The following is a 53,097-nucleotide window of genomic DNA, read 5'->3' on the forward strand; positions in this document are numbered from 1 at the left end:
CGATCTCGACGATCTCGCCAACAGGCTTCTGAGACAGCTGACCGGCGGGGAGATCGACCGCGACGGCGAGAATTTTCCCGATGACGCGGTCGTCGTGGCGCGGGTCATGGGCGCTGCCGAGCTTCTGGACTATCCGCGCGAAAAGCTGCGCGGCCTGGTGCTGGAGGACGGGGCCGCCACCAGCCATGTGATCATCGTCGCGCGCGCCATGGGCATTCCGGTGATCGGCCAGGCGACCGGCGTTGCCGCCCAGGTTGAAAACGGCGATGCCATCATCGTCGATGGCGACGACGGCGAGGTGCATGTGCGCCCGCTCGATGCGCTTGTGGTCGCCTATGAGGAAAAGGTCCGCCTGCGCGCCCGCCGGCAGGAACAGTTCCGCGCGCTGCGCGCCGTCGAGCCGGTTTCCGCAGATGGCGTGCGTTTCAAGCTGATGATGAATGCCGGCCTGCTGGTCGACCTGCCGCAGCTTGATGATTCGGGCGCGGAAGGCATCGGCCTGTTCCGCACCGAGTTGCAGTTCATGATCGCCTCGCGCATGCCGAAGGCCGCCGAGCAGGAGAGTTTCTACCGACAGGTGCTCGACCATGCCGGCGACCGCCCGGTGACCTTCCGCACGCTCGATATCGGTTCCGACAAGATGGTCTCCTTCTTCCGCGCTCAGGAAGAGGAAAACCCGGCGATGGGCTGGCGCGCCATCCGGCTTGCGCTCGACCGGCCCTATCTCCTGCGCATGCAGATGCGCGCGCTGATGAAGGCGACGGCGGGGGAGACCCTGCGCGTCATGGTGCCGATGGTTTCCGAAGTGGGCGAGCTGCGCGAGACGCGGGCGCTGATGGCCAAGGAAATCCAGCATCTCGCCAAGTTCGGTCACCAGGTGCCGAAGAAGATTGAGCTCGGCGCCATGCTGGAAGTGCCGGCGCTGCTTTATGAGATCGATGAGCTGATGGCCGAGGTCGATTTCGTCTCGGTCGGGTCCAACGACCTCTACCAGTTCTTCATGGCGATCGATCGCGGCAATGCCCGCGTTTCCGACCGCTACGACACGATCAGCAAGCCGTTCCTCCGGATGCTGCGCGATATCGTGCGCGCGGGCGAGCGCAACAATGTGCCGGTGACGCTGTGCGGCGAATATGCCAGCAAGCCGATTTCGGCGCTGGCGCTGTTTGCGATCGGCTACCGCGCCGTGTCGATGTCGCCGACCGCGATCGGACCGGTGAAGGCAATGCTGCTCGGGCTCGATATCGACGCGGTCAGCGCCGAGATCAATGCCGCGCTCGACGATCCCGGCAACGGCACCCCGGTGCGCGCATTGCTTGAACGCTTTGCGAACGACCACAATATTCCGCTATAGACGGCGTTCCGTCATAAGCGATCGGCGCGCGAGCGCTCCATAACAAACCTCCATAACCAGCGGAGTGATCCCGGCGTGGCAAGGCTACCCAAAGACAAGATGCGCGAACTTGAACGACGGTTCTCCGAGGTCGAGGCCCGGATGTCGTCCGGCCCCGACGCGGAAACCTATGTGAAGCTCGCCTCCGAATATGCCGAGCTGGAACCGGTGGTGAAGAAGATCCGCGACTATCAGGCCGCCGAAAGGGAGCTTGCCGATCTGGAAACCCTGCTTGCCGACAAGGCGACCGACCGCGAAATGCGCGAACTCGCCGAAATGGAAATGCCCGATCTCGAGGAGAAGATCGAGGCGCTGTCGGGCGAAATCCAGATCCTGCTGCTGCCGCGCGACGCCGCCGACGAAAAGAGCGCCGTGCTCGAAATCCGCGCGGGCACCGGCGGTTCCGAGGCGGCGCTGTTTGCCGGCGACCTGTTCCGCATGTATGAGCGTTACGCCTCTTCCAAGGGCTGGAAGGTGGAGGTGCTTTCGGCGAGCGAGGGCGATGCTGGCGGCTACAAGGAAATCATCGCCTCGGTCAGCGGCAAGGGCGTGTTCTCCCGGCTAAAATTCGAATCCGGCGTGCATCGGGTGCAACGCGTGCCCGAGACGGAGGCCGGCGGGCGCATTCATACATCGGCGGCGACCGTTGCCGTGCTGCCGGAAGCCGAGGATATCGATGTCGAGGTGCGTCAGGAAGATATCCGCATCGACACGATGCGCTCCTCCGGTGCTGGCGGCCAGCACGTCAACACCACCGATTCGGCCGTACGCATCACGCACCTGCCGACCGGCATTGTCGTCACCTCATCGGAAAAATCCCAGCACCAGAACAGGGCGAAGGCGATGCAGGTGCTCAGGGCAAAGCTCTACGACATGGAACGCCAGCGCGCCGATGATGCCCGTTCCGCCGACCGCAAGAGCCAGGTCGGCTCCGGCGACCGCTCGGAGCGCATCCGCACCTATAATTTTCCGCAGGGCCGGGTCACCGATCACCGCATCAACCTCACGCTCTACAAGCTCGATGCCGTGATTGCCGGCGATCTCGACGAGGTCGTGGATGCGCTGGTGGCCGATTATCAGGCCGGCCAGCTTGCCATGCTCGGCGTCGAGGCGCATTGAGGTGACGCTTTCGGAACTCTACCGCCAGACCGTCGACGCCTTCGCGGCGGCAGGTCTCGATGCGCCGCAGGAAGACGCCCGTCATCTCGTCAGCGGTGTGCTCGGCCTGACGCTGACCGAGATGGTGACCGAGGGTGCGCGCGTGATCGATGCCATCGAGATGCAGGCGGTCGCCGAAGCGGTCGAACGCCGCAAGAACCGCGAGCCGGTCTATCGTATTCTTGGCGCGCGCGAGTTCTACGGGCTCGATTTCCTGCTGTCGCCGGACACGCTGGAGCCGCGGCCCGATACCGAAATCCTGGTCGAACACTGCCTGCCCTTCCTGAAACGCCGCATCGCCGAGACCGGGCGGGCGCGTTTCGTCGATCTCGGCACCGGAACCGGGGCGATCGCGATCACGCTGCTCAGCCAGTGTCCAGAAGCGGTGGGCGTTGCAACGGATATTTCCGAGGGCGCCCTTGAAACGGCGCGCGGCAATGCCTTGATAAATGGCGTAGGCGACCGGCTCGGCCTTAGACAGGGTTCGTGGTTCGAGGCAATCGACGGGCGTTTTGACATGATCGTGTCAAATCCGCCTTATATCGTCTCGGACGAGATTGCGGCGCTTCAGCCCGAAGTTCGCGATTTTGATCCGTTGGCGGCCCTTGATGGCGGCGAAAGCGGCCTGGATGCCTATCGGGCGATCGCCGCCGGCGCAGGCGACCATCTCGCCGAAGGCGGGATCGTGGCGCTCGAAATCGGAGCCGAACAGAAGACGGCGGTGACCAGGGTGTTTACCGAAGCCGGTTTCAAACTCTCGGTTGCAGCGAAGGACCTCGGCGGAAACGACCGTGCATTGATCTTCATCAGGGCCGAATGAGGACGGAGACGGAGGCGGCGGCTTTTTGACCGCCGGCAATGGGCCTGTCTAAATATTTGAAACTGCGCGGCGTTCCTGTCGCGAAAGATTGCGATTTTCCGGCCCAGGCGCCCGGATTTTTTTGAAATCAGCTAAAGAAAGGGCTTGGAATTTCTCCACAGGCGGGCTAGGTTGCAGCCACGCAAAACGGCGACTGAAAGAAACAGCGATTCGTCGCTTGGCCTCAGTCTACAGGTTTTCCGTCCAATGTTGGTTCATTGCGACTTACCGTCTTTTGCGTGATTCAGGTCCTTAAATTCCACGAATGGCAGCGCTGAGATGCCCTGCCGGATGGACTATGCCGCCGTGTGTTCATGACACCGCCCGGCAAAGGGCGTAGCTCGACCATAAACAGAAATTCAGGTGAAGTTTTCATGAGGTCAGGACAGCAGAATAAACGCGGACGCGGGCGCGGCGGCAATAATAACAATTTCAACCGCAAGGGCGCCAATCCGCTGACCCGGACCTATGACAGCGCCGGTCCCGATGTGAAGGTCCGCGGCACCGCCCAGCATGTGGCGGAGAAATACATGACGCTGGCGCGCGACGCCCAGAGCGCCGGCGACCGCGTCATGGCTGAAAACTATCTTCAGCATGCCGAGCACTACAACCGGATCATCGCCGCCGCCCAGGCGCAGATGCAGGATCGCCACCAGCGCGACGACCGCTCCGACAATGATGATAATGACGACAATGCCGCCCAGGCCAACGGCAACCGCGCCGATGATCGCAATGACGGCAATGATCGTAACGACCGCGGCGAGCGCAATGACCGCAACGAGCGCAATGACCGTCGCAACAATCGCCGCCCCGAGCAGGCCGTCGATGCCGATGGGCCGCAGCCGGTGATCGAGGGCACGCCCGCCGAAGTGATGGCAGAGGACGCCAACGGCCAGCCGGTCGACAAGCCGCGCCGTCGCGCCTCGACCGCCGCCCGCCCGCGCCGCACCAAGCGCGCCGCCGCCGAAACGGCGGCCGAGGGCGAAGCACCGGCAACCGAGGACAAGGCGCCCGCCGCCGAAGCCGCCCCGGAAGGCGAAGCCCCCAAGAAGCCCGCCCGCCGCCGACGCACGCCGAAGGCCGAAGCCGGCGACAATGACGGCAACCGCGACGCCAAGGCGCTGGCTGACGCTGCTTCGGAGTAAGCAGCGGTCGTCGGGCTGAGGCGCAGGCGTTGGTTTCCGGCTTTCGATATCGGAAACCTCTCCGTTCCTGATCTCTCCCCTTGAGGGAGAGATGCCCCCGACAGGGGCAGAGAGGGGTGAACCCTCTCCGAGAGTTCGGTGTTGGCGGCTTTTAGAGCTTGCGCCCTTTACCCCTCTCTGTCGCTTTCGCGACATCTGCCCCTCAAGGGGGGAGATTATTGGCTGTGAGGTTTCTGGTTAAGACGGACCGGAGCAGTCGCGGCAGACAAGCATATCGATTAAAGCCGGCCCCGGCCGGTGGCGGGGACGAATGGCACTGGTGATTGCAATCGACGGGCCGGCGGCGGCCGGCAAGGGGACGCTGGCGCGCAGGCTCGCCGCGCATTACGGCCTGCCGCATCTCGATACCGGCCTCACCTATCGCGCCACCGCCAAGGCGCTCATCGATGCCGGCAAGCCGCTCGATGACGAGGCGATCGCCGCCGAAATGGCCGGCGCGATCGATCTTTCCGGATTGGACCGCGCCGTGCTTTCCGCCCACGAAATCGGCGAAGCGGCCTCGAAGGTCGCGGCCATGCCCAAGGTGCGCGTTGCGCTCGTCGCCGCACAGCGCCGCTTTGCCGAAACCGGCAGGGGCGCGGTGCTCGACGGGCGCGACATCGGCACGGTGGTCTGCCCCGATGCGACGGTGAAGCTCTACGTCACCGCCGATGCCGAACTGCGCGCCCAACGCCGTTATGACGAGATCGTCGCCGGCGGCGGCGTTGCCGATTTCGCCGAAATTTTCGAAGACGTGAAGCGCCGCGACGCGCGCGACATGAGTCGCGAGGACAGTCCGCTCAGGCCGGCGGACGATGCGCACTTGCTTGATACGTCCAAAATGGGTATAGAGGCCGCGTTTCAGGCCGCGCGCGCGATTATCGACGGGCAGCTTGACCGGAATAACTGAAATTGGCGGGGTTTCCCGCATATAGAGGTTTTCACAGCATCCACGCGCCGGAATGCTCTTTACCATAAGGGAAAGAGGGGTGCTCTGACTACCTGATATCAACACCAGCCACCGGCGCATCCGTGTCAGGCTTTTTGAGCCGGCACGATCCAGGAGTTTTCATGACTGCACAAACCCCCACGCGCGACGATTTCGCCGCAATGCTGGAAGAATCCTTCGGCGCCAACAATGATCTGGCCGAAGGCTATGTCGCCAAGGGCCTCGTTACGGGCATCGAAAAGGATGTCGCCATCATCGATGTCGGCCTCAAGGTCGAAGGCCGCGTGCCGCTGAAGGAATTCGGCGCCAAGGGCAAGGACGGCGAACTGAACGTCGGCGACGAGGTCGAAGTCTATGTCGAGCGCATCGAGAACGCGCTGGGCGAGGCTGTCCTGTCGCGCGAAAAGGCGCGCCGCGAGGAATCGTGGATCAAGCTCGAAGCCAAGTTCGAGGCTGGTGAGCGCGTTGAAGGTCTGATCTTCAACCAGGTCAAGGGCGGCTTCACCGTCGATCTCGACGGCGCGATCGCCTTCCTGCCGCGTTCGCAGGTGGATATCCGTCCGATCCGCGACGTTTCCCCGCTGATGCACACGCCGCAGCCGTTCGAAATCCTGAAGATGGACAAGCGCCGCGGCAACATCGTCGTTTCGCGCCGGACCGTTCTTGAGGAAAGCCGCGCGGAACAGCGTTCGGAAATCGTCCAGAACCTCGAAGAAGGTCAGGTCGTTGAAGGTGTTGTCAAGAACATCACCGATTACGGCGCCTTCGTCGATCTCGGCGGTATCGACGGTCTGCTGCACGTCACCGACATGGCATGGCGCCGCGTCAACCACCCGACCGAGCTTCTGTCCATCGGCCAGAACGTCAAGGTTCAGATCATCCGCATCAACCAGGAAACGCACCGCATTTCGCTGGGCATGAAGCAGCTTGAAGCTGACCCGTGGGATGGCATTTCGGCCAAGTATCCGGAAGGCAAGAAGATTTCCGGTACGGTTACGAACATCACCGATTACGGTGCGTTCGTCGAGCTGGAGCCGGGCATTGAAGGCCTGATCCACATCTCGGAAATGTCCTGGACCAAGAAGAACGTCCACCCCGGCAAGATCCTGTCGACCACGCAGGACGTCGATGTCGTCGTTCTCGAAGTCGACCCGGCCAAGCGCCGCATCTCGCTCGGTCTCAAGCAGACGCTCGAGAATCCGTGGGAAGCTTTCTCCTTCTCCAACCCGCCCGGTACCGAAGTCGAAGGCGAGATCAAGAACAAGACCGAATTCGGCCTGTTCATCGGTCTCGAAGGCGATGTCGACGGCATGGTGCACCTTTCCGATCTCGACTGGAACCGTCCGGGCGAGCAGGTCATCGAGGAATACAACAAGGGCGATATCGTCAAGGCTGTCGTTCTCGATGTGGACATCGAAAAGGAACGCATCTCGCTCGGCATCAAGCAGCTCGGCAAGGATGCGCTGACGGAAGCGGCCGCTTCCGGCGATCTGCGCAAGGGCGCTGTCGTTTCCTGCGAAGTCATCGGCACCAATGACGGCGGCGTTGAAGTGAAGCTCGTCAACCACGACGACATCACCGCCTTCATCCGCCGTTCGGATCTTGCCCGCGACCGCGACGACCAGCGCCCCGAGCGTTTCTCGGTCGGCCAGGTCTTCGATGCCCGCGTCACCAACTTCTCCAAGCGCGACCGCAAGGTCATGCTGTCGATCAAGGCGCTGGAAATCGCCGAGGAGAAGGAAGCCGTGGCACAGTTCGGTTCGTCCGACAGTGGCGCTTCGCTCGGCGACATCCTGGGCGCGGCTCTCAAGAACCGCGACGACCAGTAAGCTTCGCTTGCTTCACGAATAGAAAGACCGCCGGGTGGCAACGCCCGGCGGTTTTGTGTTGTGTACCGCTTTCTCGTTTTATGCCGTCAAACTCTTGACCTCACGCGCTCACCTTCCAATCTTCGGAACACGACGCAAGGAAAAGATCATGGCCTACAAAAAGCCGATATTGCCCGGCACCAGCAGCAGGCCGCTGGATCCGGATCTGGACGCTCTGCAATACGAAATCATGCAGGAGACGGCGCAGGCGCTGGGGCGGATCGGCGGACGGCTGGAAGAGGCGTTGGCGGCGCTCAGACGCCACGACGAGACGCCGGGCTCCAATCAGGACCGCGACGAACTGGTTCAGGCAGCGGCCGACCGCGCTTTCGCGCTGTTCATCCAGCGCGATTATCTGGGGCTGCGTACCGACCACCATCTGAAGTCGACCTATGACATACCGCGCGAGGTGATGCTCAGGATCGGGGTGATGAAGAAGCGGGAGAAGGACGACGGGGTTTGAGCATTGCGCAGGCTTCGAGCCGCTGATCAGGCACGCGCTGATCCATACAAAAACGCCCCGGTTTTGGGCCGGGGCGTTGAGGACAGGGGGGTGTCTTAAGTAGCTGAGTGATGGAGGCGTTCAATCTCGTCTTTCAGGTGAAGTTTCCTGCGTTTGATCGATGCGATTTCCTGGTCGTGGCTGGACGGCGAAGCCATTACGTCGTGAAGCTTCCTCTCAAGTTCGGAATGCTTTTCCTCAAGAGCGGCAAGATGCGTCTGAACTGTCATTGCACACGTCCTTCCTTTGGTTTCGCGCCGCCGGATGCGGCGCCTCGTCATCAAAGTGCAATATCAGCATGCCATGATCGAAGACGTTTGTCGAAGGCGGAAATGTGATTTTGTGAGGGCATTTTGCCCCAGGCAGGACTGAACTCTCCGGCGCCTTGCTTTTCACCGAAAACGATTGATGCTAGAGCGTGTTTCGCCCGAAACGACGCAGCGTTGGCGCGTGCCACATTCGTCGAATTTGTTGAAACAATGGAATGCCGATGAGCCCGATCAAGAATCCGCCTGTCGCCATCGTCATGGGGTCCCAGTCCGACTGGGAAACGATGAAGAACGCCGCCGACATTCTCGATATTCTCGACATCGATTACGATGCGCGGATCGTCTCGGCGCACCGCACGCCGGACCGTATGTATGAGTTCGCCCGCAGCGCCCGCGCCGAAGGCTTTCAGATCATCATCGCCGGTGCCGGCGGGGCGGCCCATCTGCCGGGCATGATGGCGGCGCTGACGCCGCTGCCGGTTTTCGGCGTGCCGGTGCAGTCGCGCGCGCTCTCCGGCCAGGACAGCCTGTTGTCGATCGTGCAGATGCCGGCGGGCATACCGGTCGGAACGCTCGCTATCGGCAGGGCCGGCGCGGTCAATGCGGCGCTTCTGGCGGCCGCCGTCCTGGCGCTCGCCGATCCCGAGCTTGCGGGCAGGCTGGATGAATACCGCGTGCGCCAGGCGGCAAGCGTTGCCGAATACCCCATCGACAAGGACGAATGAGTTTCATGAAAACCATCGGTATCATCGGCGGCGGCCAGCTTGGCCGCATGCTGGCCATGGCGGCCGCCCGGCTGTCGATCCGCACCGTTATTCTGGAACCGCAGGAAGATTGTCCGGCCGCGCAGGTCGCAAACCGCCATATCGTGGCGGCCTATGATGACGAGGCGGCGCTTTTTGAGATTGCCGGCGGCTGTGAAGTGATCACCTATGAATTCGAAAACGTGCCGGAGAAAAGCGCGGCGCTTCTGTCGGCCGAACGGCCGGTCTATCCGCCGGCGCGCGCGCTTTCCGTTTCGCAGGATCGGCTCACCGAGAAGACGTTCCTCAATGACAGCGGCATCGCCACCGCCGGATTCCGGGCGGTCGATACGGCCGAGGATCTTGCCGCGGCGCTCGAGACATTTGGCGGACGCGGCGTGTTGAAGACCCGCCGCTTCGGTTATGACGGCAAGGGCCAATGGGTGTTTGACGGCAGCGACAATGACCCGGAGGCCGCTTTTGCAGCGCTTGATGGCGCGCCTGCGATCTTCGAGGAGTGGATCGATTTCGATCGTGAAATCTCGGTGATCGCCGCGCGCGGCATGGACGGCACGATCGTTTGTTTCGACCCGGCCGAAAATGTGCACCGCGAGGGCATTCTGCGGACATCCACCGTCCCGGCCAATGTGTCTTCGCAGACCGGCGCGGCTGTCCGCGCGGCGGCGGAGCGGCTTCTGATCGGGCTCGATTATGTCGGCGTGCTGGGGCTGGAACTGTTTGTCGCCCGCGACGGCAGGCTGATCGCCAACGAGTTCGCGCCGCGCGTCCACAATTCCGGCCACTGGACCGAGGCGGCCTGCGTTCTCTCCCAGTTCGAGCAGCATATCCGGGCCGTTTGCGGCCTGCCGCTGATCGACCCCGTCCGCCACAGCGATTGCGTGATGCACAACATCGTCGGCGACGATATGGAGTGGATTCCGCAGTGGATGACGACCTCCGGCGCGCTCGTGCATCTCTACGGCAAGGCCGAAACGAGGGCAGGGCGGAAAATGGGCCATGTTACCGTTCTGGAAAAACGTCGCGACGGTTGACTTGGCGGCGATCATTCGCTAGGTAGCGGCCACTGTCGGGCGCGCTTTTTCAAGGCGCGCCTTTGAATATCAATACTGACCGCCTTTACTGATCAGTCGAGAGCGGCACAAACAGCGGATCGAAAACATGAAGATCAAGAATTCGCTCAAGGCGCTCAAGTCCCGTCACCGGGAAAACCGTCTGGTGCGCCGCAAGGGCCGGGTATACATCATCAACAAGCAGAATCCGCGCTTCAAGGCCCGTCAGGGCTGAGAAAATCAGCGCATTATCTGTTTGAATTTTTGCCATGACGGGATACCATTCCCGTCATGCGCTTTTCTATGTCTGCCATTCTGATACTCGCCGCTCTGGCCGCCGGCCCGCTGCCGGCGCTTGCCCAAGGCAACGCCGCGGACGAACAGGTTTCCGCGATGCCGGATGCGGTTGTCGAGTCCGATCCGCTGGACAGGCTTTACGACCGGCTGAAACGCACAAGCGATGCCGGACGGGCGGCCGACCTTGCTCGCCAGATCGACGAATATCTCGATCGCTCGCCAAGCCCCACGGTTTCTCTGCTGATCGAATGGTCGGATGATTCGGAAAACAATGGCCGCAGCGCAGCGGCGCTCGATTTCCTGTCGGAGGCGATTGCGCTGAGGCCGGACGAGGCAGCCCCCTACCGCAAGCGCGCGGTGCTCCATTACACCCATGGCGATCTCGAACGCGCCATGGACGATATCCGCACATCGCTGTCGCTGGAGCCGCGCGATTTCGGCGCGCTCGGCCTGATGGCGACGATCCTCGACAGGACCGGGCGGCAGGAAGCGGCGGTCGAGGTGTGGCGGCGGTATCTCGAACTCTATCCCGCCGACCGCGATGTCGCGGCCTTTGTGGAAAGCACGCTGAACGAGCGTGCGGGCAAGCGGATTTAACGGACTTCAGAAATGCATGACGTGGCGCAGCACCCGGTAGATGAGGTGGAGCGCCAGCAGCGCCGCGCCGACGGCGATCGTCAGGTGCGAAAGCGGGCTCAAAAGGCTGCCCTCGATCGTGCCCGCGACGTCGGGATATTGATAGAGCAAGATGCGGATGGTGAGGCCCGCAAGCCCGACCACCACCAGCACGAGGCCGGCAAGTTTCATGATCCGATCTCCTGTCGTGAAGGAATAGAGATCGGTCTTTGCATGGCGGTATCGCCGCAATTGTCGTCACAAAAGACCGAAACAGCGAGGCGGCCCGCGAGCCGCCTCTTTCACTTTTTTATAATGTGCTTTTGTGGCGATTTGAGGCCGATCTACTTTTCCTGCGATAGCGACACTGAAATCGCATCGACCGGCGGCGCTTCGGAGATCAGCCCGTTTTGCGCCATGAACGCGCCGAAACGTTCATACCGCTCGGCATCGGAGGCGGCGGGACGCTTGGCGAAGCGGACGATCGATTCGGCGAAGGCCTGGCGGTTCAACTCGTCGTCGAGATCGGGATAGGCCTTGGCAAAGCTCTCCCATGCCGCCTCCGGATGGTTGACGATGAAGACCGTCGCCTTTTCCACAGCATCGAGGAAGCGCGGCAGCCGGTCGTCGTCAAGCATGTCGCTGCGGGTCACGTATATAAGCTCGTCATAGACCGGCACGCCATGCTCTTCCGGAAAGAAGGCCTTACCCTCGTGGCCGGCGATCCGCATCTGCGGCAGTTCGATATTGCGGAACGAGCCGATGGTGGCATCGACCTGTCCAGACAGCAGCGACTGGGTCAGCGCGAAATTGACATTGATCAGGGTGATGTCGTCCTTGGTAAGGCCCGCGTTTTCCAGCATCGTGGCCACCACCGCATCCTCGATGCCCGCCACCGAAAAGCCGATCTTCTTGCCCTTCAGATCGGCGACGGATTTGATCGGCCCGTCTTTCAGCACCGTCAGCGTGTTGAGCGGGGTCGAGACCAGCGTGCCGAAGCGGACGATATCGATGCCGGCCTCGTGGTCGAGATAGAGATTGGGCTGGTAGTGAATGCCGATATCGACCTTGCCGGTCGCCACCATGCGCGGCACCATGGACGGGTCGGACGGCGGCACCAGTTCCACATCGAGCCCCTCATCAGCGAAGTAGCCGTTTTCGGCGGCGATCACCAGCGGTGCGTGGTCGGGGTTTACATACCATTCGAGGATCACGTCGAGCTTGTCGGCGGCGCTCGCCAGCCCGGGAGCCAGGGCAAGAGCGGCGGCGAATGCGAGTTTCTTCAGCATGTCATTCTCCTGTTCGGTTGAGCCGGCCGCTCAATCCTCATGCGACCAGCGGGTGAAGAAGGGGGCGGCGAGATCCACCGCTTTTCGAAACAGCACGGCCTCGAGCGCCAGGATCAGCATAGCGGCGAACACGGTCTCGCTCTGCATGCGGGCATTGGCCTGGACCATGAGGAAGCCGAGGCCGCCGGCTGACCCCACCCATTCGCCCACCACCGCGCCAAGCGGCGCGAGCGGGGCCGCGATCCTGAGGCCGGAAAACAGATGCGGCATTGCCAGGGGCAGGCGGATGTGGCGCAACATTTCGAAATGGTCCGCGCCATCGAGAAGCCCCGCGGCCACGATCTCCGGATCGGTGCGCCTCAGCCCGTCGGCAAAACTGGAGGCGACGGGGAAGAACACGATGATCGTCGTCATCACCACTTTGGAGGCGATGCCGAAGCCGAACCAGAGCACCAGCATCGGCGCGATCACGAAGACGGGAAAGGATTGCAGCACCACCAGAACGGGCCAGATGAAACGGCCGATGCGGGGAAAGGCGGCAATGAAAATCGCCGCCGCCGCGCCGAAGACCGCGCCCATGGCAAAGCCCGCCAGGATTTCCCTTAGCGTCACCAGCGCTTCTTCAAGCAGCATCGCGTGGGCGGTCTGGAACTTCGCCAGCACGGCAAGCGGCGGCGGCAGGATATAGCGCGGCAACTCGCCGAAAACGATGATCGCCTGCCAGAGCACAAGAAGCCCGGACATGATCGCGAAAAAGGTGAGTGCCGCCGAAAGGGTACGCTTCAATCCCGCTCTCCCCGGCTAAACCGGGCAGCGAAGGCGTCAATAGAGGCTGATTTTCTGGGCGTGTCGCTCAAGACCAAACTCCGTTCCTACGCCGGCATAACCCGGATCAGGTTCAAGGGTTCGGCCATCGGCCATCTCAGTGTCACGGACACACCCCTCGGATGCGTCCTCTATGCCGCGCGATCGTGCGTCGGTCAAGGGGCTCGGCGGCGAAGTCGGGAACGCCGCTAATATAAACGCTAAGGTCCAAAAGGATTTGACAACGGGTGCCGTTTCGACTTTCAACTTTTGGTATAAGGCCGTTTGCGGTTTTCAGCGGCGGTTCATAAACGGGGTCATAAGAGGGGAAGGCGGCAGCCGCCGCCCAAGCGGAGGAAAACCCATGCTCATAGCCATCGTCATTGTGGCAGCGCTGTTCGGCATGCTCTTCGGTTTCGACCAGGGCGTGATTTCCGGGGCCTTGCCGTTCATCAAGCAGGATTTCACGGTTTCGGCCTTCATGGAGGGTGTGATTACCTCGGCCGTGCCGCTCGGCGCGGTGGCGGGCACCGTGCTTGCCATGGTGACCACCGATCGCTACGGCCGCAAGCCGATGCTGATATTGGGCGCGCTGATCTTTCTGGTCGGCTCGCTGATCTCCGCGCTCGCCTTCAACCAGTATGTGCTGACCCTTGCCCGCCTCCTGATCGGCGTCGGTATCGGCGCCTCGGCCATGACCGCGCCGATGTTTCTGGCGGAAGTCGCGCCGGCGCGCATTCGCGGCACCATCGTCTCGGCCTTCCAGTTGATGATCACCATCGGCATCATGGTATCCTACATGTCGGATGCGGCCTTTGGCGGATCGGGCGACTGGCGCTGGATGATCGGCGTCGGCGTGTTCCCGTCGATCGTGGCGCTGATCGGCATCCTGCTGTCTCCGGAAACGCCGCGCTGGTTGACGCTCAATTCCAATGCCGACAAGGCGCGCGATATCATCGCGAAGCTGCAGCCGGAATCTTCGCCCGCCGAGGTTGACGAGATCATCGCCGAGATCCAGGAAAGCGCCAAGGACGAGGAGGCCGCCCCCGCCTGGAGCGCCTTCCTGAAGCGCGGCATCCTGCCGGTGACGAGCTTCGCCATGATCGTGTTCGTGCTGCAGCAGCTTTCCGGCATCAACGCGATCATCTACTACGCTCCGGAAATCTTCAAGAATGCCGGATTTTCCGGCACCACGACCGATCTGCTGGCCACCGTCGGCATCGGCGTCGTCAATGTCGCGCTGACCGTGGTCGCGATGTATCTGGTGGAAAGCATGGGCCGGCGCAAGCTGCTGATCCTCGGCTTCATCGGAACCGCGCTGTCGATGGCGCTGGTGACCGTGGCGACGATGATGGATGTCGCGGCAACCCCCTATCTCGCCATGATCGGCATCTTCGCTTTCATCGCCTTCTTCGCCGTCAGTCTTGGCCCGTTGCCCTGGCTTTACATGTCGGAACTGTTTCCGTTGAGACTGCGTCCGCGCGGCATGGCGCTCGCCTCGGTCGCCAACTGGTCCTTCAATTTCCTGGTGGCGCTGGTGTTTCCGGATTTGCTGGCGAGTATAGGCATTGTCGGAACCTTCGCGATCTTCACCTTCTTCTGCGTTGTCGGCATTGTCTACGCGATCGCCGCCGCACCCGAGACGAAGGGCATTACGCTGGAGGAAATCGAGGCGCGCACCATCGCCGCGTGAGGGCGGCAGCGGCGTCCCTCCAAAGGAAGCGAACCTCGCCCTGGCCTTCGCTCAGGGCGAGGCACAACGGAGATGACGCACCCGGCGCGGCCAGGCTGGCGCTCACCGCCAGTCGGAATAGGAATGTTTTCCGCCCCGGTAATCCGTGGCCTCGTATTCGCCCGCGCCGGTTTGCTCCAGATAGGAAGGGCCGATCGGCGCCTTGCCCTGGCCGCCCGGAATATCAAGTACATAGGTCGGCAGGCAGAGCCCCGAGATCGTGCCCTGCAGCGCTCGCATCAGCGCCTGGCCGCGCGCGATCGGCACGGCGAAATGGGCAACGCCCTTGGCCTTGTCGAGATGGTGCAGGTAATACGGCTTGACCCGGTTGGCGAGGAGCGCCTTGAACAGGCTCGCCAGCATTTCGGCGTCGTCGTTGATGCCCTTCAGCAGCACGGTCTGCGCGAACAGCGGAACGCCGCCATCGGCAAGGCGGGCGAGCCCGCCGCGCACCGCCGCCGTCAGCTCGCGCGGATGATTGACGTGGATGACGATATTGACCGTCTTGCCGGCCTGCTTCAGCGTATCGACCAGACCGTCGGTGATGCGCTCCGGCGTGACCAGCGGGGCGCGGGTGTGGATGCGGATTACGGCGACATGCTCGACTTCGCCAAGCGCCTTCATCAGCGCGGAAAGCCGGCGGTCGGACAGCACCAGCGGATCGCCGCCCGACAGGATCACCTCCCAGATTTCGCTATGGGCGCGGATATAGTCGAGCGCCGCCGCAAGCTCCTCGCGGTCAAGCGCCGCCTCCGGCTCGCCCACGGTTTCGCGGCGGAAGCAGAAACGGCAATAGACCTGGCAGGCATGGGTCGGCTTCAAGAGCACCCGGTCGGGATAGCGGTGGGTGACGCCCTTTGCCCGCTCGAACGCCCCGTCGCCGATCGGGTCGTCCATCTCGCCGTCATAGGCTTGAAGCTCGCGCGCATCCGGCACGAACTGGCGCGCCAGCGGATCATCGGCGGCCACCGTGTCGATCGCCGACAGGATATGGGCCGGAATGCGGATGCGGAAATCCTCGGCAACCCGCGCGATATCGCCCGCCGTCTCCGCCGGCACGAGCCCGCGCGCCACCAGCGCATCGGTGTCGGTTATCGCGGTTTTCGCTTTGCTCTCGGACATGGCCGCCCCGTCGCCGGTTTCGTTTGGGGCGTTCTAAACGGTTTGCTGCGCCAAGCAAAGCCGGTCCGGTCCGGCGCGCACCTTTTCAAAACCTGCCAGGCGTTTCGAAAGCGTTAGGCATTTCACGGCTTTGGCATTGCCTTTCCGCAATCCGCTTTCGGCCGCGCGCTTGTCATTCTCCCGGATTTGCCCCACCATCCGGAGATGACAAAATGGCGCCCGAATCCCCGGCTGATCAAGCGGCCGGCTTATCTCTCCATTGCCGAACAGATCGCGGCCGCCGTGCGCAGCGGCCTGCTGATCGACGGCATGCGCCTGCCGCCGCAGCGCGAGATGGCGGCCGATCTCAAGGTGTCGGTGCAGACCGTCAGTCGCGCCTATGAGGAACTGACGCGCCGTGGCATGGTGGTCGGCGAGGTCGGGCGCGGGTCCTACATCAAGGCCGAGCCGGTGGCGCCGGAGCGGCCCTACCTGACGGAGGGCGGCAGCGGCGTCATCGATCTTTCGATCCTGAAGCCGGTCTGCGAGAGCCGCAGCCTTGCCAAGTTCCGCGCGGCCTTCGCCGATCTCGGCGCCACCATGCCGCCGGAACTGGCGTTTTCGATGATGCCCAACGCGCTGTTCCAGCGCTACCGCATGGCCGGCGTCAACTGGCTGGCGGCCTGCGGGCTGAAGGCGGCCGCCCACGGCATCACGGTCACCAACGGCTCCAGCGATGCGATGACGGCTGCATTCATGAGCGTGGTGCCGGCCGGCGGCGCGCTGGCGGTGGAGGCGCTGACCCACCCGATGGTGCGCCCGCTCGCTGGCTATCTCGGCATCGATCTCGAAGGCGTGGAGGTCGATAGCGAGGGCATTGTGCCGGCTGCGCTCGAAGCCGTTGCCGGCCGCAAGCGTCTGCGGGCGATATTCCTCCAGCCGTCCGCCGCCGGTCCGCAGGCGCTGGTGATGAGCGCGCCGCGCCGCCGCGCGATTGCGGCGATTGCCCGCAGGCTCGACCTTGCCATCATCGAAAACGATGTGCTGGGACCGCTCGTCGAAAACCGCCCGCCGCCGGTCGCTGCCTTCGCGCCGGAGCGCACGGTCTACATGACCGACCTGTCCAAGAACACGATCCCCGGTTTGCGCTGTGGTTTCGTGGCCGCGCCGGATCGCTTTGCCGCCGCCGTTTCCAACCGTTATCTCGCGGCGAACTGGGTAGCGACGCCGGTGATGGCGGAGATCGCCAGCCGCTGGATCCTTGATGGGACCGCGATCGAACTCGTCAACTGGCAGCGCCAGGCGCTGATGCGCCGCCGCGCGATTGCCGAGAAAGCGCTTACCGGCATCGCCTGCCGGATGACGCCCGGCGCGCTGCATGTCTGGATACCGCTGCCGGAGGGCCTCACCGAGACGGCGATGGTCGAGCGGGCGAAAAGCCGGGGCGTTGCTGTCGCGGCCGGGTCGAGCTTCCATGTCGGCCGCGCCGCCGCGCCGCCGGCAATCCGGGTGGCACTCGCCGCTTCAAGCGAGCTCGAACTCGCTTCGTCGCTGGCACTGGTCGCGGCGATCCTGAAGGGCGAGCGGCAGCTTCCCAAACCGGTGATGGTGTAAGGCGATGGCCGGAGCCCCCTTGAAGCCCCTGTTTACCCATGGAAGCCGCGAAGAGGCGGTCGACCGGCCCCTTGCCGCCGAGATGGCGGTGGCGATGAGCTATGGCGGCTCCACCCATGCGGTGATGATGGCGACGCCCGAAGACCTCGTCGATTTCGCCTATGGCTTCAGCCTGACGGAAGGCATCATCAGGGATGCTCGGGAGATCGAGGCGGTCGATATCGTTGCCTTCGACAAGGGCATCGATGTGCAGATCACGCTGCGGGCGGATCGCTCCGAGGCGCTCGCCGCCCGTCGCCGCTCCATGGCCGGGCCCGTCGGCTGCGGGCTCTGCGGGCTCGAAAGCATCGATGCGGCCGTGCGGGACGTGCCGAAAATCGCCGCTCCGGAGTTTCGCCTGTTGGTTGACGAGGTGAACGCCGCTGTGGAGGCGCTGTCGCGCGCGCAGCCGCTGTTTGCCGCAACCCGCGCGGTGCATGGCGCGGGCTTCTATAGTCCAGGCGAGGGCATGCTGACGGTGCGGGAAGATGTCGGCCGCCATAACGCGCTCGACAAGCTGATCGGCTCCCTGGCGCGGGAGGGCATTGATGCAAGTGCGGGTGCGATTGTCGTCAGCAGCCGGCTCTCGGTGGAAATGGTGCAGAAGGCGGCGATTGCCGGCAGTCCGGTGCTGATCGCGATTTCCGCCCCGACGGCGCTTGCCGTCGAGACGGCCGAGGCCGCCGGCCTGACGCTGATCGCCACGGCGCGCGGCGACGGCTTCAGCGTCTACACCCGCGCCGAGCGGATTATCGCAGCGGGGCCCGATGCAGGCTGAATTATCAGAGGTCATGGAGGCGGTTTCGGACAGTCCGCTTGTCAGGCCACTTCTGGAAAACTGGCGCCTGATTGATCTTCCGGATTGCTGGCTGGTGGCCGGCGCGCTGGCGCAGACGGTCTGGAACCGCCGGTTCGGGATGGACCCGGCGCACGGCATCGCGGATATCGATATCGTCTATTTCGATGCCACCGACCTGTCGGAACGGGCGGAAGCCCGCCATGCCGCCCGTATCCGCGCGGCTTTTTCCGCTCTGCCGGCCTGGATCGACGTCAAGAACCAGGCCCGGGTGCATCTCTGGTACGGCGACCGTTTCGGCTTCGACATCGAAGCATATGACAGCGTCTCGGAGGCGATCACGACCTTTCCGACCACGGCCACCGCCTTCGGCATCAGACCGACGGGCGACGGCTTCGAATGCGATGCGCCCTTCGGTCTCGCCGATCTCCTCAACGCTGTCGTGCGCCCGAACAAGACGCAGGTGTTTCGCGAGGCGTATGAGAACAAGGTCGAGCGCTGGAAGACGCTATGGCCGGACTTGACGGTGATCGGCTGGGATGGGTGAGGGCGTAACAAAAAAGCGCCCGAAGGCGCTTTTTACGGATGAGGCCTGCCGTGGTTTCACCCAGCCCGGCGGCGGTCGCTGACAGGTTGGTAGGCGAGCTTGGCGTGGTAGCTGCAATAGGGGGAATTCTCCTTCGCATCGCAGCCGCAGAAATAGAAATCGTCCTGGGTCGGGTCGCCGACCGGCCATTTGCAGGTCATTTCGGTGAGCTCGGTGAGCGCCACCTTCTTCATGATCGGCACGACATTGTCGGGGTTCGAGCGGGGGCGCGCGGCCGGAACGGCTTCGACCTCCTGCTTGAGCGCGGTGGCGCCGGCGGTGCGCGGCGCGGATGGCGTGCTCTGCGGCGGAGCGGCCGGGCGGCGGCCGGCGACGCGCGAGGCGAAGTTCGGCGCGCGTGGCGGGGCGGTGTTGCGCGCGGTCGCCCGGGGCGCGGCCTGCGGCGGCGCGCCGCCGCTCTTGGCGCGGCCGGGCAGCGAAAGGCGATGCACCTTGCCGATCACGGCATTGCGGCTGACGCCGCCGAGTTGGGTCGCGATCTGGCTGGCGCTCAGCCCTTCCGACCAGAGTTGTTTGAGTTTTTCGACGCGTTCGTCTGTCCAGCTCATATGTCGTCTCCGGCTATTGCGGGCGGAATCCGGCGTCGTGCTCCGAAACATGTCCGAAACAGGAAAAACTCGCCAATCCGGGTAATCAGATCCGCCGCTTGCAGTACTCTGTTGGCTCGTAAAGTAGGCCTATGGTCGGGGCGTGGCAAGGTTACGGGGAATCGCGCGAATCGTTTTTCGCGGTTTTCCCCAACTTGGTGATTTTTGTATTGGCGGGGGCGAAAACGGCGGCGGATTCGCCCAAACGCCTTGCTGCCACCGCGTTTGTTGACATTGGAGGCGGACATGACAATATAAGGCCTGCCGCCGCCTCAAGGCGGCATTTTTAATTTCTGCGGGCGTTGAAAATCGCCCTTGTCATCTTGTCGGAGTTTTACCGCCATGTCCGGTGCATCGCCTCTTTATAATACGTTCGCCAGAATACCGCTCACTTTCGAGCGCGGCGAAGGCGTTTGGCTGATCACGGACAAGGGCGAGCGATATCTCGACTTTGCCGCCGGCGTCGCCGTCAATTCGCTTGGCCATGCCCACCCGCATCTGGTCGCGGCGCTGAAGGATCAGGCCGACAAGCTGTGGCATGTCTCGAACCTCTATCAGGTTGCCGGTCAGGAAAAGCTGGCCGAGCGCCTGACGGCGGCGACCTTTGCCGACAAGGTGTTCTTCTCCAATTCCGGGGCCGAGGCGCTGGAGACGGCGATCAAGACCGCGCGGCGCTATCATTATGCCAAGGGCCATCCGGAGAAGATCGACATCATCACCTTCGAGGGTGCCTTTCACGGTCGTACGCTCGCAACGATCGCGGCCGGCGGCCAGGCGAAATACATGGAAGGCTTCGGGCCGAAGGCGCCGGGCTTCATCCAGATTGCGGCCGGCGATCTCGATCTTCTGAAGGAAACGATTTCCGATACGACCGCCGCCTTGATGATCGAGCCGATCCAGGGCGAGGGCGGCGTGCGCACCGTCGACAAGGCCTTTCTTCATGCCATGCGCGCGCTGTGCGAGGAACACGGCCTGTTGCTGATCTTTGACGAGGTCCAGACCGGCGTCGGGCGCACCGGCACGCTGTTTGCCTACGAACAGACCGGCGTCGCGCCCGATATCATGGCGATCGCCAAGGGTATCGGCGGCGGGTTTCCCGTCGCTGCCTGCCTTGCGACCGAGGAGGCCGCATCCGGCATGGTGCCGGGCGTGCACGGCACCACGTTCGGCGGCAATCCGCTGGCCATGGCCGTCGGCAATGCGGTGCTCGACGTGGTGCTGGAAGACGGCTTCCTGGAGCATGTCAAGGAGGTGGGCCTGGTGTTCAAGCAGGGGCTTGCCGAGTTGAAGGACCGCTATCCGGGCGTGATCGGCGAAATCCGCGGCGAAGGCCTGATGCTGGGCATCAAGGCCAATGTGCCGGCCGGCGAACTGGCGGCGGCCATGCGCGAGGAAAAGCTGCTGTCCGTGCCTGCCGGCGACAATGTGATCCGTCTTCTGCCGCCCTTGACCGTCACGGTCGAGGAAGCGCGTGAAGGTCTTGCCCGGTTGGGCCGTGCCGCTGAAAAGCTTTCGGCAGCCTAGGCCGCGGCCACACGAAGCGGTTTGCTGGCCGGTCGCGCAAAACGAAGTTCTATCTGTGAAAGAGTAGTTCCATGTCCAATCCGAGGCATTTTCTCGATCTCTCCGCCGTTTCGAAATCCGCGCTGCGCGGCATTCTCGATGACGCGGCGAGCCGAAAGACCGCCCAGAAGGCAGGCACCGCGGACAAGCCTCTGGCCGGCAAGGTGCTGGCGATGATCTTCGAGAAGCCGTCGACCCGCACCCGCGTTTCCTTCGATGTCGGCATGCGTCAACTTGGCGGCGACACGCTGGTGCTGTCCGGCAAGGACATGCAGCTCGGCCGCGCCGAGACGATCGGCGATACCGCCAAGGTGCTGTCGCGCTATGTCGATGCGATCATGATCCGCACCACCGATCACGACCGGCTGCTGGAGCTTGCCGAAACCGCCACCGTGCCGGTGATCAACGGGCTGACGGATGCGACCCATCCCTGCCAGATCATGGCCGATCTGCAGACCTTCGAGGAGCATAACGGCCCGGTGGCCGGCAAGACCATTGCCTGGACCGGCGACGGCAACAATGTGCTGCACTCGTTCCTCGAAGGGGCCGGGCGGTTTTCCTACCGCATGAACATCGCCGTGCCGAAAGGCTCGGAACCGGAAATGCGGTTCGTGGACTGGGCGCGCGCGGAAGGCGCGGAAGTCAACTTCTTCGAGACGGCGGCCGAAGCCGTCGCGGGCGCCGATTGCGTGGTCACCGATACCTGGGTTTCGATGAACCAGGAGCACAAGGCGCGCGGCCACAATGTGTTCCAGCCCTATCAGGTCAACGCGGACCTGATGAAAAAGGCGAATGGCAACGCCATATTCATGCACTGCCTGCCCGCCCATCGCGGCGAGGAGGTGACTGACGAGGTGATGGACGGCCCGCAATCGGTTGTCTTTGACGAGGCCGAAAACCGGCTTCATGCCCAGAAATCCGTTCTGGCCTGGTGCCTCGGCGTCTTCGACTGAAGCGCCGCCTTGCCGGGCAAGGAGATGAACAATGCAAAATCTTGAAACGCAACTCGGCGAACTCGGTTTCGCCGGTGATGACATGGTTGTGCCCTTCCAGGTGGATGCGCTCGATGTGCGCGGCCGCACGGTCCAGCTCGGCCCGCTGCTGGACACCATGCTGGCGCGCCACGCCTACCCCGAGCCCGTCGCGCGGCTGCTGGCCGAAGCAGTGGTACTGACGGCGCTGATCGGCACATCGCTGAAATTCGAAGGCAAATTCACCGTCCAGACCAAGGGTGACGGCCCGGTCGACCTCTTAGTCGCCGATTTCTCGACGCCGGATGCGCTGCGCGGCTATGCCCGCTTCGATCAGGATGCACTCGATGCCGCGATCGAGGCGGGCAAGAGCGAGCCGGAAGCGCTGCTTGGCCGCGGCGTGCTCGCCTTCACCATCGACCAGGGTGGCTTCATGCAGCCCTATCAGGGGATCGTGGAGCTTGACGGGCGTTCGCTCGAGGAAATCGCCATGGCCTATTTCCGCCAGTCGGAGCAGATCCCGACGGCGGTGCGTCTCGGCGTCGCGAAGCTGTTTTCGCGCGACGAGGACGGTCAGCCGCGCGAAAGCTGGCGGGCCGGCGGGCTGGTGGCCCAGTTCCTGCCGCCGGAACCGGAGCGCATGCGCCAGCCGGACCTTCACGGCGGCGACGGCGATGACGGCGTGCTGTCGCACGATCCGGATGATGCCTGGTCGGAAGCCCGCGCCATGGTGGAAACCATCGATCTCGACGAGATGACCGACCCGGAAGTCGGCGCGGAACGGCTGCTCTACCGGCTGTTTCATGAACGCGGCGTCACGGTCTATCCCGCCCACGGGGTCTATGACCGCTGTTCGTGCTCGCGCGAGAAAATCCGCGACGTGCTCGGCGCCTTCACGGCCGAGGAACTCGCGGAAAGCACCGAAGATGGCAAGATCACGGTGACCTGCGAATTCTGCTCGACGGCGTATGAATATGCGCCGGAGGAGTTCGGCCAGGATTGATGTCCATCGAACCGCTCAGTTCAATTAACCATTGAATTGAGCGGCCCCGCATCGTATGCGTAGATGTGTTCCGCATAAGTCAATATAAAAACCCGGCGTGTCGCCGGACTGCAGGAGCATTCAGGGCTGACGGCGCGGTTGCGACCGCACCGGCGAGTGAGGCGAAGTTGGGATTTGGAAAAGCCAGGGGCGGCTTCTGTCGCCCGAAGGATGAGACGGATCGCTGCGTATTCCGCGGCCTCGGCCGGCATGCCGCCGGCGAGGATCCGGCCAAGCGTGCGCAGATACTGGAAGGCGCGCGCCAGGTGTTCATGAATGTCGGCTTCGATGCCGCCAGCATGAACGACATCACCCGCGCCGCCGGCGTCTCCAAGGGCACGATCTACGTCTATTTCGAAAACAAGGGCGAGCTGTTCCAGACCATCATCCTGGAGGCCAAGCAACGCATCTTCGAAGACCTGCGCCAGACTCTCGCCGAGGATGATGCGGTTGAAAACGTGCTGACGCGGTTTGGCGCGCAGCTTGCCACCGGCCTGACCTGCGAGGAAACCATCAGGGCGATGCGGATCGCCATTGGCGTTGCCGAGCGTTTTCCCGAACTGGTGCGCACCTTCTTCGGCGATCACCCCGACAACCTGATCGAAACCCTGACCGCCTTTGTCGCAGCGCGCTGCGAGACGGGCGAACTGGTCGCCGACGAGCCGCGCGTCGCCGCCCAGCAGCTGCTGGATCTGTGTACCGGCCATATGTGGAAAATGCGGCTGTTCGGGCTGATGGACGGGCCGCCGTCGCCGGCCGATATCCAGCTTGTGGCCGAACGCGGCGTCAGCACCTTCATGAACAGCTATGGCGCTGAGGCGGCACGGCGGTCGTAATTCTGTCGGTTCGCCTCGGAGGTCGATGCCGCCTGAAGGCCGTTAATGCCCGCCGCCGCCGGCTCCGGCCTGGGGCTTGCGCACGACAATGATGCAGAAGCTCAGGCAGACGAACAGCACCGTCAGGATCGTGAAGATGTCGATGAACGCCATCAGCCATGCCTGCTGATTGACGATCTGGTCGAGCTGCAGCACGGCGGCCTTTTCACCGTCGATGCCGTGGCTGTTGTAGACCCCGGCAAGCCCGTTCACCCATTCCTGCGTCGTGGCGCTGGCCGCGTTCACCGTTTCCGCCAGCCGGTCGAAATGAAAATCGGTGCGGCGGCTAAGCAGCGTGTTGATCACGGCGAGCCCGACCGCGCCGCCGAGATTGCGGGTCAGGTTGAAGAGGCCGGAGGCGTTCTTGATATCCTGCGGCGGTAGCGTACCGAGCGCGATGTTGGAGACTGGGATCATCGAGATCATCAGCGCCACGCCGCGGCCGGCCTGCGGCCAGAACAGGTTCCAGTAGTCCCATTCGGCGGTAATGTGGGTCATCTGCCAGGTGCAGAGCGCGAAAAGCGCCAGGCCGGCGCCCATCATCACGCGCGGGTCGAGCTTGTTCTGCAGGAAGCCTGCCACCGGGGCGGTCGCCATCATGAACGCGCCGGTGACGAACATCGTCTCGCCGATCATCAGCGCGTCATAGCCACGGATGCGGGCCATGTAGAGCGGGAACAGGTATACGAGGCCGTAAAGCCCGATGCCGAGCGAGAACGAGAAGATCGAGCCGACCGCGAAGTTGAAATTGCCGAAGGCGCGCAGATCGACGACCGGATAGCGGCTGGTGAAGGAGCGGTAGAAGAACGCGATGCCGCCGACAATCATCACCACGAACACGACCCGGATGACCTCATCGGAGAACCAGCCCTTGATATTGCCCTCTTCCAGAAAGTATTCGAGCGTTCCGAGGAAGGTCGCCATGGCGGCAAGACCGATCCAGTCGAAATGGCGCATGATCGAAAGGTCGGGCTTGTCGAAATCGATCAGCAGCCAGGCGCTGATGGCGACCAGAATGCCGGGAATGACATTGATCAGAAACAGCCAGTGCCATGAGAGCGCATCGACGAGATAGCCGCCGACCGTCGGGCCGATCGTCGGCGCGAGCGTCGCCACGAGGCCGACCACGGGGATGACGGTCGAGCGCTTTGACGGCGGAAAGGCGGTGAACGACACCGCGAACACCGCCGGCACCATGCCGCCCGACATGAAGCCCTGCAGCGCGCGGTAGACGATCATCTGGTCGATGCTGGTTGCCGTGGCGCAAAGCGCGCTGCAGGCGGTAAACGCCGCGGCGGAAACGCTGAACACGACCCGGGTCGAGAAGATCCGCGCCAGAATGCCGGAAAGCGGGATCATGATCACTTCGGCGATCAGGTAGGAGGTCTGCACCCAGGCGATTTCATCCGCGCTTGCCGAGATGCCGGCCTGGATATCGGTGAGCGCTGATGCGACGATCTGGATATCGAGGATCGCCATGAACATGCCGAACGCCATGACAATGAAGGCGATCCATGTGCGTGCTGGAACATGGTCGGAGGACGGCGCGCCCGCCTGCGCCGCGGCCGGCGCGTTTTCGGCTGTGTCTGTCATCGAAGCATCCGTGGGATGCGGGCGTCAGCCGCCCGCTCATAGCAATTCCAGGAAGTGGACACCGGTTCACCGTCCGGAATTGCGTAAAAACAAAGAGATAGGTGTCAGCGGTTGGCGGCGAGCGTCTCGCCGATCGTGCCATCGGGAGCGGTGCGGCTGTCGACTTCGGCGGTGACGGAAAGCCCGGCTTTGAGGTACTGCCCGTCAAGCACGTCCTTGGGGATCGAAATCCTGACCGGCAGGCGCTGGACGATCTTGGTGAAATTGCCCGTCGCGTTTTGCGGCGGTAGCAGCGCGAACACCGCGCCGGAGGCCGGCGAGAAGGATTCCACGGTGCCGGTGAAATCATCCTTTTCGAAGGCGTCGATCGAGACGTGAACCTTCGCGCCTATTCCGAGGCGATCGAGATCGGTCTCCTTGAAATTGGCGACGATGTAGAGATCGTCCGTCGGCACCAGCGCGCCGAGACGGGTGCCGGAGGAAACCAGATCGCCGACCTGAACATTCCTGTTGCCGAAGACGCCATCGAAGGGCGCGCGGATTTCGGTAAAGCCGAGATTGCGCTTGGCCATGTCGATCGCGAGCTTGCGTTCCTGAAGCGCCGCCTGCTGCTGGGCAAGCTGGGCCTCTGCGGTGGTGATGTTGGATTTCGCCACTTCGACTGCCGCATCGGCGGCCTGCACCTTGGCCTTCAACTGGTCCAGCGCTGCCCGCGCATCATCGAAGGCGGCGACGGTGGCGGCCCCTTTCTCGCGCAGCGTATCGGCGCGCTGCAGCACGGTCTTGGCGTTGTCGATCTGTGGATCGAGCGCCTCGCGATTGGCCTTGGCCTGGGCGAGCGAAGCCTTGGCGCCGGCGATCTGCGCCTTGGTCGCCTCCAGCGCAACGTTCTGGGCGTGGAGCTGCGCTTCGGCCTGGGCAACCGCGTTCTGGTAGTCGCCATCATCGATCTTGACGAGAAGGTCGCCCTTTTTGACCTGCTGGTTGTTTGAAACCGCGACGCTTTCGACGTAGCCGGACACCTTCGGCGCGATCATGGCGATATCGCCTTCGATATAGGCATCGTCCGTGGATACGATGAAGCGGCCTTCGGTCCACCAGTGATAGCCGAACCATCCGCCGCCGGCGATCAGGGCGATGCCGATAAGCGAGAAAATAATTTTCCGCATCCCGCCGCCGCGTTTCTTCTCGGCCGGGCGCGGTTCAGGGTGCACGTCTGTCTCGTTCGTCATGTTGAAAAATGCCTTTCTGGCGCTGAAGGGAGGAGGATTCAGCACGGAGAGAGCGATTTCGAACTCGCGGGTTCGATTTGTTGACGTGGTAATGCGCCTCGCGACGATGACTGTCAAGCGCCGACCCGCGGGAACTGCTGAATGTCAATTACGTTGATAGAGAAGCGATCGCGTTATAAAACGCTGACGCTTCCCTCCCGGTTACGGGAGGCCGATCGCAACAACCGCATACCGGGTTTTGAAGGAGACTGACTTGAACGACATTCTTCTGTTGGCCGCCCAGCCCGAGGCGTGGGCCGCGCTGGTGACCCTGATCGTGATGGAGGTGGTGCTCGGGATCGACAATCTCGTGTTCATCTCGATCCTGACCAACAAATTGCCGGCGGAAAGGCGACAATTCGCAAGGCGTATCGGTCTCGGGCTGGCGCTTGTGCTTCGGCTCGTCCTGCTCGGCGCGGTTGCCTGGATCGTGCAGTTGACCACGCCGGTGTTCACCGCATTCGGGCACGGGTTTTCGTGGAAGGATATCATCCTGATTGCCGGCGGTCTGTTCCTGGTCTGGAAGGCAACCAAGGAAATTCATCACAATGTCGATCCGGAGGAGCATGCCGGCGCGATCGTCGGCGGCGCGGTGAAGACCGGCTTTGTCGCCGCGATTTTCCAGATCCTGCTGCTCGATCTGGTGTTTTCCGTCGACAGCATCATCACCGCCGTCGGCATGACCGACCATCTGCCGATCATGATCATCGCCGTCGTCGTCGCCGTTACGCTGATGCTGATCGCAGCCGGCCCGCTCGCCCGCTTCATCGAGGCCAATCCGACCATCGTGATGCTGGCGCTCGCCTTCCTCCTGATGATCGGCATGACGCTGATAGCCGATGGCGCCGGTTTCCATGTGCCCAAGGGCTATATCTACGCAGCCATGGCGTTTTCGGGCCTTGTCGAGGTGCTCAACATGCTGGCGCGGCGCAAGCGGATAAGGGACAGAACCGCTCGCGATGATGCCGCGCCCGGCGCGCCGACGATGCACTGAACCTGCGCTTCAGGGCCGGTGGCTTGACGGAAAGGGTTGAATATGGCCTAAGGCTGGCCTGAACGGGCCGCCGTCCCCAGGGACCTGCCGTGGCCCAGCCTATTCAGCATTTTCTCAGGAAGCCGCCGGCCAGGCCGGCGCTACGGACAAAAACAATGAGCACAACCGGCCCGCGTCTGCGCATCGCACCTTCTCCGACCGGCGAGCCGCATGTCGGCACCGCCTATACAGCGCTGTTCAATTATCTCTATGCCAAGAAGATGGGCGGCACCTTCATTCTGCGCATCGAGGATACCGACGCCACGCGCTCGACGCCCGAATTCGAGAAGAACGTGCTCGACGCGCTGAAATGGTGCGGGCTGGAATGGGACGAGGGCCCGGATGTCGGCGGCCCTTACGGCCCCTATCGCCAGTCCGACCGCAAGGATCTCTACAAGCCTTACGTCGACCGTCTGGTCGCTGATGGCCATGCCTTCCACTGCTTCTGCACGCCCGAGCGGCTGGAGCGCATGCGCGCCGGCCAGCGCGCCGAGGGCAAGGCGCCGAAATATGACGGGCTCTGCATGCATCTGAAGGCCGAAGAGGTGAAAGCCCGCATCGAGGCCGGCGAGCCCAATGTCGTGCGCATGAAGATCCCGACGGAAGGCGCGTGCAAGTTTACTGACGGCGTCTATGGCGATGTCGAAATCCCGTGGGACGCGGTCGACATGCAGGTGTTGCTGAAGGCCGACGGCATGCCGACCTATCATATGGCCAACGTCGTCGACGACCACATGATGAAGATCACCCATGTGGCGCGCGGCGAGGAGTGGCTCGCCTCGGTGCCGAAGCACATCCTGCTCTACACCTATCTGGGTCTGGAGCCGCCGCAGTTCTTCCACCTGCCGCTGATGCGCAATCCCGACAAGTCGAAACTGTCGAAGCGCAAGAACCCGACCTCGATCTCCTACTACTCCGCGCTCGGCTATCTGCCGGAAGCGCTGATGAACTTCCTCGGCCTGTTCTTCATCCAGATCGCCGAGGGCGAAGAACTGATGGACATGTCGACGCTGATCGAAAAGTTCGATGCCGACAATCTCAACAAGTCGGGCGCGGTGTTCGACACCCAGAAGCTCGAATGGCTGAATGGCCGGTTCCTGCGCGAGACGCTGTCGGAAGAGGATTTCATCCTCCGCGTCGCCGCCTGGGCGTCCGAGAACGCGCGGCTCAAGGAAGGGTTGAAGCTCTCCCAGAGCCGGATCACCAAGCTCGGCGAATTGCCGGCGCTGATGGGCTTCCTGCTGCAGTCGGACATGGTGCCGCAGGCCGAAGCCTTCGCGAAAATCAAGAAGACCAATCCGGAAGAGATCCTGGAAATCCTCAAGGCCGTCCAGCCGGTGCTGGAAAAGCTGGTCGAGTGGAACGCCACGACGGTTGAAGACGCGCTGCGCCAGCTTGCCGAGGACATGGACAAAAAGCTGCGCACGGTCGTCGCGCCGCTGTTCGTCGCCATGTCCGGCTCGTCGCGCTCGCTGCCGCTGTTCGACAGTATGGCCATTCTCGGCCGCGCGGTCGTGCGCCAGCGGCTGAAGACGGCCGAGGGCGTCGTCGCCGGCATGGTCGTAGAAGAGGCAAAGAAGTAAGATGAACAAGAAGACCGAAGAACTCTCCTCCGACGCAACGGAAGTCCGCGCCCAGAAGCTTGAAATCCTGCGCGAAAAGGTCGGCGACGTCTATCCGGCGCATTTCCACCGCACGATGACCAATGCGGAACTGGCCGAAAAATATGCCGACCTGCCCGATGACGTCACCACCGAGGATGTCGTCACCGTCGCCGGCCGCGTCTATTCGATGCGCAATTCCGGCATGTTCGTCGATCTGCGCGATGCCTCCGGCAAGATCCAGATATTCTCGCACAAGGACACGACGCCGGAAGACGTGCGCGAACTGTGGTCGCTGGTCGATCTCGCCGATATCGTCGGCGTTACCGGCGTCGTGCGCCGCACCAAGCGCGGCGAGCTGACGATCAACGCCCAGGAACTCACCATCCTCACCAAGGCGCTGAAGCCGATGCCCGAAAAGTATCACGGGCTCGCCGATATCGAGACGCGCTATCGCCAGCGCTATCTCGACATCATGAGCAACGAGGATTCCAAGCTCCGCTTCATCCAGCGCTCCAAGGTGCTCTCCGGCGTCCGCCGCTTCCTCGAGGATGAGGGCTTCATGGAAGTCGAGACCCCGATGCTGCAGTCGATCTATGGCGGCGCGACGGCCGATCCGTTCAAGACGCATCACAATGCGCTCGACATGGACATGTATCTCCGGATCGCGCCGGAGCTTTACCTGAAGCGCATTCTGGTCTCGGGGCTGACCGACAAGGTGTTCGAGGTCAACCGCAACTTCCGCAACGAAGGCGTCTCCACCCGGCACAATCCCGAATTCACGATGATGGAGTGCTACTGGGCCTATGCCGACTACGAGGACATGATGGGCCTCGTGGAACGCATGTTCGAGACGCTGGCGCTCAAGCTGCACGGCCAGACCAAGCTGCCCTTCGGCGACATCGAACTCGACTTCAAGGGGCCGTTCAAGCGCGTGCCGATGCCCGATGCGGTCAAGGAGGCCACCGGCATCGATTTCCGCGCGATCGCGACCGACGAAGAGGCGCGCGCCGCCGCCAAGGCCGCCGGCTTCGAGATTGAGGACGACTGGACCTGGGGCGAATGCCTCGCCTTCATCTTCGAGGAAAAGGTCGAGGACACGCTGATCCAACCCGCCCATGTGACCCATTTCCCGAAGGACATCTCCCCCTTCGCCAAGGAAGTGCCCGGCGAGCCGCGCCTCGTCGAGCGTTTCGAGACCTATGTCAACGGCTGGGAACTCGGCAATGCGTTTTCCGAGCTCAACGACCCGGTCGAGCAGCGCCGCCGCATGGTGGAGCAGCTTGAGCAGTCTCACGCCCGCGGCGAGACTGAGAAGCGTCTGGACGAGGATTTCCTCAACGCCATGGACCACGGCATGCCGCCCGCCGGTGGGCTGGGCATCGGCATCGACCGCCTGATCATGCTCCTGACCAACGGCCCCTCGATCCGCGATGTCATCCTGTTCCCGGCCCGGCGTCACAAGGATTGAAACGCCTGACGCCGCCGGCTACGGTCGGCAGCTTTGATGGTTGAGAGTCCTTGCCACACCCACGAGTGTCATCCTCGGGCTTGACCCGAGGATCCAGGCGGGCCCACTCGGCGACAAAAAAACGTCAGAATTCGCTTGCCTGCTCAGTATGGATGCTCGGGTCAAGCCCGAGGATGACCCCTGTGGGAGAGGTTTACGGGAATTACAGGCTCTGAAGTCGCGGCTTCAGCCCGCCCGCGCGAAAAGCCTGCGGCTGAACATCAGCGGCACCAGCACGAGCCCCACGGCCGGAAACACCAGCCAGTTCATCATGCTCCAGCCATTGTCGATATGCACCAGCGCGCCGGCGAGGAAGGAGGCGGTGGCGGTGGAGCCGAAGACGAGGAAATCGTTGAGGCCCTGCACCTTGCCGCGCTCTTCCGGCGTGTGGCAATCGGTGATCATCGCGGTCGCGCCGATAAAGCCGAAATTCCAGCCGACGCCGAGCAGGATCAGCGCCAGCCAGAAATGCGTGAGCCCGAGCCCGGAAAGCGCGATCACCGAGCAGCCGGCAATCAGCGCCAGCCCCGTGGCGGCGATCGTTTCCTTGCCGAAGCGGGCAATCAGCCGGCCGGTGACGAAGCTCGGCCCGAACATCGCCAGCACATGCCACTGAATGCCGAGCGTCGCCTGGCCGACGGAATGGCCGCATGCGACCATGGCGAGCGGCGTCGCCGTCATGATGAAGGCCATGAGTGCGTATGAAACGACGCCGGTGGCGGCCGCCATGATGAAACGGGGCGAGCGGGCGATCTCGGACAGCGGCCGTCCGCCGGAAATGGTGACTGCCACGGGGCGCGGTATCTTCAGCCGCGAAACCAGCAGCAGGGTGATGAGCGCCAGCACGGACAGCCCGATGAAGCTTGCGACATAGGGGTGGCCGGGCACGGCATCGACCGTCCAGATCGCCACCTGCGGGCCGATGATGGCGGCGGCCAGCCCGCCGATCATGACCCGCGAGATCGCCTTGGCCTTCATGTCGCCCTCGGCGGTGTCGGCGGCGGCGAAACGGAAGCTCTGGATATAGGAGCCGTAAAGCCCGACGGTCATGATCGCCAGGCAGAACAGCACAAACAGGCCGGCGGTGATGGCGGTTGCGGCAAGAAGCCCGCCGCAGATGCCGATCATGGCGCCGAAGATATAGCCCTCGCGCCGGCCGAAACGGCGCATGATCCATGCCGCCGGCAGCGTGCCGATGGCCACGCCCACATTGTAGAGGCTGACCGGAAAGGTCGCCAGCGAAGGATCAGGCGCCAGCACCGTGCCGATAATGCCGCCGAGCGAGATCACGATCGGCGGCGCTGCGCCACCGACGGCCTGGGCCATGGTCAGGATATTGATGTTGCGGAAAGCGGTGCTGTCGGTCATGGGCATCTCCGGCCTCGTTATGCGCCGCTCTGGACAAGCGGAATGGCCGGTTCGTGCCTAGCGCATAAGCGCGAAAATCGGAACTGGTTTTCGCGTTTTAGATAGGAGCGTGGCCATCAGTGAATGAAATTGGCGATGGCATAGCCCTGTTTTTCAAGGCCCGCCCGCACGGAAGCCGCGATCGGAACCGCGTCGGCGGTATCGCCATGCACGCAGATGGAATCGATCGCGGTGGGAATGCGTTTGCCGGAAAGAGTAATGATCGCGCCTTCGCGCACCATCTCGCCGACGCGGCGCGCGGCTTCTGCCGGGTCGTGGATCACCGCGCCCTGAAGGCTGCGCGGCACCAGCAGGCCGTCATCGCCATAAGCGCGGTCGGCGAAAATTTCAGATACCACCGTCAGCCCCATTTCCGTGGCGATCTGGTGTTGTTCGCCATGGGCGATCGCCAGACAGATCAGCGCGGGATCGACGGCCTTGATGGCGTTGCAGACGGCGCGGGCGACCTCGCCGTCCTCTTGCGCGAGATTGCCGAGCGCGCCATGGGCCTTCACATGGGTGATCGGATGGCCGACATATTGCGCCATCGCCTGCGCCGCGCCAATCTGATAGGCGACCAGCCGCTCGATCTCGGTCGCGGAATAGGGGATGCGCCTGCGTCCGAAGCCCATGAGATCGGCAAAGCCCGGATGGGCGCCGACGGCGACGTTGCGGTCGCGCGCCAGCACGAAGGTTTTTGCCATCGTATCGGGATCGCCGGCATGGAAGCCGCAGGCGACATTGGCCGAGGAAACGATCTTCAGCATCTCGGCATCGTCACCCTTGTCCCATGCGCCAAAGCTCTCGCCCATGTCGCAGTTGATGTCGATGCGTGGTGCTGTCATGTGGTTATCTCCCGGCCGGTTGATGTGAACTATTTAGGCCGCTCATCGCGGTGAGACAACGGCCTACCGTCAAACCGCCCGAATTTCGCGGCAAGGGCTGGTGGCCGGCCGAGGCTTCCAATTTTTGCGCGGAGGCATTATGCCCTCAACGAGAGCGCCCTGGAGATATGCGATGAACAGCCTGACGATCCGCCGCCCCGATGACTGGCACCTGCATTTGCGCGACGGCGCGATGATGGAGGGCGTGATCGGCGATACCGCGCGCCATTTCGCCCGCGCGATCATCATGCCCAACCTTGTGCCACCTGTCGTGACGGCCCTTGACGCAGAAGCCTATCGAAACCGCATCCGCGAAGCCGTTCCGGCCGGCATGTCCTTCACCCCGCTGATGACGCTGTACCTGACCGAGACCACCGAGCCCGCCGATGTCGCAGCGGCCTTCAGCGAGGGCCTGATCAAGGCGGTCAAGCTTTATCCGGCGGGCGCCACCACCAATTCCGCCAGCGGCGTGCGCAATATCGACAACGCCATGCCGGTGCTGGAAAAGATGGCCGAGATCGGTCTCAATCTCTGTGTCCATGGCGAGGTCACCGACAAGGATGTCGACATTTTCGATCGCGAGGCCGTGTTCATCGAAACCGTGCTGGACAAGATCAGGTGGCGGTTGCCTGAGCTGAAGATCACCATGGAGCACGTCACGACCAGGGACGGGGTCGATTACATCAAGGACGCGCGCAAGAACCTCGCCGGCTCGCTGACCACCCATCATCTGATCATCAACCGCAATGATATTCTGGTCGGCGGCATCCACCCGCATTACTACTGCCTCCCTGTCGCCAAGCGCGAGGAGCACAGGAAGGCGCTGGTGGCGGCCGCGACCTCGGGCGACAAACGCTTCTTCCTCGGCACGGATTCCGCCCCCCATGTCGATCCGGCCAAGGAATGTGGCTGCGGCTGCGCCGGCATCTACACCGCGCTCAACACGATGAGCTGCCTCGCTCATGTGTTCGAAAACGAGGACGCGCTCGACAAGCTCGAAGCCTTCGCCTCGCTCAACGGTCCGGCCTGGTATAGGCTGAAGCCAAACGAGGAGACGATCACGTTGATGAAGCGCGACGAGCCCGTGAAATACCCGGAAAAGCGGGAGACCGGGGCTGGCCCGGTCACCGTCTTCGATCCGAAATTCCCGCTCTACTGGGATGTGGAGACCGCCTGACGCGCGCGGCGTCCGGCCACCAGCATGGTCCGCAGAAAACTCACGATGAAGGCGAGCGTCATCACCAGCACGATGGTGGGGGCAGGGGCGCTGTCGATGTAGAAGCTGGCATAGATGCCGACAAGCGTCGAGCCCGTCGCCACGGCAAGCGCCACCAGCAGCATTGTCGAAAATTGCCGCGTCCACAGGAACGCGATCGCCCCCGGCGCGACCAGCAGCGCGACCGACAGGATGATGCCGACCGCCTTCAGCGCTGCAACCACCGTCAGCGACAACACGATCAGCAGGCCGTAATGCAGCATCTTCGTGGGTAGGCCGATGGCGCGGGCATGCTGCTCGTCGAAGGCATGGACCAGCAGATCCTTGCGCTTCAGCACCAGAAACGCGGTTGCCGCAAGCGCGATCAGCCCGGCCTCGATCAGGTCGCGTCCGTTGATCCCCAGCATGTCGCCGAACAGGATGTGGTCGAGATGGACGGCGGAATGGACCTTCACGTAAAGCACGAGGCCGAGCCCGAACATGCCGGAGAACACGATGCCGAGCACCGTATCCTCCTTCACCCGGCTGTTTTCCGCAAGGAAACCGGTGGAAAGCGCGCACACCATGCCGGCGACGAAGGCGCCGAGGCCGAGCGGCAGGCCGATCATATAGGCCAGCACCACGCCTGGCAGCACCGCATGGGAAACCGCATCGCCCATCAGCGACCAGCCCTTCAGCACCAGAAGGCAGGAGAGCAGCGCCATCGGCACGGAAACCATGAGCGTGATCGCGAACGCCTTCAGCATGAAATCGAGCTGGAAGGGAAATGTGGCCATCATCCAGAAATCGCTCATGGCCTGGACTCCTGAAGCGCGAGGCGTGCCCGGCGTTTGGCCGCAAGCAGCCCGTGTTTGGGCGCAAACGCGAAGGCGATCAGGAACAGCGCCGTCTGCATGACGATGATCACGCCGCCGGTGGCGCCGTCTAGGAAATAGGAGATATAGGCGCCGAGCGCCGAGGTGACCGCGCCGATCAGGGCGGCAAGCGCGATCAGGCGCGGGAAGCGGTCGGTCAGAAGATAGGCGGTCGCGCCCGGTGTGACCACCAGCGCGATCACCAGAAACGCGCCGACCGTCTGCAGCGCAGCCACGGTGGAGGCTGCGAGCAGCGTGAAGAACAGCACCTTCATCGCATTCGGGTTGATGCCGATCGAATGAGCATGGTTCTCATCGAAGAACACCACCATCAGGTCCTTCCATTTGATTGCCAGCACGACCAGCGTCACGCCGCCAATTATGGCGAGCTGGATGGTGTCGGAACGCGTGATCGCCAGCACATTGCCCATGATGATGGTCTGGATGTCGATCGGAACCGGCGAGATCGAGACCATGAACAGGCCGAGACCGAAAAAGCCGGTGAAGATCAGGCCGATGATCGCGTCTTCCTTCAGCCTGGTCTTGTTGTTGAAGAACAGCATCGCGCCCGCGGCAAGGCCGCCGGCGGCAAAGGCGCCGAGCGAGAACGGCAGGCCAAGCATATATGCGCCGGCGACGCCCGGCACGATCGAATGGGAGAGCGCGTCGCCGATCAGCGACCAGCCCTTCAGCATCAGATAGGCGGAGAGAAAGCCGCAGACGCAGCCCACCAGCGCGCTGACCCAGATCGCGTTCACCATGTAGCCATAGGCAAGCGGTTCGATCAGCCGGTCAAGCATCGCCGCCTCTTCCCCGGCTTGCCGTCGGCGTGGTATCCGTGCCGCGTTCGCCGTAGATCACGAATGGCCGCTCGTCATCGGTGATTACCTTCAGCCGCCGGGTGTCCTCGTCGTCGTGCAGGGCAGGGCCTTCAAGCACGAAATGGCGCAGCACGCCGCCGAAGGCCTTTTCCAGATTGGCCTGGGTGAAGGTGGTTTCCGTCGGGCCATAGGCCAGCACCGTGCCCTTGACGAACACCGCCCGGTCGCAGAATTCGGGCACCGAGCCGAGATTGTGGGTCGAGACCAGCATGATCCGGCCCTCGTCGCGCAGTTCGCCGAGAAGGGCGATGATCTGCTCCTCGGTCTTCACGTCGACGCCGGTGAAGGGTTCGTCGAGCAGGATGACCTGCCCTTCCTGGGCCAGCGCGCGGGCCAGAAACACGCGCTTGCGCTGGCCGCCGGAAAGCTCGCCGATCTGGCGTTTGGAAAAGGCGGTCATATTGACCCGTTCGAGGGCGGCGGCGACCATCTCGTGGTCGGCGCGGGAGGGGCGGCGCATGAAGCCCATATGGCCGTAGCGCCCCATCATCACCACGTCTTCGACCAGCACCGGAAAGTTCCAGTCGACTTCCTCGGCCTGTGGAACATAGGCAACGAGGTTCTGTTTCAGCGCCGCGCGCGCCGGCTGGCCGAGAATTTCGACCGTGCCGCGGGCGAGCGGCACGAAGCCCATGATCGCCTTGAACAGCGTCGATTTACCCGCGCCGTTGACGCCGACCAGCGCCGTGATCGTGCCGCGCGGGATCTCGAAACTGGCATTGGCAAGCGCCGTGTGGCCATTGCGGTAGGTGACGGTTGCCCCCTGCACCGCGAGGCCGGGCTCTGCTTTTGTCATTCGGTGAGGCCTTTCGCCACGGTTTCGGTGGTGACCGACAAGAGGTCGAGATAGGTGGGCACCGGGCCGTCCGGCTCGCTCAGGCTGTCGACATAGAGCACGCCGCCATAGTCCGCCCCGGTCTCGCGGGCGATCTGGCGGGCGGGTTTGTCGGAAACCGTGCTTTCGGAAAAGATCACGTGGATATCGTTCTCCTTCATGGTGTCGATCACGTGCCGGATCTGCTGCGGCGTGCCCTGCTGGTCGGCGTTGACCGGCCAGAGATAGAGTTCCTTCAGATCAAGGTCGCGGGCAAGATAGGAAAACGCGCCTTCGCTCGTCACCAGCCAGCGTTTTTCCGCCGGCACGTCGGCCAGCATGGCGCGCATCGGCTGAAGCCGGGCGGCGATTTCATCGGCATAGGCGCGGGCGTTTTCCGTATAGGCCTCGGCATTGTCAGGGTCGATCTCGATCAGCGCATCACGGATATTCATAACATAGATTTCGGCGCTGTCGGGCGACATCCAGGCATGGGGGTTGGGCTTGCCGTCATATTCGCCGCCGGCAATATCGATGGGCTCGATGCCCTCGGAGACCACGACATTGGGCACATCGCCCAGATTCTGCAGGAACTTCTCGAACCAGCGCTCGAGGTTGAGCCCGTTGGAAAGGATGATGTCGCCATCGCGGGCATTCAATATGTCGCGCGGGGTCGGGGCATAGCCGTGGATTTCAGCGCCCGGCTTGGTGATCGAAACCACCTCGGCATGCTCGCCCGCGACGTTTTCCGCCATGTCGGCGATCACGGTGAAGGTGGTGACCACTTTCGGCTTGTCGGCGGCAAGCGCGGAGGTTCCGATCATGGCGATCGCCGCCACGGCTACGGTTCTGGCAAGGCTCATCTTTTTCCCTTTAATGCAGTTAAGAATTATTTGCAACTAATATGGCAATGTTCGGCATGCCTGTCAAACGCTATTGCGAATCATTCGCAAAAAGATTCATTCACCAGACTGCTGACAAAGCACCAGCATTGACCATCATGTGTCATCCGCACCTCGTGCTTGGGTCATGCTCGGACTTGATCCGAGCATCCAGGCGGCTTAAGCCTCTGAATTTGCAAATATTTACAGCGATCCCGCGCCGGGCGGTCTGGATCCTCGGGTCAAGCCCGAGGATGACCCGGAATGTGGGAGACGTTTGCGAGCAAATTGATTCACTCGGCTGTGCCAAGTGTGCCCAGCCGCCAGAACACGGCCGTCGGCGCGTTGCCTGCAGATCGCTGCAAACGGCGCGGCTTTCCGCGATTGCACCGCATCTTGACGCGGCCGGGTTTTCTACCCCAAATGCACGCGGCATGAATTGGGAGGATTTGGAATGCCTGCGGTCGACTTGCTGCGTGCACGGTTTCTTGAACATTTCGACGGCGAGCCGCAGTTTTTCCGCGCGCCGGGGCGGGTCAATCTGATTGGCGAGCATACCGATTACAATGACGGCTTCGTGATGCCGGCGGCGCTTGAATTTGAGGCGCAGGCCGCGGCGGCCGCCCGGCCCGACCGGGTGATCCGCATTCACTCCCTCAACAACGGCAAGACCGCAGAAGTCGATCTCGACGGCGCGAAACCCGAACCGCGCGGCGACTGGACCGATTATGCCTTCGGCGTTGCGGTCATGCTGGAAGCGGCGGGAAACAGGCTCTCCGGCGCCGATATCCTGGTTTCTTCCACGGTGCCGGTCGGCGCGGGGCTCTCGTCCTCGGCGGCGCTCGAAGTGGTGGTCGGCTACGCCCTGCTTTCGCTTGCGGGTCGTGAGGTCGACACGGTCGAGCTTGCGAAGCTGTGCCAGAAGGCGGAAAACGAATTCGTCGGCATGCGCTGCGGCATCATGGATCAGTTCATCTCCTGCAATGGCGTGGTCGATCACGCGCTGATGATCGATTGCCGCTCGCTTGCAAGCCGGCCCGTTCCGATCGATCAGAGGGCGCGGATCGTGGTCGCCAATTCCATGGTTCACCACGCGCTGGCCGATGGCGAGTACAACAAGCGCCGCCAGTCCTGCGAGGAGGGGGTAAGGCTGCTCCGACCGGCGCTGGGCGAAATCCGGGCGCTGAGGGACGTCAGCTTCGAGGACCTCGAGGAGAACCGCGATTTCCTGCCGGACCTCACCTATCGCCGCTGCCGCCATATCGTCACCGAGAACGAGCGCGTGCTGCAGGCGGCCGAAGCCTTGCAGAATGCCGATCTCGACACGTTCGGACGGCTGATGAATGCCTCGCATGTCTCCATGCGCGACGATTACGAAATCTCCTGCGCGGAGGTCGATAGCCTCGTCGATATCGCCCAGGCGCAAAAGGGCGTCTTTGGCGCGCGCATGACCGGCGGCGGTTTCGGCGGCTCGGTGGTGGCGCTGGTGGAAAGCGGCGCGGTGGAGAGCTTCATCGCCAATGTCCGCGCCGCCTATCAGGATGCCACCGGGCACATATCGGAAATCTTTGCCTGTGCGCCGAAAAATGGCGTCGGGCCCCTTACGGATTGAGCGAAGACATGAACACATTCACCGATCATCCGCACCGTCGCTACAATCCGCTTGCCGGCGAATGGGTGCTGGTATCGCCACATCGCTCCAAGCGCCCCTGGCAGGGGCAGGTGGAGGACGCGGAGGTGCCGGACATGCCGGCCCATGATCCGGATTGCTATCTCTGTGCCGGCAATACCCGCATCAACGGCGCGAAAAACCCCGACTACACGCACACCTACGTGTTCGACAACGATTTCGCCGCGCTGACAGAAGATGCGCCCGCCGAGAGCTTCCGCGACGGGCTGTTGATGGCGGAGGGCGAGAGCGGCATCTGCCGTGTGATCTGCTTTTCGCCCCGCCACGACCTGACGCTTGCCCGTATGGCGGTCGATGATATCGCAAGGGTGGTCGATGCCTGGGTCGAGCAATATCTTGAACTCGGCGCGCGGCCGGATATCGGCTATGTCCAGATTTTCGAGAACCGGGGCGCGATGATGGGCTGTTCCAACCCCCACCCGCACGGCCAGATCTGGGCAAGCCGCAACCTGCCGAACGCCGCCGCGAAAGAGACCGAAACCCAGCACGCCTACTACGATCAGCACGGCACGCCGCTGTTGATGGCCTATCTCGATCAGGAACGCGGGCTCGGTGAGCGCATCCTGTTTGAAAATGACGGCTTCGTCGTGCTGGTGCCCTATTGGGCGGTCTGGCCGTTCGAGACCATGGTGCTGCCGAAGCGCCATATCCGCTCGATGGAGGAGATGGAGGCCGACGAGCGGGTGCAGCTTGCCGAGGCGCTGTCCAAGGTCACGATCCGCTACGACAATCTGTTCGCCACCTCGTTTCCCTATTCGATGGGCTTTCACCAGCGCCCGACCGATGGCGAAGCCCATGACGAATGGGTGATGCACGCCCATTTCTATCCGCCGCTGCTGCGTTCGGCGACGGTGAAGAAATTCATGGTCGGCTTCGAATTGCTTGGCACGCCGCAGCGCGACCTGACCCCGGAACAGGCGGCCGACCGCTTGCGCGGCCTGTCCGATACCCATTATCTCGCTGGCTGAGCCACGCATGAAGAAACCTGCCGGAGCATCGGCGGGCAAGGGAGAACAAAATGACCATTCTCGTTACCGGCGGCGCCGGTTATGTCGGATCCCACATGGCCTATGCGCTGGTCGATCGCGGCGAAAAGGTGGTGGTGCTGGACGATCTGTCCACCGGCCACGGCGAACTGGTGCCGGAGGCGGCAAAGCTGGTCAAGGGCGATATCGCCGACGCCAAACTGGTCAGCCGGCTGATCGCCGATGAGGGCATCAATGCGATCGCCCATTTCGCCGGCTCGATCGTGGTTTCGGATTCGGTCGCCGACCCGCTGACCTATTACGAAAACAACACCGTCAAGTCGCGCGCGCTGATCGAAACCGCGGTCGCCGCCAAGGTCGAGGCGTTTCTGTTTTCCTCGACCGCCGCCGTTTACGGCGAGCCGGGCGCGGACCTTCTGGACGAGGAGCAGAACCTGCAGCCGGTTTCGCCCTATGGCTGGTCGAAGCTGATGACCGAGGTGATGCTGCGCGACAGCGCCGCAGCCTACGGCCTCAAATATGCGGCGCTGCGCTATTTCAACGTCGCCGGCGCCGATCCCGCAGGTCGCACCGGCGAGACCCGCGAACACGCCACCCATCTGATCGAGATCGCCGCCCAGGCCGCGACCGGCCGGCGCAACCGCATGGAGGTGTTCGGCACGGACTACCCGACGCCGGACGGCACCTGCCTGCGCGATTACATCCACGTCACCGACCTGATCGACGCCCATGTCAAGGCGCTGATGCATCTGCTGAACGGCGGCGAGAACTTCGTCGCCAATTGCGGCTATGGCCACGGCTTCTCGGTGCTGCAGGTGGTCGACGCGATCAAGCGGGTCTCCGGCGTCGACTTCCGCGTGGACATGTCCGACCGCCGCCCCGGCGACCCGCCGGCGCTGGTCGCCGACAGCGCGCGGGTGCGCGAAATCCTCGGCTGGGAGCCGCAATATGACGATCTCGACACGATCGTGAAACACGCGCTGGCGTGGGAGGATCAACTGGTGAAGGGCCGGGTGAAGCTGTAGGAGCGAGGAAGGCTCGGTAGCGATCTCGCGCACGGTTCGCGGGCGCCTCCACCCTGTCAGGCGTCATTCTCGGTCCTGTTGTAAAGCCCGGAGACATGGCTGACAGATGTTCGGAGACATGGCTGACAGTCATTTGCCATTTCTGAGGTCGATGAGAGCAACCTGGTTTGCTGCGAAGAACATGCGGTATTGGCCGTCGGTCTCCAAGGGTCTGATGGCGAGTGCCTCGCCCTGAAAGGCCTTCGGCACACGCCATGCCTTGCCGTTGAATGCGACATAGGTCTTTGTGCTGCTGACGCGCCTGACGATCTTGCCCGGATCGTAAACAGGCTCCGGAGCAGTGGCGGGAAAGCTGCGCGCCCTCAAGCGCACAAAGCCGGCAAAACTCCAACCGTTGATCCACCACAGACCTCGTCTCCCACCCCATCCAAACCTCCCGGATTGCTATCCGGGACGTGTCAGGCATGTCTCCGAACATCTGTCAGGTATGGATCAAGGCCGCACAACAAGCCCGAGCATGATGGAGGAGAGTGGGGCGAGCTTTGTCAGCAGTCCGGCCCCTCCGAGGCATCGCTTCGGAGGGTTTTTGTTTGTCGGGCGTCTTGAGGCCTACTTGTCTGTGCCTAGTTCGGTTGCGGTCTCGTAGCCTTCCATCTCGATCGTCTTGATGTCGGCGGCGTCGAGGTCCTGCGCCTTCAGGTCGACAAAGCGGATGCTGCTGTTGTCGTAGGTGCGGAGATAGAAGCGCTGCTTCTCCAGGTCGTTGGCCGTCGTCCACTGCGTGTAATCCTGATGCACCTGGCCATCGGCATCGGTTTCGCGGATCGCACCCTTCGGAATATCGAAATTGTTCAGGATATGGAACGCCTGGAAGACATCGTCTTCACTGGTCGCGCCCTGGTCCACGCCGGTCTGGAACAGCGCCGCGCGCACGAAACGCGAGGGTGAGGTGAAGTCGCCCGGCACGCCCAGCATGCCCGTGCCTTCTCCGAAGCCGGTGATCTTGACGTTGCCGAACTGCTTGGGCGGAACGTTGTCATAGCTCAGATTGACGTAGTTCTTCAGATTGGTCATGTGCCAGTCGAAGGGCGGGTTGTTGGTGATCACGCCAACTTCGTTGTCATGGATGTTCAACTTGCCGTCGACATATTCAACGACGATGGTGTTGCCGGCGGCGTCGGTGATGACATAGTGCAGCGGCAGCACGATGCCGAAATGCGCGAAGGTGACCGGCGCGACCGTGATATCGGAAAGCGCTGCCTTGGCCTCCTCGACCGTCGCGAAATTGTCGAGAATGTAGGAGCCGAGCTGCCAGGGGGCCAGCGTGCTGTTCTGCGCATCGGCGGTATAGGGCTGGTAGCCGGCCGACTGGCTGAAATAGAATATCCCGATCGAAAGGCCCTTTTCGTTGAGGCCGTCGATGATCACCGGCATGTCGACGCCGTTGGTGCCCACACTTGCGTATTTTGAGGTCCAGGTCAGACCCGGCTTGCCATCCGGGGTTTCGCCGACGCGTTCGAAATTGCGCGGCGAGACGATCACGTTGGACTGAAGGTCGACGCCGAATTCCATCGTCCGCGCGCGCACGACCGAGCCGTCCTTGGCCGTCAGCGTGATGCCGGTGCAGGCGTCGGCCGTTGAGGCAAGCAGCATTGTGGATGCCAGAGCGCCCGCCGTAAATCGGATGCACTTCGAAATTTTCGTTCTGAACATGGTCTTCTCCGGTGTTTCGGTGTCGGCCCTGTGTGTCTCCGGGTTCGGTTTCACAGGCGTTCTGGCGCGCAATGGCCGATGTAGCCGGGCTAGCAGATACGGGTTTGCGCGTCTGCACACGTTAACGGAGAGCAGCGGACCGCTGGCGCAATTCTCAAGGAATTATGCAATATAAACAATCGCCTGAGGGCTGGATGACGGCGCGGCTGGTCGCTGGAGGCACCAAAAAAAGTCTGACGCCTTTGAACGCGCGCATGGCCACTGCCACACGCGCGCTGATTTTATCGCACCAGCAGAACCGGGATCTTGCAGGCGCGCAGCACCGCCGTCGTGGTCGAGCCGATCACCAGCGTGCGGATGCGTGAATGGCCATAAGCGCCCATCACCAGAAGATCGGTCTTTTCCTCCGCCGCGACTTCCTCGATCACCGTTTCGGGGTGGCCGGGCCGGATGACGAGCCGGGCGGCGACATTGGCGGCCTCGAGCCGCTTGACGGCGTCCGCCGCCTTTTGCGCCAGTGCGTCGCTCTCCTTGCAGACCGCAAGCAGCGTCACGTTGGTCTTTTCCAGGATCGGGCTTGAGGTTACCCGCTCCACCGCCTTGTCGGCGCTCGCGCCGCCATCATAGGCGATCAGCACCTTGTGGATCGGTTTGAACGCGCGGGCGGCAACGAAGACCGGACGCCTGGCGGTGCGTACCGCCCGCTCCAGGTTGGAGCCGAGGTGGCCGGAGGCGAAGTCCGCGCCTTCGCCGCGCTTGCCGATCACGATCAGCCGCGAATCCGCGCCGACGTCCTCGATTGCCTCGACGAAATCGCCATTGCGCATCTTGGTGGTGACGGCGGTGACGCCTTCCACCGAAAGCCGCTCGACGGCGGCTTCCAGCAGCAGCCGGCCGCGCTGTTGCGCAAGCTTGGCGTTCTGCGCATCCGCCTCGGCAAGCTCCTCCAGCAGCGCCGAACGCGCGCCAAGGCCGATGGAGCCGGAGAGGTTGGTATGCGCCTGGCCACTGCGCTCCAGCACATGCACCAGCTCGACGGAGATGCCCAGTTGCCCGGCAATCCATGCGGCATGGTCGCACACGCTTTCGGCATAATTCGAGGCATCGATGAAAGCTGTCAGCTTTTCCATTTCCATATCCTCCTCTAGTGGCTCTGTTGCTTCATGTATTCTTCGAGCGCGTCCGGCTTGTCGTGAACGGCAAGACGGTCGACGATGGTGGCGCTCGCCTCGTTGAGGCCGATAACCTCCACATCCGCGCCCTCGCGGCGGAATTTCATCACAACCATGTCCAGCGCCGCAACACTTGAAATATCCCAGATATGGGCGCGGGTGAGGTCGATGACCACTTTCTCAAGCACTTCGCGGAAATCGAAGGCGGCGTTGAAATCCTCCACCGAGGCGAAGAACAACTGTCCCTCGACATGATAGGTGCGGGTCTTGCCGTCCTCGGAAAGCTCCGAACGCACGCCGAAGAACTGCGCGATCTTCCAGGCAAAGAAGATGCCGGAGAGCAGCACGCCGACAAGCACGCCGATGGCGAGGTTATGGGTGGCGACCACCACCGCGACCACCGCGACCATGACGATTGAGGAGGAACGCGGATGATCCTTGAGGTTCTTGATCGACGACCACGAGAAAGTGCCGATCGAGACCATGATCATGACGGCGACCAGCGCCGGCATCGGGATCTGGCGCACCCACTGGTCGAGCACGACCACCAGGATCAGCAGCACCACGCCGGCAACGAAGGTGGAAAGCCGGCCGCGACCGCCGGATTTGATGTTGATCATCGACTGGCCGATCATGGCACAGCCGGCCATGCCGCCGATGAAGCCGGTGCAGAAATTGGCGATACCCTGGCCGGCGCATTCCTGGTTGCGGTTGGAGCGCGTGTCGGTCAGGTCGTCGATCAACTGCGCGGTCATCAGGCTTTCAAGCAGGCCGACCACGGCGACGGCGAGCGAATAGGGCAGGATGATCAGCAGCGTTTCAAGCGTCAGCGGCACCATCGGCAGATGGAAGAACGGGAAGCTTTCCGGCAACTCGCCCATATCGCCGACATTGCGGACATCGAGGCCGAAGGCCACGGCGACGATGGTGATCAGCACGATCGCGACCAGCGGCGATGGGACGGCCTTGGTGAAGCGCGGCAGGAGATAGATGATCGCCAGCGCGCCTGCCACCAGAACATAGGTCATCGGCGTGACGTCGATCAGCTCCGGCAACTGCGCCATGAAGATCAGGATCGCCAGCGCGTTGACGAAGCCGGTCATCACCGAGCGCGAGACAAAGCGCATCAGCGCGCCGAGTTTCAGCACCCCGAAGATCACCTGAATGACGCCGGCCAGCACGGTCGCGGCCAGCAGATATTCCAGTCCGTGGCCGGCGACCAGCGGCGTCATCAACACGGCGGTGGCTGCCGTTGCCGCCGAGATCATGCCCGGACGACCGCCGACGAAGGCGATGATCACCGAAATGGAGAACGAGGCGAACAGGCCGACCTTGGGATCGACGCCGGCGATGATGGAAAAGGCGATGGCTTCCGGAATAAGCGCCATCGCCACGACGAGGCCGGAGAGAATATCGGCACGCGGCGTGCCGAACCACTCGCGGCGGTACGTGGAAAGTGAAAATGACATGTATGGTCCCTGAAAATCTGTTTGCGGCGGGCAGCGCCCGGCCTTGGGAGGAAACAGGTTTCAATGGTTGTCCGGCGGATCGGCGGCCGGAAGAGCCACCCGGATTTTCACCGGGTCCGGGGTTCAATGCGGTTTCAATAGCGGGGAGCCGGGCCGGGGGCAAGGTTGGGTCGGGCAAAATGTGGCGGAAAAAAGTACGGTTACTTCGACAGCAGCGCTTCCAACACTTCAATAACAAGCTGCTTATCTGAACGTGTTAGCGACCTGACGGATTGAGCAAACGTGAACATCTCATGGATGATATCATCCGGCATTTCACCAAGAACTTCCGCTTGAAACAATTCTAGTCTCTCAGTGTTGTATCGCGCGACGCTGGTGAAGCTGATCGCTGTTTTCCCCGTTCTCGACGGAGGCAAAAATGGAATGCGGTTACAATCGACAGAGAGCGTATCGCGGTAGTCAGGATCGGAGTTGAGATAAAGAAATTTCCCCGCCGTCTCGCTTTCGGGAATGCAAACGCAAAAGTGGTATTTATTATACCCGGCGACAGGCGCGTAGATTTTCACTACATCGCCCGCTTTCATCAATTATGCGTTTTCCGCAATGAATTTCACTTCCATTGCCTTTTCGATATCCGGCACATCAAAGAGCATCATATAGCTCATATCGAATGCCTTCTGGTTTCCATCATCCTCCCAGGCATCAATGTAAGCCGGGTCCTCGTGCGTGAGCTTTCTGATCTGACTGAATCCCAGAGACTTCACTGTGATGAAAGCCTCCTCAAGCGCTTCAAAGTCGCTTTGTGACAGGATGTCCGGGTCTGCTTCGCGCTTGGCAGAGAAGTAATTCCACACCTTGGTCCCCACTTGCTCCCTTGACCAGGGAAGGTCCTCGGCGGCGGGATCCTTCTTCAGCAAATCGTAGACATGAGAGGGAACCGGGCCGTGCTCCATGGCCACATACTTGTCAAACGTTATAGGCCGGCCGTACTCGTTGAGATGGCGCCTGTCCGCAAGGAACACAGATTTGACGATGTCATATTGGGAAGCGCTTTTCGACAGTCGGTCGGCTTCGCAGACGAGGTAGACAACGGACTCAAGGATTTTGGGTCGGTTGGCCTTAAGTTCAATGATGGGGGCTTTCGTGCGCATTATATCGCCTCTCAAGCAATGATCGCGATCTTGCGCCAATCTCTTGGCACTAAAACCAATGCGCAATCTAGATAGCATAAGTCTCCGATTTTTCAATCAGCAGATCGCTGGAACCAAAGGCCCTGCCTCCCCGTTGCAATCGCGTAGAGAGTATTTGTATCCGGAGCGTGGAACATGGCCTCGAGAGCGATTTGGAAAGGGCAGATGCGGTTGTCGCTGGTGTCGATTGCCGTGGAACTTCATTCGGCCACCAGCCGGGCGTCCAATATATCCTTTCGCCAGATTCACCGGCCGACGGGCAAAAGGGTGCGCTATGAAAAGGTGGTCGAGGGGGTTGGTCCGGTCGATGCCGACGAGATCGTCAAGGGTTACGAGCAGAATGACGAGTATATCCTGATCGACCCGGAAGAGATCGACGCGATCAAGCTGGAGACCAAGAAGACCTTCGAGCTGGTGCAGTTTGTCGGCTCCTGCGAAATCCCGCCGATCTATTACGACAAACCCTATTATATCGTGCCCGCCGATGATCTGGCCGAGGATGCCTACCGGGTGATCCGCGATGCGCTGAGGCGCTCGGAGAAGACCGCGCTTGGCCAGCTCACCATGCGCGGCAAGGAATATCTCGCCGCCGTGCGCCCCTGCGGCGATGGCTTGCTGCTGGAGACGCTGCATTACGCCGACGAGATCCGCAATGCCGATCCGCTGTTCTCCTCGATCGAGGACGAGGCGAGCGACGACGAATTGCTTGATGTCGCCACCTCGCTGATCGAGCGCAAGAGCGCGCCGTTCAAGGCGGAGAACTATCACGACCACTATCGCGAGGCGCTGACGGAGCTGTTGAAGGCCAAGCAGAAGAACCGCAAGACCCCGCGCGCCAGCGCCGACGAGAAGGACCGCGCCTCCGGCACCAGCGACAATGTGGTGGACCTGATGAGCGCGCTGAAGAAGAGCCTGGACGGCGCAAAATCCGGCAAGCCGTCCTCGTCCGCCAAGCGCGGTACGGCGGCGAAGAAATCCTCCGGAACCAAAACCACGTCAAAATCCTCAGGCCGCAAGAAGGCATCGTGATATGGCCGCTCCCGACAAGCTTGCCGAATATGAAACCCGCCGCGACTTTGAAAAGACGAAGGAGCCCAAGCGCGGACGCGCCCGCAAGAGCCGCGCGGGCGCGCTCAAATTCGTGGTGCAGAAGCACGACGCCCGAAGGCTGCATTTCGATTTCCGGCTGGAATGGGACGGCGTGTTATTAAGCTGGGCGGTCACCCGGGGCCCGAGCGATGACCCCGGCGAAAAGCGGCTGGCTGTGCGCACCGAGGACCATCCGCTGGACTATGCCGATTTCGAGGGCACCATTCCCAAGGGGCAATATGGCGGCGGCACGGTGATGCTGTGGGACGCCGGAAGCTGGGAGCCGCTGCACGACCCGGAGGAGGGGCTGAAAGAAGGCAAGTTGCATTTCCGCCTGAAGGGCGAGCGCATGCAGGGCGGCTGGGCGCTGGTGAGGATGCGCGGCCGGCGCGGCGAGAAGCGCGAGAACTGGCTCTTGATCAAGGAGCGCGACGACAAGGCCGGCGAGGACCCCGACCGGCTGACGAAAGACTTCGAGGACAGCGTCACCACCGGCCGCTCCTTCAGCGAGATCGAAGCCGGGCACGATGTGTGGAAACGCCGCACCAAAAAGCCCACTGACAAGCAGCAGCCACAGAAGAAAAAGCCGCGCGCAAAGGCGAAGTTCCCCGCCTTCCGCAAGCCCCAGCTCGCCACGCTCTACGATGAAGCGCCCGAGGGAGAGGACTGGATCCACGAAACCAAGTTCGACGGCTACCGCTGCATCGCCGCCATCAGCAATGGCAAGGTGCGGTTCTACACCCGCTCCGGCAAGGACTGGACGGAGAAATACGGCGATCTGGCCGACGCTTTCGCGCCGCTCGAGGGCGAGAGCCTGCTGATCGACGGCGAGATCATGGCGGCCTCCGTGCCGAAGGATGGCTCCGCCTTTTCCGCGCTGCAGGCCGCCCTTCAGGATGGCGCACCGCTGATCTTCTACGTCTTCGATATTCTGGAGCGTGACGGCAGATCGCTGACCGACCTGCCGCTGAGTGAGCGCAAACAGGCGCTGGAGGAGGCGCTGTCGCCGCTCGATACCGAAAAGGGCCCGATCCGCCTTTCCACCTGGGTCGCGGGCGATGGCGGCGATATCCTCGCAAAAATCTGCAAGGCCGGCGGCGAGGGGATCATGTCCAAGCGGGCGGATGCGCCCTATCGCCACACCCGCACCAGCGCTTGGCGCAAGGTAAAATGCTCGCGCCGGCAGGAATTCGTGATCGGCGGCTATTCGCCGTCCGACAAGAAGGGCCGATCCTTTGCCTCGCTCCTCATTGGCCAGTATGATGATGATGGTGTGTTCTGCTATCGCGGCCGCGTCGGCACCGGGTTTGACGAGAAGACGCTGGATGATCTCGGCGACCGGCTGAAGCGTCTTGCCCGCAAGACCGCGCCCTTTGCCGAGGTGCCGCGCGCGATTGCCCGCGATGCGCGCTGGGTGACGCCGAAGCTTGCGGCGGAGATCGATTTCGCCGAGTTCACCGCCGATGGCCATGTCCGCCACGGCGCGTTTCTGGGCTTGAGAGAGGACAAGGAGGCAGGCGCGGTGCAGGCAGAGAAAGCGAAGGGCGACAAAGTCGCCGGCATCGAAATCACCCATCCGGACCGGCAGCTTTTCGGCAAGGCCGGCGTCACCAAGGCCGATGTCGCGCGCCATTACGCGGCTGTCGGCAGCCGCATGCTGGAGATCGCCGGCCGCCGCCCGGTCTCGCTGTTCCGCTGCCCCTCGGGCATTGATGGCGAGAGCTTTTTTCAGAAACACGCCGGCAAGGGCTTTCCCGACGAACTCGCCCGCATCGATATCGAGGAAAAGGACGGCGAGACCGGCGAATATCTCTATGCCAGGGATGTGGCGGGCTTCGTTGCCGCCGCGCAGATGGGCACGATCGAGTTTCACGGCTGGGGCGCGCGCGCCGACAGGATCGAGGCGCCCGATCGGCTGATCTTCGACCTCGACCCGGATGAGGGCCTCGGCTTTACTGAGACGAAGAAGGCCGCCTTCGAGATGCGCGAAGCGCTTTCCGACATCGGCCTCGAATCGACCGCCATGGTCACCGGCGGCAAGGGCATCCACGTCATCGTGCCGCTGAAACGGACGGTGCGCTGGGACACGGTCAAGGCCTTCGCCAAGACCTTCGCCCATATGATGGCCGAAAAAGACCCCGACCGCTACATCGCCACCATGTCGAAGGAAAAGCGCAAGAACCGCATCTTCATCGACTGGCTCCGCAACGAACGCGGCGCCACCGCCATCTTCCCCTATTCACTCCGCGCCCGCCCAAACGCCCCCGTGGCAACCCCCGTGACCTGGGAGGAACTGGACGCCCTGAAAAGCGCCGCGACGTTCACGATCGGCGATATGGAAGGGCGGCTGAAGGGGGGGGAGCCGGCGCTTGCGGTGAAGCCGCAGACGCTGGGGAAGGCGGTGATTGGAAGGTTGGAGGAGCGGACTTGACCCGCAGCGGAACCGTCCGGCCTGCGAAGATTGTTTTCGGTTTGGGAAACGATCGACCTATCGCGATGCCTAATACCAAGAGTCAATGATTAGGACCCATATGACCGGAGCGATTTTGAAAGCCGGCTAGGCGAAAGCCGCAGTCATAGCCATAGCTACGGCGAGGATTTTCAACGACGCAGGCTTTCAAAAGCGCCCGGCCCCGAAGGGGTGCGGCTGGAATGGCCCCCGAGGGCGTCAAAATCCTCGCGCGATGCTACGGCATCGCTCTGCGGTATTTTCCTACTCGGGTGGCCATTCCAGCGCGCATCATATGAGTTCTAATCATTGACTCTTGGCATAAAACTAATGCGTCGGCTATCCTGTCGCTCTTGGCCAGATAGCCGACTGAAGTCGGGGGGCGTGATGGCTACTGACAGCAAAAGCCAGTGTCTCCGCGCATTATCTTTATCCACGCTCGGCAATCCACGAATTGCGTTATGTACTCGCAGAAGCGACAGTCTTTGCGACGTGGTCAGATTGTTATATTTTTATAATCTGAATGACATCCGCATAACCGCCCAGGTTTCCAGTGTTTACGGGTGACGCTGAGGGAACCAGGTAAATATAGTTCCAGTCATCGCCGTTCAGACAGTTCAAATCCCCCTGTCTATAGGTTGCGCTAAAGACGTTATCATACTGCTTGTCATTGATCTCCATCGACCCCACAGCCTCCATGCTGATGTTGGTGCCGGGGCAGAGCTTGCCTCCGGGGTTTACCATTGCCTGCACGTATTTGTAATTGGCCGGAAGAGCTACGTAAATTGTGCGGTCAGAACTCGGGAACTGGCTTAGTTTGATCTCGGGCGTTGTTGTGGCGTCGTGAAGATCGGCACCTTTTGCATAGTATGTTTGACCCTGGTTGCTTACCTTCAGCGTGAAGGCAAGGAAGGGAGACGGGTTGATCATATAACGTTGAGTTTGCTGGGCCGAACTATATGGCATTCTCTGGCCGTTTTCGTAGGAAATCCGTCCCGCAGACGGCATAAGCGGCGAAAGGCCGGAAATCTGCGATATGTTGCCGGTGCTGAAGTGAAGATAGTCCTGCGATATGTCGATCCCTCCCAGAGCGCACAGCCAGCCTTTTGGGGGGAAGGGATAGCCCAAGTCAACGTTGGCCAGTGTCGGCTTGCGCCACGTGGAACTGTCGTCACCAATTACATGGTAAGATATGTTTGTAAACTTTGAATAGAGAGGTTGGTTGTCGAAGCAACTACTTCCGCTGGAGCCGTAGAATTGCTCGATGTTCATCGATTGCTGGTTGAACGGAATTATTATGGGCACGGCAACGAACAGGACATAGTCATCAATGTGAACATTGCTCCCGCCGTTGGGATCAATAACCGGTGCGTTGGTTTTGATATATATATAGGTGTAACCGACGCCGGATTCGTTTTTCGTGACGATTTTGATGTCATCTCTCTCGTCAGGGAAGCCCTTGGCAAGTGAAAAATCGAAGGAAACATGCGGTCCCATGTCATTGTCTGGAGAGTAGGACGCCTTTTCTTTCGTGTATGGTCCCGTTTTGACTAAATCCAATTGGTTTTCAGCCAACATGCTTTCGGGAAGCGAAAGGTAAATGCTGCTTGCCGATCTTGCGAACTCGAAATTGCTGAAAAGTATGAAGTCATTGGAAATATTGAGTTGTTCGCTGCCTTCCGGATATAGCGTAACCTGATAGCCATCAATGTGCGGCTGGTCGGGCAGATAGAAGGAAACGAAGATGGGGGCTGTAGTCCAGGAGACGGGGGGCGGGGGACTGGAACTGAATGCGTGTAGCTGGGATGTTGCAAGCGTCGTCTGAGGATCGCTTTCCGATGTTACGCTGATCAAGGGATTCCCTTCACCGGGAATGATCCATGCGCTCGCCAAGCCTTGTGCGTCGACGTAACCGTCATTGATTGGATAGACGCCCGTGTAGGTCTCAGTGCCCGCTGGAGAATTGCCTGTCCAGCGAACTTTACAGCCGATCGCTGGTGTGCCATCTGGAAAAGTCACATTGAACGACATCGGAGTCGGGTTGTAGTTGTTTGCATTGCTCGTGTACTGGAAAAATCCTCCAGAATTGGCGATTTGACCCGGATAGCCATACAGCAGTGGTCCAGTCTGTGTCGCTTTCAAGTTAATACATTTTTGCATAAGTTCTACATTTCTGAGTTCATAATAATTAACAAAATAGTTTCTGAAATTTTGCCCTTCTGCGTTTGCGGGGTCCGTTATCCATAATTCAAAAATACTGTTATAAGAATCGTTTTCGCTTGTAGAAGATAGGGAGATGAGGTCGTTTACAGGATTTCCTGGGTTGTAATAATATCCATTTCCTTGTGAGCCCGAAAAAAAATAATTTCCATTTTTATTTACTTGATAATGTTGATTTTCATAAGAGCCGGATTCAAAAGTTCATGACGGGAAACAATATCG

49 protein-coding genes, 1 riboswitch and 1 other annotated feature (1 of these 51 cut by a window edge) are annotated in these 53,097 nt (G+C 62.0%); of the genes, 28 read left to right on the forward strand and 21 right to left on the reverse strand.

What is annotated here, in order from left to right; genetic code table 11:
- The 7 genes from ptsP to K7H91_RS08660 form a co-directional block, all read left to right on the forward strand.
- On the forward strand, positions 1-1,354 hold the 3' portion of the coding sequence (ptsP, locus tag K7H91_RS08630; protein WP_230719812.1) for a phosphoenolpyruvate--protein phosphotransferase. Its footprint begins 914 nt before the window's first position; the window shows 1,354 of its 2,268 coding nt (coding positions 915-2,268); the start codon falls outside the window, past its left edge; its stop codon occupies positions 1,352-1,354.
- A gap of 75 nt (positions 1,355-1,429) precedes the next feature.
- The gene (prfA, locus tag K7H91_RS08635) at positions 1,430-2,512 is read left to right on the forward strand and encodes a peptide chain release factor 1 (RefSeq protein WP_230719813.1); all 1,083 of its coding nucleotides are present in this window, start codon (positions 1,430-1,432) and stop codon (positions 2,510-2,512) included.
- The gene (prmC, locus tag K7H91_RS08640; RefSeq protein WP_419197463.1) at positions 2,508-3,371 is read left to right on the forward strand and encodes a peptide chain release factor N(5)-glutamine methyltransferase; all 864 of its coding nucleotides are present in this window, start codon (positions 2,508-2,510) and stop codon (positions 3,369-3,371) included. Before prfA ends, prmC begins: the two co-directional genes overlap by 5 nt.
- Before the next feature lie 413 nt (positions 3,372-3,784).
- Positions 3,785-4,555 (forward strand): DUF4167 domain-containing protein, encoded by a 771-nt coding sequence (locus K7H91_RS08645; protein WP_230719815.1) that lies wholly within the window; start codon positions 3,785-3,787, stop codon positions 4,553-4,555.
- 310 nt (positions 4,556-4,865) lie between these two features.
- Positions 4,866-5,504, forward strand: coding sequence for a (d)CMP kinase (gene cmk / locus K7H91_RS08650; protein WP_230719816.1), 639 nt, complete (start codon positions 4,866-4,868; stop codon positions 5,502-5,504).
- A 161-nt stretch (positions 5,505-5,665) separates the two neighbouring features.
- On the forward strand, positions 5,666-7,372 hold the full coding sequence (gene rpsA, locus K7H91_RS08655; protein WP_230719817.1) for a 30S ribosomal protein S1: 1,707 nt from the start codon (positions 5,666-5,668) through the stop codon (positions 7,370-7,372).
- A gap of 148 nt (positions 7,373-7,520) precedes the next feature.
- Positions 7,521-7,874, forward strand: coding sequence for a DUF6665 family protein (locus K7H91_RS08660; RefSeq protein ID WP_230719818.1), 354 nt, complete (start codon positions 7,521-7,523; stop codon positions 7,872-7,874).
- A gap of 95 nt (positions 7,875-7,969) precedes the next feature.
- On the opposite strand, the gene K7H91_RS08665 is transcribed toward K7H91_RS08660, so the two are convergent.
- Positions 7,970-8,143 (reverse strand): YdcH family protein, encoded by a 174-nt coding sequence (locus K7H91_RS08665; protein WP_230719819.1) that lies wholly within the window; start codon positions 8,141-8,143, stop codon positions 7,970-7,972.
- Between the two features lie 254 nt (positions 8,144-8,397).
- Here K7H91_RS08665 and purE point away from each other — a divergent pair, with 254 nt between their 5' ends.
- From purE to K7H91_RS08685, 4 genes are all read left to right on the forward strand, one after another.
- Entirely contained in the window at positions 8,398-8,907 is a 510-nt protein-coding gene (gene purE, locus K7H91_RS08670) for a 5-(carboxyamino)imidazole ribonucleotide mutase (RefSeq protein ID WP_419197458.1), read from the forward strand.
- The gene (locus tag K7H91_RS08675; RefSeq protein ID WP_230719821.1) at positions 8,904-9,977 is read left to right on the forward strand and encodes a 5-(carboxyamino)imidazole ribonucleotide synthase; all 1,074 of its coding nucleotides are present in this window, start codon (positions 8,904-8,906) and stop codon (positions 9,975-9,977) included. Before purE ends, K7H91_RS08675 begins: the two co-directional genes overlap by 4 nt.
- A 127-nt stretch (positions 9,978-10,104) precedes the next feature.
- On the forward strand, positions 10,105-10,230 hold the full coding sequence (ykgO, locus tag K7H91_RS08680) for a type B 50S ribosomal protein L36 (protein ID WP_018064355.1): 126 nt from the start codon (positions 10,105-10,107) through the stop codon (positions 10,228-10,230).
- A gap of 68 nt (positions 10,231-10,298) precedes the next feature.
- Positions 10,299-10,889, forward strand: coding sequence for a tetratricopeptide repeat protein (locus tag K7H91_RS08685; RefSeq protein WP_230719822.1), 591 nt, complete (start codon positions 10,299-10,301; stop codon positions 10,887-10,889).
- A gap of 6 nt (positions 10,890-10,895) precedes the next feature.
- Here the strand turns inward: K7H91_RS08685 and K7H91_RS08690 are convergent, their stop codons facing one another.
- The 3 genes from K7H91_RS08690 to K7H91_RS08700 all read right to left on the reverse strand — a co-directional run bounded on the left by K7H91_RS08690 (position 10,896) and on the right by K7H91_RS08700 (position 12,940).
- Entirely contained in the window at positions 10,896-11,099 is a 204-nt protein-coding gene (locus K7H91_RS08690) for a hypothetical protein (RefSeq protein WP_230719823.1), read from the reverse strand.
- A 152-nt stretch (positions 11,100-11,251) separates the two neighbouring features.
- Entirely contained in the window at positions 11,252-12,196 is a 945-nt protein-coding gene (locus K7H91_RS08695) for an ABC transporter substrate-binding protein (protein ID WP_230719824.1), read from the reverse strand.
- A gap of 30 nt (positions 12,197-12,226) precedes the next feature.
- Positions 12,227-12,940 carry an ABC transporter permease gene (locus tag K7H91_RS08700; RefSeq protein WP_419197464.1) on the reverse strand — a complete coding sequence of 238 codons (714 nt, stop codon included), beginning with the start codon at positions 12,938-12,940 and terminating at the stop codon, positions 12,227-12,229.
- Positions 12,941-13,048: 108 nt separating this feature from the next.
- Positions 13,049-13,150, reverse strand: a riboswitch (TPP riboswitch).
- A 214-nt stretch (positions 13,151-13,364) separates the two neighbouring features.
- On the opposite strand from K7H91_RS08700, the gene K7H91_RS08705 reads away from it, so the two are divergent.
- Positions 13,365-14,693 (forward strand): sugar porter family MFS transporter, encoded by a 1,329-nt coding sequence (locus tag K7H91_RS08705; protein ID WP_230719826.1) that lies wholly within the window; start codon positions 13,365-13,367, stop codon positions 14,691-14,693.
- A gap of 102 nt (positions 14,694-14,795) precedes the next feature.
- On the opposite strand, the gene K7H91_RS08710 is transcribed toward K7H91_RS08705, so the two are convergent.
- Positions 14,796-15,854, reverse strand: a complete 1,059-nt coding sequence (locus tag K7H91_RS08710; RefSeq protein WP_230719827.1) for a lysine-2,3-aminomutase-like protein — start codon at positions 15,852-15,854, stop codon at positions 14,796-14,798.
- 204 nt (positions 15,855-16,058) lie between these two features.
- Between K7H91_RS08710 and K7H91_RS08715 the strand changes: the two genes are divergently transcribed.
- Genes K7H91_RS08715 through K7H91_RS08725 form a run of 3 tightly spaced genes read left to right on the forward strand, consistent with a single transcriptional unit; the run spans position 16,059 to position 18,829 of the window.
- The gene (locus tag K7H91_RS08715) at positions 16,059-17,447 is read left to right on the forward strand and encodes a PLP-dependent aminotransferase family protein (protein ID WP_230719828.1); all 1,389 of its coding nucleotides are present in this window, start codon (positions 16,059-16,061) and stop codon (positions 17,445-17,447) included.
- Between the two features lie 4 nt (positions 17,448-17,451).
- Positions 17,452-18,264 (forward strand): formate dehydrogenase accessory sulfurtransferase FdhD, encoded by an 813-nt coding sequence (gene fdhD, locus K7H91_RS08720; RefSeq protein ID WP_419197459.1) that lies wholly within the window; start codon positions 17,452-17,454, stop codon positions 18,262-18,264.
- Positions 18,254-18,829 (forward strand): nucleotidyltransferase family protein, encoded by a 576-nt coding sequence (locus K7H91_RS08725; RefSeq protein WP_230719829.1) that lies wholly within the window; start codon positions 18,254-18,256, stop codon positions 18,827-18,829. Before fdhD ends, K7H91_RS08725 begins: the two co-directional genes overlap by 11 nt.
- A 56-nt stretch (positions 18,830-18,885) precedes the next feature.
- Here the strand turns inward: K7H91_RS08725 and K7H91_RS08730 are convergent, their stop codons facing one another.
- Positions 18,886-19,437, reverse strand: coding sequence for a GcrA family cell cycle regulator (locus K7H91_RS08730; RefSeq protein ID WP_230719830.1), 552 nt, complete (start codon positions 19,435-19,437; stop codon positions 18,886-18,888).
- Between the two features lie 381 nt (positions 19,438-19,818).
- On the opposite strand from K7H91_RS08730, the gene K7H91_RS08735 reads away from it, so the two are divergent.
- From K7H91_RS08735 to K7H91_RS08750, 4 genes are all read left to right on the forward strand, one after another.
- Complete coding sequence (locus K7H91_RS08735) at positions 19,819-21,000, forward strand: aspartate aminotransferase family protein (RefSeq protein ID WP_230719831.1); 1,182 nt, start codon at positions 19,819-19,821, stop codon at positions 20,998-21,000.
- 71 nt (positions 21,001-21,071) lie between these two features.
- Entirely contained in the window at positions 21,072-21,992 is a 921-nt protein-coding gene (gene argF / locus K7H91_RS08740) for an ornithine carbamoyltransferase (protein WP_018064367.1), read from the forward strand.
- 31 nt (positions 21,993-22,023) lie between these two features.
- Positions 22,024-23,013 carry an Hsp33 family molecular chaperone gene (locus K7H91_RS08745; RefSeq protein WP_230719832.1) on the forward strand — a complete coding sequence of 330 codons (990 nt, stop codon included), beginning with the start codon at positions 22,024-22,026 and terminating at the stop codon, positions 23,011-23,013.
- Between the two features lie 167 nt (positions 23,014-23,180).
- A complete protein-coding gene (locus K7H91_RS08750; RefSeq protein WP_230719833.1) occupies positions 23,181-23,888 on the forward strand; it encodes a TetR/AcrR family transcriptional regulator in 708 nt (235 codons plus the stop codon).
- Positions 23,889-23,930: 42 nt separating this feature from the next.
- Here K7H91_RS08750 and K7H91_RS08755 read toward each other — a convergent pair whose 3' ends face one another.
- Both K7H91_RS08755 and K7H91_RS08760 read right to left on the reverse strand, forming a co-directional pair.
- Positions 23,931-25,520: a DHA2 family efflux MFS transporter permease subunit gene (locus tag K7H91_RS08755; RefSeq protein ID WP_230719834.1), complete on the reverse strand. Its 1,590-nt coding sequence runs from the start codon at positions 25,518-25,520 to the stop codon at positions 23,931-23,933.
- Positions 25,521-25,624: 104 nt separating this feature from the next.
- The gene (locus tag K7H91_RS08760; protein ID WP_230719835.1) at positions 25,625-26,752 is read right to left on the reverse strand and encodes an HlyD family secretion protein; all 1,128 of its coding nucleotides are present in this window, start codon (positions 26,750-26,752) and stop codon (positions 25,625-25,627) included.
- A 253-nt stretch (positions 26,753-27,005) separates the two neighbouring features.
- On the opposite strand from K7H91_RS08760, the gene K7H91_RS08765 reads away from it, so the two are divergent.
- The 3 genes from K7H91_RS08765 (at position 27,006) to lysS (ending at position 30,896) form a co-directional block, all read left to right on the forward strand.
- Positions 27,006-27,785 (forward strand): TerC family protein, encoded by a 780-nt coding sequence (locus tag K7H91_RS08765; RefSeq protein ID WP_230719836.1) that lies wholly within the window; start codon positions 27,006-27,008, stop codon positions 27,783-27,785.
- A 155-nt stretch (positions 27,786-27,940) separates the two neighbouring features.
- Positions 27,941-29,407 (forward strand): glutamate--tRNA ligase, encoded by a 1,467-nt coding sequence (gene gltX, locus K7H91_RS08770; protein ID WP_230719837.1) that lies wholly within the window; start codon positions 27,941-27,943, stop codon positions 29,405-29,407.
- 1 nt (position 29,408) lies between these two features.
- Positions 29,409-30,896: a lysine--tRNA ligase gene (lysS, locus tag K7H91_RS08775; protein ID WP_230719838.1), complete on the forward strand. Its 1,488-nt coding sequence runs from the start codon at positions 29,409-29,411 to the stop codon at positions 30,894-30,896.
- A gap of 225 nt (positions 30,897-31,121) precedes the next feature.
- Here the strand turns inward: lysS and K7H91_RS08780 are convergent, their stop codons facing one another.
- The gene (locus tag K7H91_RS08780; protein ID WP_230719839.1) at positions 31,122-32,303 is read right to left on the reverse strand and encodes an MFS transporter; all 1,182 of its coding nucleotides are present in this window, start codon (positions 32,301-32,303) and stop codon (positions 31,122-31,124) included.
- Positions 32,304-32,419: 116 nt separating this feature from the next.
- A complete protein-coding gene (locus tag K7H91_RS08785) occupies positions 32,420-33,187 on the reverse strand; it encodes a LamB/YcsF family protein (RefSeq protein WP_230719840.1) in 768 nt (255 codons plus the stop codon).
- Between the two features lie 172 nt (positions 33,188-33,359).
- Here K7H91_RS08785 and pyrC point away from each other — a divergent pair, with 172 nt between their 5' ends.
- On the forward strand, positions 33,360-34,403 hold the full coding sequence (gene pyrC, locus K7H91_RS08790) for a dihydroorotase (RefSeq protein ID WP_230719841.1): 1,044 nt from the start codon (positions 33,360-33,362) through the stop codon (positions 34,401-34,403).
- Here the strand turns inward: pyrC and K7H91_RS08795 are convergent.
- The 4 genes from K7H91_RS08795 to K7H91_RS08810 are packed head-to-tail and all read right to left on the reverse strand — an operon-like array spanning position 34,379 to position 37,815.
- On the reverse strand, positions 34,379-35,236 hold the full coding sequence (locus K7H91_RS08795; RefSeq protein WP_230719842.1) for a metal ABC transporter permease: 858 nt from the start codon (positions 35,234-35,236) through the stop codon (positions 34,379-34,381). The genes pyrC and K7H91_RS08795 overlap by 25 nt on opposite strands.
- A complete protein-coding gene (locus K7H91_RS08800; RefSeq protein ID WP_230719843.1) occupies positions 35,233-36,096 on the reverse strand; it encodes a metal ABC transporter permease in 864 nt (287 codons plus the stop codon). The genes K7H91_RS08795 and K7H91_RS08800 overlap by 4 nt, the downstream gene beginning before the upstream one ends.
- Positions 36,089-36,973 (reverse strand): manganese/iron ABC transporter ATP-binding protein, encoded by an 885-nt coding sequence (locus K7H91_RS08805; protein WP_230719844.1) that lies wholly within the window; start codon positions 36,971-36,973, stop codon positions 36,089-36,091. Before K7H91_RS08805 ends, K7H91_RS08800 begins: the two co-directional genes overlap by 8 nt.
- Positions 36,970-37,815: a metal ABC transporter substrate-binding protein gene (locus K7H91_RS08810; protein ID WP_419197465.1), complete on the reverse strand. Its 846-nt coding sequence runs from the start codon at positions 37,813-37,815 to the stop codon at positions 36,970-36,972. Before K7H91_RS08810 ends, K7H91_RS08805 begins: the two co-directional genes overlap by 4 nt.
- A gap of 511 nt (positions 37,816-38,326) precedes the next feature.
- Between K7H91_RS08810 and K7H91_RS08815 the strand changes: the two genes are divergently transcribed.
- From K7H91_RS08815 to galE, 3 genes are read left to right on the forward strand one after another with little or no spacing between them, the layout of a single operon-like run.
- Positions 38,327-39,484, forward strand: coding sequence for a galactokinase (locus K7H91_RS08815; protein WP_230719846.1), 1,158 nt, complete (start codon positions 38,327-38,329; stop codon positions 39,482-39,484).
- 8 nt (positions 39,485-39,492) lie between these two features.
- Entirely contained in the window at positions 39,493-40,530 is a 1,038-nt protein-coding gene (locus K7H91_RS08820; RefSeq protein ID WP_230719847.1) for a UDP-glucose--hexose-1-phosphate uridylyltransferase, read from the forward strand.
- A gap of 50 nt (positions 40,531-40,580) precedes the next feature.
- Positions 40,581-41,573: a UDP-glucose 4-epimerase GalE gene (gene galE / locus K7H91_RS08825; RefSeq protein WP_230719848.1), complete on the forward strand. Its 993-nt coding sequence runs from the start codon at positions 40,581-40,583 to the stop codon at positions 41,571-41,573.
- A gap of 129 nt (positions 41,574-41,702) precedes the next feature.
- Here the strand turns inward: galE and K7H91_RS08830 are convergent, their stop codons facing one another.
- From K7H91_RS08830 to K7H91_RS08855, 6 genes are all read right to left on the reverse strand, one after another.
- Entirely contained in the window at positions 41,703-41,939 is a 237-nt protein-coding gene (locus K7H91_RS08830) for a hypothetical protein (RefSeq protein ID WP_419197460.1), read from the reverse strand.
- A 243-nt stretch (positions 41,940-42,182) separates the two neighbouring features.
- Positions 42,183-43,286, reverse strand: coding sequence for a linear amide C-N hydrolase (locus K7H91_RS08835; RefSeq protein ID WP_230719849.1), 1,104 nt, complete (start codon positions 43,284-43,286; stop codon positions 42,183-42,185).
- A gap of 281 nt (positions 43,287-43,567) precedes the next feature.
- Entirely contained in the window at positions 43,568-44,416 is an 849-nt protein-coding gene (locus tag K7H91_RS08840; RefSeq protein ID WP_230719850.1) for a universal stress protein, read from the reverse strand.
- 14 nt (positions 44,417-44,430) lie between these two features.
- Positions 44,431-45,927: a SulP family inorganic anion transporter gene (locus K7H91_RS08845; protein ID WP_230719851.1), complete on the reverse strand. Its 1,497-nt coding sequence runs from the start codon at positions 45,925-45,927 to the stop codon at positions 44,431-44,433.
- 65 nt (positions 45,928-45,992) lie between these two features.
- Positions 45,993-46,048: a sequence feature (sul1 is cis-regulatory element that is thought to sense ions involved in sulfur or methionine metabolism; They are found in Alphaproteobacteria), on the reverse strand.
- Positions 46,049-46,127: 79 nt separating this feature from the next.
- Positions 46,128-46,514: a hypothetical protein gene (locus K7H91_RS08850; protein WP_230719852.1), complete on the reverse strand. Its 387-nt coding sequence runs from the start codon at positions 46,512-46,514 to the stop codon at positions 46,128-46,130.
- The gene (locus tag K7H91_RS08855) at positions 46,515-47,078 is read right to left on the reverse strand and encodes a Panacea domain-containing protein (protein ID WP_230719853.1); all 564 of its coding nucleotides are present in this window, start codon (positions 47,076-47,078) and stop codon (positions 46,515-46,517) included. It abuts the gene before it with no gap.
- A gap of 174 nt (positions 47,079-47,252) precedes the next feature.
- Here K7H91_RS08855 and K7H91_RS08860 point away from each other — a divergent pair, with 174 nt between their 5' ends.
- Both K7H91_RS08860 and ligD read left to right on the forward strand, forming a co-directional pair.
- Positions 47,253-48,146, forward strand: coding sequence for a Ku protein (locus K7H91_RS08860; RefSeq protein ID WP_269066101.1), 894 nt, complete (start codon positions 47,253-47,255; stop codon positions 48,144-48,146).
- Between the two features lies 1 nt (position 48,147).
- A complete protein-coding gene (gene ligD, locus K7H91_RS08865) occupies positions 48,148-50,637 on the forward strand; it encodes a DNA ligase D (RefSeq protein WP_230719855.1) in 2,490 nt (829 codons plus the stop codon).
- 522 nt (positions 50,638-51,159) lie between these two features.
- Here ligD and K7H91_RS08870 read toward each other — a convergent pair.
- The gene (locus K7H91_RS08870; RefSeq protein ID WP_230719856.1) at positions 51,160-52,797 is read right to left on the reverse strand and encodes a hypothetical protein; all 1,638 of its coding nucleotides are present in this window, start codon (positions 52,795-52,797) and stop codon (positions 51,160-51,162) included.
- Between the last annotated feature and the right edge of the window lie 300 nt (positions 52,798-53,097).

It is taken from the genome of Martelella mediterranea, from assembly GCF_021021415.1.
GTDB lineage: Bacteria > Pseudomonadota > Alphaproteobacteria > Rhizobiales > Rhizobiaceae > Martelella > Martelella mediterranea_C.

Bases quoted from the DNA above. Each gene is read 5' to 3' on its own strand.
- K7H91_RS08645 (WP_230719815.1), top strand. From the start codon at position 3,785: ATGAGGTCAGGACAGCAGAATAAACGCGGACGCGGGCGCGGCGGCAAT.
- cmk (WP_230719816.1), top strand. From the start codon at position 4,866: ATGGCACTGGTGATTGCAATCGACGGGCCGGCGGCGGCCGGCAAGGGG.
- rpsA (WP_230719817.1), top strand. From the start codon at position 5,666: ATGACTGCACAAACCCCCACGCGCGACGATTTCGCCGCAATGCTGGAA.
- K7H91_RS08660 (WP_230719818.1), top strand. From the start codon at position 7,521: ATGGCCTACAAAAAGCCGATATTGCCCGGCACCAGCAGCAGGCCGCTG.
- K7H91_RS08665 (WP_230719819.1), bottom strand. From the start codon at position 8,143: ATGACAGTTCAGACGCATCTTGCCGCTCTTGAGGAAAAGCATTCCGAA.
- purE (WP_419197458.1), top strand. From the start codon at position 8,398: ATGCCGATGAGCCCGATCAAGAATCCGCCTGTCGCCATCGTCATGGGG.
- K7H91_RS08675 (WP_230719821.1), top strand. From the start codon at position 8,904: ATGAGTTTCATGAAAACCATCGGTATCATCGGCGGCGGCCAGCTTGGC.
- ykgO (WP_018064355.1), top strand. From the start codon at position 10,105: ATGAAGATCAAGAATTCGCTCAAGGCGCTCAAGTCCCGTCACCGGGAA.
- K7H91_RS08685 (WP_230719822.1), top strand. From the start codon at position 10,299: ATGTCTGCCATTCTGATACTCGCCGCTCTGGCCGCCGGCCCGCTGCCG.
- K7H91_RS08690 (WP_230719823.1), bottom strand. From the start codon at position 11,099: ATGAAACTTGCCGGCCTCGTGCTGGTGGTGGTCGGGCTTGCGGGCCTC.
- K7H91_RS08695 (WP_230719824.1), bottom strand. From the start codon at position 12,196: ATGCTGAAGAAACTCGCATTCGCCGCCGCTCTTGCCCTGGCTCCCGGG.
- K7H91_RS08700 (WP_419197464.1), bottom strand. From the start codon at position 12,940: ATGTCCGGGCTTCTTGTGCTCTGGCAGGCGATCATCGTTTTCGGCGAG.
- K7H91_RS08705 (WP_230719826.1), top strand. From the start codon at position 13,365: ATGCTCATAGCCATCGTCATTGTGGCAGCGCTGTTCGGCATGCTCTTC.
- K7H91_RS08710 (WP_230719827.1), bottom strand. From the start codon at position 15,854: ATGTCCGAGAGCAAAGCGAAAACCGCGATAACCGACACCGATGCGCTG.
- K7H91_RS08715 (WP_230719828.1), top strand. From the start codon at position 16,059: ATGACAAAATGGCGCCCGAATCCCCGGCTGATCAAGCGGCCGGCTTAT.
- fdhD (WP_419197459.1), top strand. From the start codon at position 17,452: ATGGCCGGAGCCCCCTTGAAGCCCCTGTTTACCCATGGAAGCCGCGAA.
- K7H91_RS08725 (WP_230719829.1), top strand. From the start codon at position 18,254: ATGCAGGCTGAATTATCAGAGGTCATGGAGGCGGTTTCGGACAGTCCG.
- K7H91_RS08730 (WP_230719830.1), bottom strand. From the start codon at position 19,437: ATGAGCTGGACAGACGAACGCGTCGAAAAACTCAAACAACTCTGGTCG.
- K7H91_RS08735 (WP_230719831.1), top strand. From the start codon at position 19,819: ATGTCCGGTGCATCGCCTCTTTATAATACGTTCGCCAGAATACCGCTC.
- argF (WP_018064367.1), top strand. From the start codon at position 21,072: ATGTCCAATCCGAGGCATTTTCTCGATCTCTCCGCCGTTTCGAAATCC.
- K7H91_RS08745 (WP_230719832.1), top strand. From the start codon at position 22,024: ATGCAAAATCTTGAAACGCAACTCGGCGAACTCGGTTTCGCCGGTGAT.
- K7H91_RS08755 (WP_230719834.1), bottom strand. From the start codon at position 25,520: ATGACAGACACAGCCGAAAACGCGCCGGCCGCGGCGCAGGCGGGCGCG.
- K7H91_RS08760 (WP_230719835.1), bottom strand. From the start codon at position 26,752: ATGACGAACGAGACAGACGTGCACCCTGAACCGCGCCCGGCCGAGAAG.
- gltX (WP_230719837.1), top strand. From the start codon at position 27,941: ATGAGCACAACCGGCCCGCGTCTGCGCATCGCACCTTCTCCGACCGGC.
- lysS (WP_230719838.1), top strand. From the start codon at position 29,409: ATGAACAAGAAGACCGAAGAACTCTCCTCCGACGCAACGGAAGTCCGC.
- K7H91_RS08780 (WP_230719839.1), bottom strand. From the start codon at position 32,303: ATGACCGACAGCACCGCTTTCCGCAACATCAATATCCTGACCATGGCC.
- K7H91_RS08785 (WP_230719840.1), bottom strand. From the start codon at position 33,187: ATGACAGCACCACGCATCGACATCAACTGCGACATGGGCGAGAGCTTT.
- pyrC (WP_230719841.1), top strand. From the start codon at position 33,360: ATGAACAGCCTGACGATCCGCCGCCCCGATGACTGGCACCTGCATTTG.
- K7H91_RS08795 (WP_230719842.1), bottom strand. From the start codon at position 35,236: ATGAGCGATTTCTGGATGATGGCCACATTTCCCTTCCAGCTCGATTTC.
- K7H91_RS08800 (WP_230719843.1), bottom strand. From the start codon at position 36,096: ATGCTTGACCGGCTGATCGAACCGCTTGCCTATGGCTACATGGTGAAC.
- K7H91_RS08805 (WP_230719844.1), bottom strand. From the start codon at position 36,973: ATGACAAAAGCAGAGCCCGGCCTCGCGGTGCAGGGGGCAACCGTCACC.
- K7H91_RS08810 (WP_419197465.1), bottom strand. From the start codon at position 37,815: ATGATCGGAACCTCCGCGCTTGCCGCCGACAAGCCGAAAGTGGTCACC.
- K7H91_RS08815 (WP_230719846.1), top strand. From the start codon at position 38,327: ATGCCTGCGGTCGACTTGCTGCGTGCACGGTTTCTTGAACATTTCGAC.
- K7H91_RS08820 (WP_230719847.1), top strand. From the start codon at position 39,493: ATGAACACATTCACCGATCATCCGCACCGTCGCTACAATCCGCTTGCC.
- galE (WP_230719848.1), top strand. From the start codon at position 40,581: ATGACCATTCTCGTTACCGGCGGCGCCGGTTATGTCGGATCCCACATG.
- K7H91_RS08835 (WP_230719849.1), bottom strand. From the start codon at position 43,286: ATGTTCAGAACGAAAATTTCGAAGTGCATCCGATTTACGGCGGGCGCT.
- K7H91_RS08840 (WP_230719850.1), bottom strand. From the start codon at position 44,416: ATGGAAAAGCTGACAGCTTTCATCGATGCCTCGAATTATGCCGAAAGC.
- K7H91_RS08845 (WP_230719851.1), bottom strand. From the start codon at position 45,927: ATGTCATTTTCACTTTCCACGTACCGCCGCGAGTGGTTCGGCACGCCG.
- K7H91_RS08855 (WP_230719853.1), bottom strand. From the start codon at position 47,078: ATGCGCACGAAAGCCCCCATCATTGAACTTAAGGCCAACCGACCCAAA.
- K7H91_RS08860 (WP_269066101.1), top strand. From the start codon at position 47,253: ATGGCCTCGAGAGCGATTTGGAAAGGGCAGATGCGGTTGTCGCTGGTG.
- ligD (WP_230719855.1), top strand. From the start codon at position 48,148: ATGGCCGCTCCCGACAAGCTTGCCGAATATGAAACCCGCCGCGACTTT.